We start from the raw sequence: 57,671 nt of genomic DNA on the forward strand, positions 1-57,671 counted from the left end.
CCAGTAGTGCTTCCAACCACACCAAAGCAGTAATATTGTTGCATGGCGTCGGCAGCAATGAGCAGGATCTGTTCCAACTAGCTCCTCACTTTCCGGACGATTTCTCGGTGGTTTCACCGCGCGGTCCGGTTGTGCTGGGAGGAGGACGTTTTGCCTGGTATGAGGTGGATTTCTCTACGTGCAAGCCGGAGATAAATGCAGAGCAGGAAGCGAAAAGCAGACAGAACATTCTGCAGTTCATCCGTCAGGTGAAAGAAAAATATAACCTGGACGAGGTATACCTGGGCGGCTTCAGTCAGGGCGCTATCATGAGTTTCAGCATCGGGCTGACCCACCCGGAACTGGTAGCAGGTATACTGGCATTCAGTGGAAGAATACTGCAGGAAATCAGGCCCCTGGTACAATCCAAAACGGCTTTGCAGCAACTGAAAGTCTTTCTCTCGCACGGAACGCAGGATAGCACACTGCCCATACACTTTGCCCGTGAAGCAAGGGAGTATCTGCAGGAGGCAGGCGTACAACTAACGTACCACGAACAGGATATGGGGCACCAGATCAGTAGTGAGTCGATTATAAAAATTGAAAAGCTGGCTACAGGTATAGCCAGCTTTTCAATTTTGTGATTACGCCTGATTCTTTTCAACGCATTTGCAAAAACCTATCCTGCCTTCGGTGCCTGCTTCAAGGCATCTTCCACTGCAACGGAAAGTGGTGTGGTAGGTCGTCCGATCAGTTTGGAGAGTTGGCGGCTATCATCAAACAAATCACCCTTCGATACGGAAACATCCCAACCGGCGATTGCCTTCGCCATTTCTTCAGGTATACCGAAGCTGGCAAGCGCGGCCGCATACTCCACCTCGGGCAGATTTTTGTAAGGAATTTCACGGCCTGTCTGGCGGGATAGCTCCGCAGCGAACTCGCTGAGGGTGAAAGCTTCGTCACCGGCCAGTTCGTATACCTTGCCATCATGTCCTTCGCTGGTCAGAACGGCAACTGCTGCCTCGGCATAATCTTCGCGCGTGGCTCCAGAAATCCGACCCTCTCCTGCGCTGCCAATAAAAGCCCCACCGGCCAGAGCACCCGGAATAGAACCGGTATAGTTTTCGGTATACCAGCCGTTGCGCAGGTTGGTATGAGGAATACCGGAAGCCTTCAGGGCCTGTTCTGTTGCACGGTGTTCTGTTGCCAGACTAACGGATGTGTTGTCGGCATGCAGCAAGCTCGTATACACGATACGCTGTACGCCATTTTGCTTGGCTGCATCGATGATGTGCTGGTGTTGCTTGGCACGCTTCCCCACTTCGCTTCCTGAAATCAACAGCAGGGTATCTATACCATCCAGGGCACGCTGGAGTGTCTCAGGCTTGTCATAATCAGCTTCACGGGCCTCTATACCCAAGTCTGCTGCCTTTTGAGGGGAGCGTACGAGCGCAACCAGGTCACCGGTGGCTGCTTTTTCTTTCATTTTAGCTACGATAAGGCGTCCGAGGTGCCCGGTAGCTCCGGTAATTCCTATTTTCATTCTACTTGTTGTTTAGGTTTGACTATTAGTTTGTACGCTGAATCCGTGTAATCAGGAAGAACTCCCGCTATAATTATTCAGTGTTTAAGGGTATAGCTTAGGATTATACATACCCTAAAATGGTTAAGGGAGTTCTGGTTGATGCGTACTGCGTATACGCTGATGGTATTGCGCCTGACATGGCGCTCAAATTGAGGAGAGAGCATTAACCAAAAGATCAGTTTATTCTACTGCGGTACCATCACAATCCTCACCAGGCTAGGTGCAGGTATACCTCGTTGCTATCTTCTTAATGGTATCCGGTTGGCTGCTCTGGCGTATATAGTGCTTTGCTCCTCAGCCGCAACCAAATGCGGTAGAGGGAAACGCTGTTTAGAAACGTCGCTGGTAGTGGCGTAATACCAATGCATTAAACATACATGGAGCTACTGCAAATTAACCTGTCCGAACTCTTCCGCATAGAAACCCCTATACTGGAGCTTGTACTGCGGACCACGGTTTTATACCTGGGCATATTGTTCCTGCTGCGCATCGTGCCACGCAGAACCGGCGGCGAACTGGCGACCATGGACCTGCTCTTTGTTGTGCTTATTGCAGAAGCTACAACGCACTCACTCGGGGGCTACAAGTCCATTACGGAAGGCTTTATTGTTATCCTGACACTGATGGTGCTGAACTATGCTATCAACTTCCTGAGCTATTATTCTCCATTTATAGAGAAACTCGTATCCTCCCCGGCACTGCTCGTGGTGAAGGACGGCAAACTGCTGCGCCGAAACATGCGACGCGAGTTTCTGACAGAAGAGGAATTGATGGAACATCTTCGCAGAGAAGGTATAGAAAATGTAAAGGATGTCAAGTCCGCTCATGTGGAGGCAGACGGGCACATCAGCTTTATCAGTAAAAATGGGGACCGCTGAAGTGCGTCACCTTTCTCTCTCCATCGCCTGCTCCTCCCAAAAAAAAACGGCACGCCACTCATTCAGGGTCAAACTTCTGGAGGCACTTAGCCAACTTGCTTCAGCCATCCTGAAACTTCCTTTCTGAGTTCAGGATTGAAATGAGGCAGGAACAAAGCCACCGTGACGGCCACATAATGTTCAATGCGCTCTTCCTGGCTGAGATGACTGTACTGCGGCAGCCGCGCATACCGTACCCAACTGTCTGACAGGATGAACACCTGCTCGAACAACAGCGGGAACAAGTGGTCATCCACTGTTTCCTCAAATACACCCTCTCGCCTGTATTGCTCAAAAAGCGCCAAAAACATGCGCCGACGGTTTTGCATGAGTTGCTCGTAGGCCGTGTATACTTTGGGGAATGTCTCGAGTATGGACGAAGATTCAGCAAAGAAGAAAACGTACCGGTACATGACCCTGTAAATGCCGGTGAGCGGCGCCACCAAAGTCTGTACGTTTACAGCGCTGTAACCCGTACCTGCGGCGAATGAACTTATCTCCTGTTCCATCTCTGAGAAAGTGGCTAGCACAAGCTCTTCCTTGGTCTTGAAGTAGTAGCGCAGGTGGCCGTCGCTGATCGCCAACTCCCGGGCAATAGCACGAAGCGTGGTCTTGCTGATGCCCTTGCGGTTAAAGACCTTCACCGCCTGATTGATAATCCTTTCTTTCATGTTAGCTCTTCGGAGCTAAATTAGTAAAAAATTATTACCTTTGCATTAGCTCACTTGAGCGAGTGCAATTTCAATAACACTTCGCATTTCAATATCAGTGGATGTGGAATGCTGCTTACCTGAAAACCTATGAGCGCGAGCAGAAAATGTCCCAACTGCGGTCAGTGGTCCCGCTGGACTCAAAACCCTGCTGACCGTTGCGAGCACTGTCACAGTGTGCTTGACCCTGTCGCTGTTTACCGTGAGCAGGCCCGGCAAGAGCGCCGTGAAAAGGAAGATAAGCGCCTTTCCATAGAATTCATCCAGATCAACCCGGATGATCCTGGCTATATCAAATTCTTTAAACGGATAGGCCTCGGATTTCAGATCGCCTTTGTGTCCATTATTTCGTTCTTTCTGTGGCTGATCGCCTTGCTGGCCGGCTGAGTTGGCATACCCTCCGTCCACTGTTCTGGGTGATACTTGCCGTATACCTGGGGCATCTGGTGTGGCGCTGGCTCGGGTTGCCGAGAACCTGGTGGGTGCAGCATTACCTGGATGATCTGCTTTGCCTGCCGCTGGTGCTCACCGCCACGTTGTTTATACTTCGTTTCTTTTATGGCCCACAGTTGCGCTTTTCCTGGTACCAGGTGGCTTTCACGGTAATCTACTTCTCGCTGGCTTTCGAGGTGTTCTTCCCCAAGTTCATGCCCCGCTATACCTCTGACTGGGTAGATGCTGTACTATACGCAGCAGGTGGCATTATTTTTTACCGGTTTCTGAATAAGTAAGAAAGGTGCTACGGCATTACTTTCTGAGTTGGAACAGGAAACCTATACCTGCACCGTCTCAGCAGCGCTTGCTTCCTTCACCCGCAGCTGTTCATACTTCCTGCCAAAATAGACCATCGAAAAAGCCGTCAGCAGAACACCGATGGCGGAGAGACCGATCACACTGTTGGAAAAGAAGGTGACCCAGTTCAGCTGTACCTGGAAGATCTCTTTGCTGAACAAGACCCCCACACTGCCCACGTAGCCAAACGAATCGGCCAGGTAGATCAGGAAGCCCACATTACCGGTATATTTGAAGGTAGAGATCAGCCGGTCGAAGAAGACGGCGTTGAAGGGAATGTACACCATGTATAAACCGAGGCCAACCAGCGTCATCCACCAAACCGGGTCCATGGACTGAGCGGCAAAAAGCGCAGTTGAAATGCCTGCGATCGTAAAGCCTAGCAGGATAAAGACGTGCGCCGTCTGCAGCGCCCTGTAATTGTTTTTGATGAGCACCATGCTGCCGATCAACACCAGGATGATGAGGGTGATCGGAGTTTCTGTTTTCGAGAAGATAGCAGGCTGGTCAAAGTAGCCTAGTTCCTTCCACATTTCGGCTCCAAAGTTATCGCGTATGTCCCGGAAGATGGTCGCAAAGCAGTAGATGAGCACGCAAACCACGATGCCAGCCAAGAACTCCTTTACAAAACCTTTCCGGTCTTCTTCGGTCATGGGCGCGCGTTCTGTCCGCAGCTGAATGTCCTCTTCGCTGGGTGGCGGAATTTTCTCCATCAGGAAAACAAAGAGCAAAAGCGGCAAGGCAAAGACCAGACCGGTGTAGAACGGCACCCAAAACTCGGTTATACCAAACTCCACCATCAGCCAGGCACCCACGGATTTAACGAACCCGGAGGCGAAGATGAAGCTCACCGCCAGCGTGGCCCCGATGAAATCGGTGCTTCGCCTTCCCTCTACATAGGAGAAAACGACTCCCCAGAGCATACCGAGCGGGAACCCGTTGACGAACAGAAAAGCGATGTTGTAAGGTGGTGGCACCAGGGCGAAAAACAGCCAGCTGAGCCAGGCTATACCTGTCAGGAGCAGGATGACGCCTCCCCTGCCCGTCCGTTTGAGCTCTGAGATGTACTTGATGCCGTAGAATTTGGCCAGCAGGTAACCCAGCACCTGGCTGATGACCAGGATCGTTTTGTAGCTATACCCGGCAATTTCAATTCCATCGAAAGTGGCCACCGTAAAAGACTTCCGGAAGCCAAAGATCATGGTATAGGCAAAGAACACCACCACCGCAGCGTATAGCCCCACTTTGAGCTGGCTGCTATTTTTGTTTATCATCGTTGCCATACCTTGTAGATCGTTTCCTGCATAGTGATTTTACTTTTCGCATTGGGAATGTAGTAATTAGCGATGGATTTACTAAATGGGCGGCCAGAAATGTTTTCATTTTCTTATGACGAAACACTCCACCAGCGTTAGTTCCGCTCGATTCCACACCCTGGTTCCACGTATAGCAGAACCACAGGTATACAACAGTATGTAGGGCTTAATCCCCTCCCTCTCCAAAAGAATTAAAATTTAATGTCCTTAAAACTCCGTAGATTGGGGTTGCAGCATATACTTGAGGAGTTTCTGAATTAATATCAGGAAACAAACGTACTAGGTATATACTACCAGAACCTGTTTTACATCTTCGTGTAAAAACCTGATCTCATTGCTCATCACTCGCTCCAGGTTCTCAGCATTTTCCCAGCAGAAACGCCGTACCATACTCCCGGATTTGAGTATGCACCTAACCACAGTAAATGAAGTTATACATTAAGTACATGGTCAGCAGCCGCTGCAAAGCGCTGGTGCAGGAAGAGCTGATAAATCTCGGGTTACGATCAGAATATGTGGTGGTTGACCTTGGCATCGTTGAAATCCACAAAGACATCACCGACATTCAGCTGAACCAACTGAAAGAGAACCTGAGCAAGGCCGGACTGGAGTTGCTCGACGACAGCAAAAGCAAACTGATCGAAAAGATCAAGACGCTGATCACCGATATGATCCACGCGTCGGAGGAGCAACCGAAAGTGAATTATTCGGTTTACATCAGCGAAAAACTGGGTTACAACTATAACTACCTGGCCAACATTTTCTCAGAGGTCAAGGGCATCACCATTCAGCAATTCATCATCATCCATAAAATAGAAAAAGCGAAAGAACTGCTGTTTTATGATGAGCTCTCCCTGACCGAGATCGCCCATCGCCTGCATTACAGCAGTGTGGCCCACCTGTCCGCCCAGTTTAAGAAGGTGACAGGCCTCTCACCTACGTTTTACAAGAAAATAAAAGACAAGCGGGAAGGTGTGCTCGAAAACCTGTAACATTTGATACATACTTGAACAAGTATGTAAAGTATTCCCTGCTATTACACTCACCTTTGTACATCCCTATACCTGCCGAATCAGACTGCAGGGTGACTGCACGCATGTTTGATTTTCCCTGGCCAGTATCCTAACATAAGGTGTTGTAATGCCGGGCAGGAGTAAACGCACAGGGGACAAGGATCGCATTTTATAAAGCATTTTTAAAACTACCTGTCATGGTAACACCTCGACCTGTGAGTTCAGCACCATACCTCCACTTCCCAAACCGCTTACGTTTGCCTATGAACCTTCAAAAACTAGAAACCGGAAACGCATCCTTCGATCATATATCCCACGGCGGATTGCCCATAGGCCGCACTACACTTGTGGCGGGGAGCTCTGGTAGCGCTAAAACATTGTTTGGGGCACAATTCCTGGCACTGGGCATTCAGTTGTTCGACCAGCCGGGTGTTTTTGTCACCTTTGAAGAGCAGGTAGACGACATCCGCAAACACCTGAGGAGCTTTCACTGGGATATTGACACCTGGGAAAAGGAAGGAAAGTGGATATTTGTGGATGCCGCCCCGAAAGAAGAGATCATTATTGCTGTCGGGGACTTTGACCTGAGCGCCTTCAGAATAAGGCTGGAAAGAGCCGTGATGAAGTGCAATGCACAACGCGTAGTCATTGACTCCATTGGCAGCATCTTCACGCAGTTCCACGAAGAAACACACACCATCCGACGGGAGCTGATACAGGTAGCGCTTACCTTGTCGCGCTTAAACGCCACGTCCATCATCACGGCGGAGCGCCTGGAGGAGTATGGGAATATCACGCGGTTTGGGGTAGAGGAATTCCTGACGGACAATGTGGTGATACTCCGCAATGTGCTGCACAACGAGAAGCGCAGGAGAACCATCGAAATACTGAAATTCAGGGGCAGCGATCATGAAAAAGGAGAAAACCCCTTTACCATAAACGCGGAGAAGGCGATCGTCATCATCCCCTTGTCGGCCATGATCCTGAAGCACACCTCTTCTATTGAACGGGTTACTTCCGGTATACCTGCACTGGACGAAATGATAGACGGCGGGTTTTACAAAGGCTCCATCAACCTCGTTTCCGGGGCCATAGGAGCCGGCAAAACCTTGCTGGTGGCAAACTTTATAAACGGTATCCGGGAGAAAAAAGAGCGCTGCCTGCTCATGGCTTTTGAAGAGAGCAGCGCACAGCTATACCGCAACGCCACTGGATGGGGAATTGATTTCAAGCAACTGGAAGACGAAGGACTGCTGAAAGTGATCTGTGTGTATCCTGAGATTTCCTCTCTGGAAGACCATTTCATCAACATCCAGGAAATTGTAAAAACCTTCAAGCCCGACAGAATCGCGATCGACAGCTTATCGGCATTATCGCGCGCATCATCCGACAAAGGTTTCCGGGAGTTTATCATCGCCTTCACGGCATACCTGAAGCACCAGGAAATTACAGGCCTGTTCACGTCTAACACGCCCTTGCTGGCTGGTGGCACATCCGACACAGAAGGAAATATCTCTCCTATCACGGACACCATCATCCTGCTGCGCTATGTCGAGATGTCGGGTGAGATGCAACGAAGCATCGCCGTGCTGAAGATGCGCGGATCCAAACACGATTCTGCTATCCGCAAGTTTACGATCTCGGACAAGGGCGCAAACATAGGCAAGCACTTCGAGGGCATCAGTGGTATCCTGACGGGTAACCCCATGCTGATCAAGCTAGAGTAATTTTGACGACAGTACACCCATAGTAGCCGGTTACTTCCGGAGCTTTTAGCCAAGAAAAACAAATGAGCATGCATGTATTTCAGCTCTTTATTAACGGACACAGCCTAAACTCCATCGAGGCTGTGGACACGCTTCTTAAAATTTGCAGGGAAAACTTAAATGGTAATTATCAGCTCGAAATAGTCGATATCCAGAAAGATCCTGATAAGGCGGAAGAGGCGGGCATCATTGCTATACCTACCCTCATCAGAATGGAGCCAGCACCGGTCAACCGCATCATAGGAGCTTTAAATGTCAGGAGTCGCGTGTTAGCCGGATTGGGTATTTCGAGCATGCACAAATAAAATAAGGACGGATGGACAGTGTTCAGATCCATCCGGAAAGTGCATTGCTTTTGCTCTTCAGGAAGACCTTTATTTTGCCTTCATTCATTTCACCTACTCTGTATCCCTCTACCATGACGCTGATTTATTTGCGAAGAAGTTCGATCAAGTCAAGGTTTTGTAATTTGTTTATCGTACATTGTAAGAAATAATGAACGTATATGCCTGCAGATATGTAGTAGGTATATAATAACAAACACAAGAATGAATAAAGGAACAGTAAAATTCTTTAATGACTCGAAAGGGTTCGGTTTTATTAAAGAAACAAATTCAGATCAGGAATACTTTGTACACGTTTCTGGCCTTACTGACGAGATCAGAGAGAGTGATGAAGTGACTTTTGACCTGCAAGAAGGACGAAAAGGATTAAACGCGGTTAACGTAAAGCGCGCTTAGTTCTAAGCCATATTCAAAGGAAAGCCTTGCCTCCGGCAAGGCTTTTTTATTGCTGCTGTAGTTACTTTTCAGCGCTCACAGCTTTTGTATACCTATAAACTTTAAATACGCGAAAGATGAACAGAAAGTACCTGGTTGATACCGAAACAAATGAATATCTGTGCGTTGCTCTGAAAAAGGGAATGGAGTGGATTCCTAACAATCAGGACTCTCTTCCTGACTTTATGAGCACGCGCACGCCTGAAACAGAAAGCGGTTCCGTGCTACTTTCAGGAGAATTCAATGACAATGCCTTTTTTGAAAAGTGGATTCGCAACGGCACCAACGTATTGTTCAAGTATTAACGGCGGCTCGGTAACAAAAGCAGCATCCTAACAACAACTAGGGCTCCCTCTATCAAAGCTTTAGTCACTTCCTATTGAAGATTAGTTCAGGACAAAAAGAGAGACAGAAAATAGCCACACTAAAAGCGAAGCCCGCTTGCATGGCCTCATCCCAATATCTCTCTCCCTTAAGGGAAAATCAACCTGGACTAAAGCCTTCCCCAACAACCTCACAATTGTGCTGAACGGGTGGATATAAATTTGTAATTTTGATAAGCAAATTTAAATCAAACACCAGAAAAAGCACTTCTTTGAATACTCCTGAAAGAAATCAGATCAAAGCCATTGCGCTTTACCAGATCCTTGGCGGCATCTTAGGTATAGCCCTTACCGTTTGGGTCATGTTTAGCGGCGAAATGGTCGTAGACCAGACGGCCCTGCGTATCGGCCTGTTCGCCGGCGGACTTTATATCTTCTCCATTCTTTGCGGTCGCATGCTTTTCCGTAACCCCAGACGCGGCCTGGTGCTCTCTATCATCAACCAGTTGCTGCAGGTCGTGTACTTCTCATTCGGCGCCTACGGCTTTCAGTATGTGGCAGGCCTGCGCATCGGGGTGGGCGTGGACATGGTGGAAGGCTGGATCTTCAAATTCAGGCTGGCCCTCTCCTCTTTTCACTTCAGCTTCGGCACCGACCTCGGCCAAAAATTCATCGGTATCAACCTTATTGCCCTATTTCTGATCTTCTGGATAGAGCGGCTGATGGAGAAGGTAAAGCAGTAGAACTTATACCTTCACCAGGTATAGGTATAGTTATAGTTATGCAGTATTAAAATTATAGAATGGTAAAAACAGGTATACCAGCTAATACTTATTCTCTAATTCTCAAAGTAGTAGTTCTATCTCTGCTGCTTGGGTATGTTATAGAAAACACTCTTTTGGCGATTGGCTTAGGAATCCTGTCAGGGCTTATGCTGCATGTTTGGGTTAGTTACTATGATTGCGTGGTACATCTGGAAAACGGAGTAGCTAAGTTCTACTTCCTGAGACCACTCTCCTTCAAAGAAGAGCATGACTTAAAGCATCTGGACAAGGTGGAAATAATCAGGGAAGATAAGGATAAAACCCAAAGAGAAATCTGGTGGCAGGCTTATATGCTCTTCCAGTTCAGCTATGATAAGATGATTCTCTATAGAGGTAAGACAGTTCACGAAGTCAGATTCAGGACCAATGAGAGCGACTTGCCTAAACTGGAAGCAGCAGTAAGAGAAATATCTGAAAGAAAAGAAGGTGTAACTAAGAATAACCCTGCATAATCAAGTTCAGCCTTAACCCTCGCTACGCTTCGGGCTTCGGCTGCACCAATCCGGTATAGCATATACCACACAGCCTAAAGTATAAACGCAAAGCCCCGGTTGTATGGCCGGGGCTTTGCGTTTATACCAGGATATTAAATCCTGTATTTAGTGCCTGTATAAACGATCAACTCACATAAGAAGATTCCTTTGCTAGTGCGGGCTTGCAGCTCGTACTGTTACTCTTGCTGAAGGTATAGCTGCTTGGAAAGGTGTAGGCATGAGCTGCAAGCTCGCGCCAGCTGTGTCCTCTGTACCAAGATCTTTTCGGGATGACAAATAACAGGATGGAGAGGGCCTAACGCTAAGCCGTTAGAGGCAAAGGTATAGGTATAGCTCAATCCTACTGTCTGAAGTACAGGCAAAAAGCCCCGGCCAAGCAGTCGGGGCTTTTTAATTATTCCTAAATCAAAGACTCAATTTCTTAGATCTTGTGCCTACACAAACTATCGATTCACATAAGCAGGATCACCACCATCTTCATCCGGAAAGTCTCCGCCTTTGGCGCGCAGTTCGGCCAGGCCTTTTTTACCGTAGGCTAATCGGGTGATCACCACGTACAGTACCGGCACCACGAAGATCGCCAGGAAGGTAGCAGCTAGCATACCGCCAATAACTACCCAACCAATGGTTTGACGCGAAACGGCACCTGCACCGGTAGACAAAGCCAGCGGAACCACACCCAGAATAAAGGCGAGCGAGGTCATGATGATCGGCCGCAGACGCAGCTTCACAGCTTCGATCGTCGCTTCGATCAGTTCCATACCCCGGTCAACCCGTTCCTTGGCAAATTCCACGATCAGAATGGCGTTTTTGGCTGCCAGACCAATCAGCGTGATCATACCCACCTGCGCATACACGTTGTTGTCCAGCTTAGGCAGTAGTGTTAGGGCAAGTATAGCCCCGAACATACCCAGCGGAATGGCAAACAGGATGGAAAATGGAACTGACCAACTCTCGTACAAGGCAGCCAGCAATAGCAACACCAGGATGATCGAAAGAGAGAAAATGTAGATCGTACTGCCGCCTGCTGCAATCTCCTCACGGCTCAGGCCGGAGAATTCGTAGCCATAGCCTGCAGGTAATACCTGCTCTGCCACTTCCTCCAGGGCCTGAATCGCCTGACCCGAGCTATAGCCCGGCGCTGCACTACCATTTATATCCACGGAGCGGAACAGGTTAAAGTGCGAAATCACAGGGGCATTCTCCACCACACGGGTAGTTACAAGAGCACTCAGCGGAACAGATTCCCCCTGTCGGTTCATCACATAGAACTGCTTCAGGCTTTCGATGTCCATACGGTAGGCGGTATCGGCCTGCGCCACCACCCTGAAGTTACGGCCGTAGCGCGTGAAGTCGTTTACGTAGCGGCTGCCCATGTACGTGGACATGGTGGCGTACACATCGGAAATGCTCACGCCCAGGCGCTTGGCCTTCTCGCGGTCCACATCGACGTGGTAACCCGGCGTTTTGGCTGTAAAGAAGCTATAGGCCATGGCAATTTCAGGACGCTGGTTGGCTGCCCCAAGGAACTGCCCCATTACCTGCTCCAACTCTTTCACATCGCCGGCCTTGCGTTGCTGCAACACAAACGTAAAACCACCCGAAGCGCCCAGACCAGGTATAGCCGGCGGCGCCACCACCAGAATATTGGCTTCTTTTATACCTGACAGCTTTTGCTGCAGCTCAGCCATGACGCCCTCCAGGTGCTCCGATTCATCCTGTCGTTCATCCCAGGGCTGCAATTGCACAAAGAAAGTACCACTGTTCGATTTGAACGAGAAGTTGATTGCGTTGAGGCCGGCAATCGAGGTAGAGTTGCGGATAGCCGGAATAGTGGCCATCTGTTCGGCTACCTGATTCAGAACAGCGGATGTACGGCTGGTGGAGGCTCCTTCAGGCAATTCCACCGACACGAACATGCGGCCCTCGTCTTCAGTAGGTATAAAGCCTGTCGGTTTGTTTACAAATAGTCCAAAAGTGCCTACATAGAGGCAAACCAGCAGAATGAGCACCAGCGGTGTCGCTTTAATGCTTCTGCGCACCCCTCCAGAGTAGGATTCTGTTGTGCGGGCAAACCAATTGTTGAAACGGTAGAAGAACTTGTTGATGCCGCGTGAATCCTTATCCACGTTCATTGGCTTCAGCATGAGTGCGCAAAGTGCCGGCGTCAGGGTGAGCGCCACAAACGCCGAGATCAGTACCGAAATAGCGATCGTGATGGCAAACTGCTGATACAGGCGACCCACTATACCTGGTATAAAGCCCACCGGTATAAACACGGCTGCCAGTATGAGCGCAATGGCGATTACGGGTGCCGTAATCTCTTTCATGGCCTTGCGGGTAGCCTCTTTCGCAGAAAGCCCCTCATGGTCGATGTTATGCTGCACCGCTTCCACCACCACAATAGCATCGTCCACCACAATACCAATCGAGAGCACGAAGCCGAAAAGCGTCAGTGTGTTGATCGTAAAGTCGAGCGGAATGAAGAAGATGAAAGTACCGATGATAGACACAGGTATAGCCAGGATCGGAATGAGCGTAGCCCGCCAACTCTGCAGGAACAGAAACACCACAATGATCACCAGTATGAGCGCTTCAATCAGCGTCAGCACCACTTCATTGATCGACACCTGCACCACTGATACGGTCTCAAACGAAACGATGTAGTCCACATCCGCCGGGAAAGTCTCTTTCAGGTCATCCAGTGCGGCGTAGATTCCCTCGGCAGTATCCAGGGCGTTACTGCCCGGCGCCTGGTAGATCAGCATCATCGTGGCCGGGTTGCCGTTGATCTTGGCTTCACGGCCATAATCAAAGCGGCCGAATTCAATCCGCGCTACATCGCGCATGTACACAATCGAACCATCGGCAGGGTTGGTGCGCACAATAATGTTACCGAACTCTTCCTGGGTCTGCAAACGGCCAGTTACCGTGATCGGGTACTGAAATGCCTGCGAACTGTACTGTGGTGAGTTACCTACCGAGCCAGCGGCCACCTGCAAGTTTTGTTCCTGGATAGCTGCCGTCACTTCGCTGGCCCCGATGTTGTACTGCGCCAGTTTATCCGGCTGCAGCCAGATACGCATACTAAAGTCCTGGCCAATCGAGAAGATATCGCCCACACCATTCACACGCATCAAGGCATCCTTGATGAAGATGTTGGTGTAGTTGTCGAGGAACTGGATGTCGTGGGTGCGCTTCGGCGAATAGATACCGATCACCATCATGATACTCGGGTTACGCTTACGCACGGTCACGCCCAGTCGGCGTACTTCTTCCGGCAGGGTCGGCTCTGCAATACTGGCGCGGTTCTGTACATCCAGCGTGGCAATATCAATGTCGGTTCCAATCTCGAACGTCACCGACATGTTCATCTGGCCGGTACCGGTACTCGTGGACGAGATATAGGCCATGCCCGGTGAACCGTTGATCTGTGTTTCGATCGGTGTGGCAACCGCCTGTTCTACCGTTAGCGCATCCGAACCCGTGTAGTTAGCCGAAACAGAAACCGAGGGCGGCGAAATATCCGGGTACTGCGTTACGGGCAAATTTAACATAGCCAGCACACCCACCAGTACGATCACAATCGAGATCACCATGGCGGTAACGGGCCTTCTTATAAATACGTCTGAAATCATAATGTCTGATTATTCCTCTGAAAGACCTGTTTCCAATTATTTTGCGGCTCCTGTCTGTGGCTTGCTCTGTTCAGGTCCACCCAACTGTACTTTGGCTCCCTGGCGCAGGCGCTGTATACCTTCGGTCACGATCTGCTGTCCTTCTTTCAAGCCCTCGCGCACTACTACGTCACCATCCACACGGGTACCCAACTGCACGTTCTGCTGCACCACCGAGTCGCCCTGCACCACATACACGTAGTACTCGCCCAACTGCTCCGACACCGACTTGAGTGGGATTACGACCTGCTCACCCAGGTCCTGGTTCAGGACGTTCAGGCTCACGGTCATACCTGGTACAAGCCTTTCGTCCGGGTTCGGAAACTGCACGCGCACCGTCGTGGTGCCTGAGCGGCGGCCAATGGCCCTGTCGATGGCGACTAGTTTGCCGCTGTGCTTGTACTGCTCGCCGTTGTTAAAGCGAATAGTGAAAAGTGAGTCAGGCTGTTTGCCCTGCTGCAAGTTAGTGAAGCGGCCGAGCTCGCTTTCGTTGATCACAATGTCAACCGCGATCGGGTCTGATGAAGAAATGGTGTTCAGCAAAGGCTGTCCGGGGGATACCTGTGCCCCTACCCTTACCTGCGAGATGCCAATGGTTCCGCTGAAGGGCGCATTGATCACCGAGTAGCTCAGGTCGGTGGACGCGCTGCTTACCTGTGCCTGCGCGGCCGCCACCTGGGCGCGGGCGGTCTGCACTTCGGTGCGGGCGTAGTCTACCTGCTGTTTGGCAATGGCGTCGCGCTCGGCCAGGCGCTCGTAGCGCTCCAGGTCCTTTTCGGCGCGGGCCAGGTTAGCCTTGGCGCTCTGCAGGCTAGCCCGTGCCTGCTGTATACCTGCCTGGTATTTGTTCTGGTCTATTTCGTAGAGCTTCTGCCCTTTTTTGACGCGTTGCCCGTCCTGTACAAAGATGTTGGTGATATAGCCCGATACCTGCGGACGTAACTCGACTTCCTGCAGCGGCACGACCGTAGCCGGGTAGGTATCGCGGCCTGTCACGCTTTGCTGTTTAACCTGAATCGTATTGACCGGAACGGCCATGGCCATTGGGTTCATCTGCTGCTGTCCGGCATCGTCACCGCCACAAGACACAAGCATAGTTGGGCTGATGATGGCTGCAAACAGCCAGGTGTACTTATTCTTCATTGTCCTGATTCTCTGATTTTTATCGGTTGATGTCTATGTTTCCCAGGGCTCGCTGCAGGTCTAGTTTGCTGGAGAGCACACTGTAAAGGGCATTGTAGTAGTTGAGTTGGGTAGTGCGCAGTTCCGTCTCGGCCACGATCAGGTCCACGTAGGCCTTCACGCCCTCGTCGTACTGCAGCTTGATGATCTCATACACTTCTTCGGCCATCACCAGGTTCTGCTGCACCGTGCGCCACTCTGTGTAATCACCTTTGTAGTTGGCCAGTGCCGTCTGGTACTCGGTGTTGATGGCTCTGCGCGTATCCTCGATCTGCACATCCAGGCGGTCTTCCTGCAGCTGCGCGATCTTCAGGTTCTGCAGCCTTCTGGTGCCCTGAAAGATCGGAAGAGACGCCTGTATACCTACTGACGAGTTCGGGAAGTGCTGGTTATACAGGTTGGCGAAGTCATTGTTGAAGTAGAGGAGGTTGTAATTGGCAAAAGCGGAAACAGTTGGCAGGAAGCTCCAGCGGTTGTAGGCCGTGTTCAGCTTCAGCAGGTCGCGCTGCGTCTGCAGTTGCTGCAGTTCTATTCTTCTGTCAAAGGCGATCAGCTCGGTAGTGTCTACCTGTACCTCCTGCTCCATTCGGCCGTAATTGTAGGTCAGGTTCAGTTCCTGCTCCACAGGGTAACCCATCAGCTGCTTCAGGTAGGCCAGGCTGGCTTTAATGCTCTCCTGAACCCGCTTGCGGTCTGACCGGATGTTGGCCAGGGTGATGGCGGCACGCTGGTAGTCTGTCTTGTCCACAATGCCTACCTCGTAGCGACTGCGGGCATCGTTGTACTGTTTTTCCTGGCGCGAGATGTTCTGATCCAGGATGCGCAACTGCTCCTTGGTGAGCAACACGTTGTAATAGGCCTTGCTCACCTCCACTACCGTGTTGATGCGGGTATCGATCACTTGCTGGTCCAGTAGTAATTTTTGGGAGCGGGAAGCTTTGGAAGCCAGAAACAGGTTGTTGTCAAAAATGCTTTGGGTGGCCTGCAGCGCTATGTTGGAGTTGTATTTCTGCCCGAAGGTGATGATTTCCCCCCCGATTGGCTGCTGCTGCCGCTTGATGTTGTAAGTGCCCCCGAAATTGGCACTGATCTGCGGAAACCATCCCGACAGGCTGGCCCTGATCTCCCTTTCGCCGATCTGTTCGTCGATCAGCGCCTGCTCCATGGCCGCTGTGTTCTCCAGCGCGTAGTTCACAACCTGCTCCAGCGTCAGGCTATCTGCTGTGGCCACATTCTTGCTGTCCTGTGCGAACAGAGTGCCCGGCACCAGCAGGGAGGCAATCAGCAAATGTTTAAAATATAGCTTTAATTTCATGTATGCGTTTGGTGTTCAGCTTTTTAGATGAGTATTAAACGTGTAGATGTGGCAACCGATGGTAATTCTGCAGCTTTAGTTATTGTTTTCATGCTTCATTTTGGCAATTGAGTTTATTGTTTAAACATTAATAGAGTTACACTTTTTTGCCTTGGGAGCCACCACTAACGAATGATAGCAATGCCATCCCAGAGCAACTGTTGTATCTGCTGCAGCTCTTTTCTGTCGAAATGGAGTCTACCGCTGGCCGTCATTTTGGCCATCGAAATGATACTGCTATGGGTGAGCGTGGCCAGAATCTTGGGGCTTACCTCTTTCAACTCGCTCTCCCGGATGCCGCGCTCAAAAAAGGCGAACAGCAAGGTATAGAACCTGTCTTCCTCTACTGGTGGCACACTGGCATGGTAAGGCGAGTTCACAAACTGCTCGAAGAACCTAAGCATATCCTGATTGTCGTGGTAAAAGGTATAGAGCCCGGTCCAGAGCTTAAAAAAGCACTCTTTGAAAGGTATGTCAGCCGAACTCTCCCGCTCCACCACGGCAACAGCCTGCTGCTGCGCGTAGTTAAACAACTCACGAAGCAAATGTTCCTTGCTTTCGAAGTAGTGGTAGATCGTGCCCGCCGCCACCCCGGCATGCTTGGCGACCATGCTCATAGGCGTGCCATGGAAGCCGTTTTCCCGGACCAGTTCCATCGTGCTTTTAAATATGGCCCTCTTCTTATCCGACATCTGCTCCATAGACACTACCTCCAATTGAATGTTCATTCGGTTTGCAAAGCTACAGTTGTATCTACAATTGTAAAAGCATTTCCGTCGAAAAGCTGAATTTTCTGGTCAAACAACTCCGGAAGCATGGTAAATAAACGGGATTGCATCTGGGAACGTAAATATAGCTATAGCGCATTTTTTAATTAAATCATACAGCCATGGCACTTACACATGAATTCCGCCACAGCCACCGTATCAACAGCGCCAACAATCCCGTTTGGATGGATGGACTCAGAATCATTCTCGGTCTGTTCCTGTTCGTAAAAGGCGTGTTTTTTCTGGAGCACATCACAGACGTCTTCCAACTCTTCAGCGCCGGGAACGACATAACCCAGACAGGCAAGGCACATATACTCACCAGCATGGTGCACATAGTAGGCGGCCTGATGATCGCTTTCGGGATGCTCACGCGCCTGGCACTGCTCTGCCAGATCCCGATCCTGATTGGCGCTTTGCTGATTGTGGGTCCGCAGCAAAGTGGCATTCAGCTGGATAATACCGAGCTGATGCTGACTATCTTCTTCACGGCTCTTATCCTGTTCTTCATGATCAAGGGGCCCGGCCGCTACTCCATCGACAACAAGGTGCTGCGACCCAAGCAACCGCAGGTATAAGCTGCGGCTTAAGTTCGAATCTATCTAGAGCGAATCGACAAAGAGGCGCAGCCCTTGGTATACCTCGGCAAGCTTCCGTGGCGGGAAATGGGCGTTCAGGCCGCTGGGGTTAGGCAGCACCCACAGCCTGGTGTTCCCGATGCTCTGTTCCTGCATTCCTATACCTGCAGATGCTTTCCCGAAAGCCACGCGGTAGGCGGATATACCCAGCAAAGCCAGCACCTGCGGCTGGTACCCGATCACTTTCTCCTCTAGCTTAAGTGCCCCTTCTTTCAACTCCACGGCTGACAACTCAGCGGCATTTGCCGTGGCCCGGTCCACAATGTTAGTAATTCCGAAACCCAGGTCTAAAAGGCTACTTTCTTCTTTGGGCAGGTATAGCCGGGGGGTGAAACCCGCCGCATGCAGGGTTGGCCAGAAGCGGTTACCCGGCCGGGCGAAGTGATGCCCGACTACCGCCGTGTAAAGCCCCGGGTTGATGCCACAGAAAAGGACTTTGAGGTTGGGCGCTACGATATCAGGCAAGGTTCTCCCGTTTGCCGCCGCCAGTTCTTCTTTGGTAGGTCTTCGTTTTTGAGGTTGCATACCTGTTCTTTACTGCGGCTTAGCGATTGTAGTTATATCCGGGGCTAGGTATAGCATGGTTTTCAAGCAGTAAAGTTGGGACGATCTAGGATGAATTAAAGGTTGCAGGCAGGTAATTAGCTATACTGAAGTGGGTGCGTTATTCCGTTTATCTGCTAGATTTGGAGTATAGCAGGAGTAGTATTCCTACTATACTATAGTTAGGCCCAATAAGAGTTACAAAATCAAAGGGAATAAGCCACAGAACTACTCTACTTATATGAAAACAAGACTACTCTACATGCTCTCTTTTGTGGCAGCACTGACCTTAACTGGTTGCCCCGATCCTCCATGCTTTAATCCTGATCCTTCCTACACCTTTGCAATTACTACCCATTTTACCCCAAAGCAGGACAGCATACAGGTAGGAGACACCCTGTATTTAGTATCTGAGTTCCCATCTACTATGGTGCCAGTTGGCGGACAGGAACCAGTAGACTATAGCAACTCTACAGGGATTCACAGCTTAGTAAATATCCGCGAATTAATATCAGGAACGAACAAAATAGTAGGTGTAGTCTCTAACTTTGACTACTTCAGTGTTGATGGCAGAATTTACAATTCCAAGGAGATTCCATCACCTGAAAGGGTGCAGCAGCTTTTATATGCAGAGAAAGCAGGTGAATATGTGTTGAAGGTTGGGCTCATTCCTAAAAAGAAAGGGATATACTCGCTGGTCATAGGATATGGCATCAGCAACGGAAAGACGGCAGGAGACAAATGTACAAGGGCAGCTTTCGATATAACTGTTACTAACACAGATCCACACATGTACTATTTGGAGCCATTTATAAATGATCCAAATGTAGATATACCCAACATTCACTACCTGTTTAAAGTGTATTGATTGCTTAAATGCAGTGCACCAGATTATTATAACATGTAGAAATATTAATCGGCCTAACAAAATCTATAAGTTAGCTACGCCACCTTATAGCAAAGCCGTTAGAAAAGATTTAAACTAAAATTTAATCTTAAAGTTACCGTGATGGTAACTTTTTTCTTTATATTTGGGTTCTAAATTAAAGGGGTGAGAGTAATAGCAAAACGGACACTGCGGGATTTTTGGGAGAAGCACGCCGATAGTGAGCAGCAGCTAAAAGCTTGGTATAACGAAGCAGAGCAGGCTGACTGGAAGTCCCCTAATGACATTAAGAAAGACTACCCATCAGCTAGTATACTGGAGGATAACAGAATGGTCTTTAACATAAAGGGGAACAACTATAGGTTAATCGTCCGAATCAACTACAAATATGGCGTAGTCTGGATACGGTTCATCGGAACACATGCTGAATACGACAAGGTTGACGCTACTAAAATTTAAAGAAAAAGAAATGAATATTAAGCTGATAAAAACAGAAGAAGATTACCAATTGGCCTTGCAAAGGCTGGAGGAGATATTTGACGCAGAACCAGACACCCAGGATGGCGATGAACTGGAAATACTCTCTTTCCTGATTGACTCCTACGAAAAGGAGTATTTCCCAATTGAAGCACCGGACCCGATTGAAGCAGTAAAGTTCAGAATGGAGCAGCTTGGAATAAAGCAGAAGGACTTAGCCGAAGTGCTGGGTTTCAAGAGTAGGGTAAGTGAAGTATTAAACAGAAAAAGGAAACTCACACTCGAAATGATAAGGAATCTGCATAAGACTTTGAATATTCCGACAAATGTGCTTATTCAGGAATACTAGAAGAAAAACACACTTCTAACACTGTATATACAAATCCCTCGCTACGCTGTGGGCTATGCATATACCAACCGTTGGGCATAATTGTAATCATGAATAAAAAGCTGATTTACCTATTAATTATCTCCTTCGCTTCACTTGCTTCATGTGTTGAACCAGAACCTCAGCAAGAAGAAAAGGCAGATGAAAACTTTGAGCTTGCTGGACCTGCCATGAATGAAAAGTCAAAGATTGTTGATACTAAATGGGTGAATACAATAACAAGCCCTCTCGGAAGTTGCAGCGATTCGCTTCACTTCTTAAGCAATAGAGAAGTGGTGCTATATGACTGTGAAATGGACTGGCATTTCGATGCGAACTACTCTATCTCAGGGGACACGATTAACATTGCAATTGTAGAAGCCCAATTTGAAGTAGACAACTATAAAAAATCTGAGCCTACTTCAGTTTGGAGATTAAGAAAGAAAGATGGGCAATTAGCAGTTTCCTCTATCGTGCTTCTAAGAAATAATAAATGGGAAGAAATATCAGCTGAAGATTACAAAAGGATCGGTGATTTCAAGAAGATAAAATAACTCTGCCCGACCCAGTGCGGCCTTAACCCTTGCTACGCTACGGGCTTCGGCTGCACGAGTAACGCTAAGGCGGTATATATAAAGAAATCATTCAAAGTATAAACATGAACAACAACGATATTTTACGCCGGCTCCGCTATACATTTGATTTTAATGACACTAAGCTGATGGAGCTTTTTAAGTCTGGGGGAGAGCAGGTAACCCGCTCAGAAACCATCGAGTGGATGAAAAAGGAAGATGAGCCCGGGTTTAAGGAAATGAGCGACCTGCACCTGGCTGCTTTTCTCAATGGTTTTATAAACGAGAAACGCGGCAAAAAGGAAAGCGAGCAACCTAAGCCCGAAAACAAACTGAATAACAACATCATACTTCGTAAGCTCAAAATTGCCCTGAACCTGATAGACGAAGACATCCTGGCTATTCTGGAGCTGGTAAAATTCCGTTTAAGCAAGCACGAACTCAGCGCCTTTTTTCGCAAACCCGACCACCAGCATTACCGCCCGCTCCAAGACCAGATTCTGCGCAACTTCCTACACGGCTTGCAACTAAAGCACCAACCTGAATCAGGTAAATAAGATAGTTTTAAAACCCGCAAAATGCACAAAACTTAGTAGAAGCCTAAACCTGTTCTCCCCTACCCATCTCAAAAAAATATCCTTAATTTGGCCGAAAATTGGCTTACAGGGAAATTTACATATAAATGAGCGGCATTCAGGAGGCTCCTTTCTCCATACTACTTCCTTGGTTAGTGCATACCCGCGATCAGCACCGGCCATACAATTACAATAGAAATGCCGCTAATCTTGGCCCTTTCCTGCCCAATTATCTAAATTTGAACCGTATCTTTGCGTATAGAAAAATAACTAAGCATGCTTCACTTCTTTTTTAGTCAGCCCGATACAGTTTACGCCGTACAAACCGAGCGGGAACTAAACGCTACAGACATCCAAAAACTGGAATGGTTATTTGGCAACGCCACTCTAAAGCAGGAAACTGTGCTGAGTGGCTTTTTTGTTGGTCCTCGTGCCGCTATGATCACCCCATGGAGTACCAACGCGGTGGAGATCACGCAGAACATGGGCATCGAGGGGATTATCCGGATCGAAGAGTTTAAAACGGTTACGGAAGATTTCAACGATTTCGACCCGATGCTTTCCCAAAGTTATAAGAGCCTGGACCAAGAGATCTACACGATCAACATTCAGCCGGAGCCTGTGCAGCCTGTGGAGGATATTGCGGCTTACAACAAGCAGGAAGGTCTGTCGCTGAGCGAAGAAGAAGTGGATTACTTGAACCAGCTGTCAGAAAGACTGGGCCGTCCGCTTACCGATTCTGAAGTGTTCGGCTTCTCGCAGGTAAACTCTGAGCACTGCCGTCACAAGATTTTCAACGGCAAATTTGTAATTGATGGCGAGGAGAAAGAAAGTTCGCTTTTCAAACTGATCCGAAAAACATCCGAAAAGAATCCGAACGATATCGTTTCAGCTTACAAAGATAACGTGGCCTTTGTCAAAGGTCCGGTGGTGCAGCAGTTCGCACCAAAACGTGCCGATATACCTGATTACTACCAGGTAACTGACTTCGAATCGGTTATCTCCATCAAAGCAGAAACACACAACTTCCCGACCACAGTTGAGCCTTTCAACGGTGCCGCTACCGGTTCGGGCGGTGAGATTCGTGACCGACTGGCTGGTGGACAGGGTGCCCTTCCGCTGGCAGGTACGGCGGTTTATATGACAGCTCTTTCCCGTCTCGAAAAAGATCGTCCGTGGGAACAGGCCACACAGGAAAGAAAGTGGTTGTACCAAACACCGATGGATATCCTGATCAAAGCTTCCAACGGTGCTACTGATTTCGGTAACAAATTCGGACAGCCGCTGATCACAGGTTCGGTGCTGACGTTTGAGCACGACGAAAAAGCAGATGCTATTGAAACCCCACGTAAGCTGGGCTATGACAAAGTGATCATGCTGGCGGGTGGCGTAGGTTACGGCAAAGCCAGCCAGGCCCAGAAAGGACATCCGAAAACAGGCGATAAAATCGTGATTCTGGGTGGTGAGAACTACCGCATCGGTATGGGTGGTGCTGCCGTTTCCTCTGCCGACACCGGAGAGCACGGCACAGGTATAGAACTTAACGCGATTCAGCGCTCTAACCCCGAAATGCAGAAACGCGCCGCCAATGCCATTCGTGGTATGGTGGAGAGCGAGCACAACCCGATAGTTTCGATCCACGACCATGGTGCTGGTGGCCACTTAAACTGCCTCTCGGAACTGGTGGAAGAAACAGGCGGTAAAATTGATCTAGACAAACTTCCGGTTGGCGACCCTACCCTTTCGGCCAAAGAGATCATCGGTAACGAATCGCAGGAGCGTATGGGCCTGGTGATAGGCGAAGAAGATATTGCTACCCTGCAGAAAATAGCGGAACGCGAACGTGCGCCGATGTATACCGTAGGCGACGTGACCGGCGACCATCGCTTTACCTTTAAGTCAGGCTCTACAGGCGAAAAACCAATGGACCTGGAGTTGAGCGACATATTCGGCAGCTCGCCTAAAGTGGTGATGAACGACAAGACGGTTGCCATAGAATACCAGCCGGTGACTTATGATCAGAACCAGCTGCATACCTACCTGAAGCAGGTACTGCAACTGGAAGCCGTAGCTTGCAAAGACTGGCTGACCAACAAAGTAGACCGCTGCGTGGGTGGCCGTGTTGCGAAGCAGCAGTGCGCTGGTCCGCTGCAATTGCCACTGAACAATTGCGGTGTGATGGCGCTTGATTTTCAGGGCAAAGAAGGTATAGCGACTTCCATCGGACACTCTCCTATTTCGGCTTTGATCGATCCGGCGGCGGGTAGCCGTAATGCCATTGGCGAATCTTTGTCTAACATTGTGTGGGCTCCGCTGAAAGACGGTTTGAAGAGCGTTTCGCTTTCTGCCAACTGGATGTGGGCTTCGAAAAACGAAGGAGAAGACGCCCGTCTGTACAAAGCCGTAGAAGCTTGTTCGGAATTTGCGATAGCTTTGGGCATCAACATCCCGACCGGCAAGGACTCGCTTTCGATGAAGCAGAAGTACAAGGACGAAGACGTAATTGCGCCGGGCACGGTGATCATTTCAGCAGCTGGTAATTGCAGCAACGTGCGCCAGGTGGTGGAGCCGGTGTTGCAGCACAATGGCGGCAACATTTACTACATCAACCTGTCCAACGACAGTTTTAAGTTGGGTGGCTCTTCTTTTGCGCAGGTCCTGAACAAGATCGGCAACGAAACGCCGGATATCACTGATGCAGCACTGTTCGGCAATGCTTTCAATACACTGCAGCAGCTAATCAAAGAAAATAAAATAGCGGCAGGCCATGATATTGGAAGCGGCGGTCTGATCACGACCTTGTTGGAAATGTGCTTTGCAGACAACAACCTGGGCGCTTCCATTGACTTGACCTCGCTGGGCGAAGCGGATAGCATCAAAGTACTGTTCGCTGAGAATATCGGTGTGGTGTTCCAGGCTTCTGCAGACGTTGAGGAAACCCTGCAAGCAAATAATGTTCCTTTCCACAAAATAGGTATAGCGACCTCTTCTGCCACAGTGGAACTGAAGAACGGAAATGATGCCTATACCTTTGACATCGCACAGCTGCGTGATACCTGGTTTAAGACTTCCTATCTGCTGGACATCAAGCAAAGCGGTCCGCACAGCGCCAGAGAGCGTTTTGAGAACTACAAAAAGCACGAACTGAATTATACCTTCCCGGCAGGATTTGACGGCAAGAAGCCAGCGATCGACAGCTCCAAGCCAAGAATCAAAGCGGCCATCATCCGGGAGAAAGGAAGTAACTCGGAGCGTGAAATGGCCAACGCCATGTACCTGGCCGGCTTCGATGTGAAGGATGTGCATATGACGGACCTGATCTCCGGAAGAGAAACCCTGGAAGACATCCGTTTCATCGGCGCTGTTGGAGGTTTCTCCAACTCCGACGTACTGGGTTCAGCCAAAGGATGGGCCGGTGCCTTTATGTACAACGAGAAAGCGAAGAATGCCATTGAGAACTTCTTCAAGCGCGAAGACACCCTTTCGGTAGGTATATGCAACGGCTGTCAGCTGTTCGTGGAGCTTGGTTTCATCACGATGGGGCACGACCAGAAAGCACGCATGCTGCACAACGTGAGCCAGAAGCACGAGAGCATCTTCACATCCCTGACCATACAGGAAAATAAATCGGTGATGCTTTCGAGCCTGGCCGGTTCTACGCTGGGAGTTTGGGTATCGCACGGGGAAGGCCGCTTTAGCCTGCCGCATACCGAGGACAAGTACCAGATCGTTTCGAAGTACGCGTACGAAACCTATCCGGCTTGCCCGAACGGCTCTGACTACAACACCGCCATGATCTGCGATGAAACAGGCCGCCACCTGGTGATGATGCCGCACATCGAGCGTTCGCTCCTGCAGTGGCAGTGGGCACACTATCCGAAAGGCCGTCACGACGAGGTATCGCCCTGGATGGAAGCTTTCGTGAATGCCAGAAAATGGCTGGAAGCGAACCAGTAGGTATAGAGCTTTAAATAAATGAAAAGGCGCTCCGGTTAATTCCGGAGCGCCTTTTTTTGTCCTCTGCCCTATTAACTCAGGTATAGAAATCAAATACCTTGCAGCTGCTGCATGTAGGAAGCTCCAACAGGCACTTCATTTCCTTTGATGCATACCTGGTGGCGCTCTATTTTATCGATATGCTTTTTGGCTACGATATACGAGCGGTGTACCCGTACAAAGCTGTCGGCAGGCAGTTGCTCGCTCAGCTCCTGTATGGTCATGCGCGAAAGTAGCTTCTTGCCTTCCAGCACGAAGGTCACATAATTGCCCGCCGCCTCCAGGTATAGGATCTCATCGTAGTGTACCTTCACTTGCTCGTAACCAGTCTTGAGGAAGAGGTAATCTTTGACCGGAGCTGTAGAGCCGCGCAGTTGCAACAGTTCCTGTGCTTTGTTGCAGGCCTTCACAAACCTTGGCAGCGAAAAAGGCTTCAGCAAGTAGTCCACCGCATCCAGCTCAAAGCTCGTGACAGCGTGTTCAGAATATGCGGTCGTGAAGATCACCATCGGCTTTTTCGGCAGACTGGTTACAAACTCCAATCCGGAGATATCGGGCATCTTGATATCCAGGAACAGCAAGTCAACAGGTTCGTTTTGAAGAAACTCCAGCGCTTTGAAGGCATCCGTAAAGCAACCCACCAGCTCTAGGTAAGGCACTTTGGCGGCATGTGCGCGCACCACTTCCAGGGCCATCGGTTCGTCGTCTATTGCTATTGCTCTCATACCTGTTGCTATACCTTGTCTGCTATACCTGCTTTAAATATACTTACAATTGAAGAGTTAGGTGCACAAAAAACTCTTCCGGCGTCTCCCGGATGATCAGTTCATGCCGCTCCGGGTACAGCAGGTCGAGTCGCTGTCGCACGTTGATCAGGCCTATACCTGATGCGTCCTTCTCGGGGTCCTGCTCTGACCTGCGCTGCTTGCTGTTATACACATCAAAATACAGCTTATCCTGGTCGCTATGCAAACTTATTCTGATCCAGGATTTGTGCTGCAGGCTGATGCCGTGCTTAAAGGCATTCTCAATAAAAGGTATCAGCAGCATCGGGGCGATGTACTTGTCTCCTACCACGTCTTCTATTTTAGTCTCGATTGAGATGTTTGGCGAATCCGAAGTACGCAGCAGTTGCAGATCAATGTAATTGCGCATGTACTCGATCTCACGGGAAAGCAGTATTTTCTGCTGGTGGTTTTCGTGCAGCATAAAGCGCATCATGTCGCCCAGCATCTGTATACCTTGCGCGGTGCGCTCGCTGTTCTCCTGCAGGGCCGTGCCGTAGAGGGTGTTCAGGGCATTGAAAAGAAAGTGCGGGTTGATCTGTGAGCGTAAATAATCCAGGTTGGCACTTGTGGTTCCCAGTTCTTTTTTGAGCACATACACCTCTTCTTTGCCTGCCAACTGGCGTTTGTAGATCTGCCAGATAACAGGGCCGGCTACCAGGAATTGGAACAGGGAGTTCACAAAGCTGATTTCGAACGCGGAGTCTTCACTTTGCACGAAAACCATCAGCAGCAGGGAAGCAGGTACATACGCCAATACCTGTATCAGCAGCACCCGGGCCTGGTAAGCCAGAAATTTCCGTTTTGCCTTGCGGGCTGCTGGTATCAGGTAATGAAACGAAACAAAATACAGGACTATCGCATTTAGAGAAACTATCGCCCACAAGGCGGTCTCATTATCGCCCGTGTTGAACACCATCATCAAAAACACGCTCACCATCCAGATGATGAAGACTGTCAGCGTTTCCCGGTTAATGAACCGGTACTTGGCCGAGATAACCGTAGCATTGGACAGCAGGTATAGACCGCTGTATTTGATAAAGGTATAGATCCCCACTAGTAGCAACAGAAACAAGGTATGGCGGAAACTGTCCTGGAAAATCAGGTCATAGTCCTGCTCTCCCGGATAATACCAGTTTATCAGATAGCTTTTGGTATAGGTGTCGAGCACACCCGACACGAAGCTGTAGGTCAGGTATAGGCCCAGCAGCATCAAGGCATAAAGGGGCACACGTTCCTTCTGTATCAGCTTGGGGATGATTCGGAAATTGAGCAGCAGGAAACCCAGGTACAGTAAGGTATAGCGTATCAGCTGTGGCCAGAAATGATGCTTATAGAAACGATAGTCTATCCCGGCATCTTCGAAATCCCATCTGTAGGGATCGTGAGAAGTGGAAAGCGAGAAGATCGAAAAAACAAAAATGGCAGTAGCCACCCAGAACTCTATTTTAGCGGCCTGGAGCGGTTTTGCGATGTGGTTGTCTAGTGTCATATCATGCATAGAACAATGATAAATGAAAGGGTTGAGTATAAACAAAAAATGTGATGAATGCGGCTGATTTTGTGATGGATGGCGCTAAAACATGGTATCGAGTATAAATTGCAGCAGCTGAGCCAGTTGCTTTACTACATCGATGTCTTCGAACAGGACATGCCCCTCGTCCGGTTGCTGCTGTGTGGCCAGCAGGCACGTCAGTGTATACTGTATCTTCTCGTTCGTCCACACCAGGCTGCACAAACCGAGCAGTATTATCCAGTTGATACCCTTCAGGGTCTGTGCCCCATTCAGATAGCTTTTGGAGATGTTCCGGATCGTTAATTCCATCTTTTCGTGTCTTCTTTTGTCCTGCTCACACCTGGCCAACTACTTACCCCGGCCTTAACAGGTATAAGATTAGGAAACTGAATACAGGACTTCAACTAAAAGTGATGAACCGCCAAAAAGATGTGATAAACCAGGCAGAACTGCTAATTTCTATTAAAACTGCAGCTATACCGAACTCCCAAAATAGAAGAATCTACGAACTGGTTTATACAAAAATACCGCTCAGGTACATGAGCGGTATTTTTGGCAGCAGTTAATCAGATGTATACCTTAAGATTTCCCCGGATCAGGGAAGATAGGGAAGGTGGCAGCTATAACTCCTCAAATACCACCTGGAAATTAAGCCTCACCAGAATTTCATCAGATTGTCACCTGAGTATTGCCAGGTAGGTATAGAACATATCGAAGTATTCATCCCTGCTCAGTAAGTTATCGCGGTTTCGGTCCCACCTGTCAAAAATGCCCGTTGCGAATTCAATTTCGCTGACCAATTGGCTATTGTCCAGGTTCCACTTCTTAAATAACTCGAGCTTGCTTATACCTTTATGAAATTCATCATAATCTAACTCACCATTGGTGTCTGCATCCCAGGTGGCCCAGCTCTGTTTTTCAAACCGGAAGTCTTTCACAAACTTCTCCCACTCCTCCTTTTTAATATTGTCATCTAAACTCATCATTATATAGAGGCCACTGCTAAGCTCTACCTCATTAAACTCAACGCCATTCGTAAAATCAACCGGGTACCAGCCCCAATCCAGATGGTGATAGAAACTACCCTTCTCAAAGGCCTTGGCAAATTCTGTTTTGCTAATGTCTGGTGCCTCTACTGCGATCGTGATGGAATCCCTTGCTACATTATTTTGCCTGTCCTTTGTTTCTGAAACCAACTTGTAAGTTCCGGACGCTATGTCGCGCGGATAAAAAGAGGCATTGAATTCTGTAGCTTTCAAGACATCCGTAAACGGGAACAGTTCCATCACTTCGTGTCTTTGTCCATCGGTACTTACTAACCAGGTACTTACGTTTTTCAACGCATCGTTGTCTGAAAGTCTGACACGAATTGAAACCAGGTCAATGACCAGGTGATTGGAATTTGCTTCTGGAGAAAGAAGTTTGATTTTGGGTTTTTCTGTATCAGGTAAATTATTATTTGTGCTGGGGCTTGGATCATCGTCGCTACCGCAGGACACGCATAGGAGCAGCAGTAATATGAAAGTGAGTTTATAAGTTTTCCCCATGGTATAGACATCTAACAGGATCAGGTAATGGAATAGGACAGCGCAAGACCAGCCCACGAAACAGACTGTAGTGGTGTGTGGAGGAAAGCGGGGATGTCATCTTGACGAAAGTCAGAAGGGAGTTGTTCAGGTCAGGTATCCGATGCGGATATGAATTTTGAGAGACTCAAAATTAGGTTACGTTGCCACTCTGCTTAGACCTGTGTTTTCTTAAATGGTACTGCCCGTGGTACTTTAGCCTGAGGTATACCTCGGCTTTTGATAGGCAGGTCTGCTGTATACCTGAATATATACGCAGTGGGCTTGTTTCCAGCAAATACCGAAAGGATGTGCGGGGTATTATTTCGTAGATGCGCTCATTATACCTTCAGAAAGAATTCAAACAGGGGTAAATACAGCGGTCGAGTCTCAGACAGTGCGAATCTGCCCTATACCTGATCTACCCTCACCCACCGCATACCCGCTGCCTTTGCAGCTTGCACCCCGGGCACTCCATCTTCAAACACCAGGCAATGCTCGGGTGCTATACCTAGCTTTTCTGCTGCCAGCAAAAAGGGATCGGGAAATGGTTTGCCACGAGCTGTGTCGCCCGCGCATACCAGCACTTCTACCAGGTGATCGATCTGAAGCACCTCCAGCGTTTTCCGGATCGTATGCTTTGCTCCTCCTGATACAACACCAATCTTTACCTTCCCGGCATGGGCCACCAGATGGTCGACCACAAACTGCACCGGCTTTGTTTTAGAGATGAACTCTTGGTAAAACAACTCTGATTTGGCGCTTTCGAAAGCGATCGGATCGAAACTGCTCCCATACCGCTTGTTGATCTCCACGACGACAGCAGGTATAGGCAGTCCGGCAAACTCATCTATTATCGCAGGGTCAATCACGACACCCGCTGCTGCAGCCACCTGAACATAGGTATCTTTGTGCGCCTGCATGTTGTCAGCCAGCGTGCCGTCGCAATCATACAGAAAGGCCTGGTAGTCTCCTGCTGTTAGCTTAAGTAGTTCCTCATAGTGGCGCTTGTTCTGTATCGCCAAGTGATCTTCTGTCATGTTGTGGAGATTAAGTTTTGCCTGGGTACAGGCACTGTTAACGTATGGCGGCTACGAACTGCCCGATGGCTCTGCTCACCATTACTTGCCTGGCCACCAGCCAGTTGAACAAGAGTATGCCGCAAGCAGCACAGATTATACCTGCCAGCACATCGAGCACATAGTGATGCGAGGTATAGACCGCCGCAAACCAGATACCGACCGTGATGATGGTGAAAAGCACTTTCGCCACTAGCCCCAACCTGTTCTTCAGGGCATAGTAAAGCACAATAAGCGGGTAGGCGGAGTGCAGCGAAGGCATGGCCGCAAACACATTGGAGCCCTTGGCATAGAGGGAATGAAAGACCGTAATGCCGAAAAACTCATCGAAGCGCACCAAGCCTGCCGTGTTGCCGGGAGTTGTCGCAATGAACTCGAAGCCATGCAGCTGCACGTACCAGGGCGGCGCAGCCGGGTATATGTAGTAGACCACAAAGCCGAGCAGGTTGACGAGCAGAAACGTGAGCGAGAAGTACACGAACTGCTGCCGGTTCCAGAAGAACAGAAAGCCGGCAAAGGCCAGCGGTACCGGTACCCAACTGAGGTAAAAGATTCCGCTCAGCACATCCAGGAAGGTATAGCTGTGCAGCTTCCAGTATTCATTGGGAGTAAGTATAGCGCCACCATCGCGTATTCCGAACACGGCTTTCTCGGCATTGTAGAGGTCCTCGATGTGCACGGCGTTGAACCAGTAGTTCGGGAAGGCTTTCATGTAATCGTACAGTACCCAGAACACAACGAAGACCGAGAATCCGGTGATAAACTTGCGGGTGATGGGCGTGGCAAAATAGAGGGCATTCGCCAGTCCGATCAAAAACAGCTGATCGGTTTTAAAGCCCACCAACAGGTAGGACAGCAACAGGTAGCCAACCGATAAGGCGGCCAGCACCAGTGCTTCCCGTCGCGATACGCCTTTCTTCTCCCCTACCGCCGCAGTTGTTGTACGCATGTTATTCTTTGTCAAAATCAGATCCGAAATCTTTGTCCCGCAGCGCCGGGCCTACACGATAGCCTGTGGTAACGTCGAAAAAGAGGTGCGACTCCCGGAGAAACTCCCGCCGGTCTGACACAAAATTAATCTTCATCTGTAAACTAAGGCTTAAAGCGACCTGTCACCGCCTTGCCAGTGGCAGCGTCATAGCCGCTCAATTCTACATACAGCACATTAGGCACCCAAAACGTACCGCCTTCAATGCGTACAAACACCCGGTTCAGAATTGCCTCTTGCTTATTGATCGTGGTATAAACGTGGTATTTGCCATCCTTGGCCTTGCGCAGGTATAGCGGCAACTTCCCGTAACTCACGAACTTGAGCTCGTAATTGTCCTTGCCCAGCTTTTTGGTGTTCAGGCCATAGGCGAATTTGCGCTGAATGTAGTTCAGTTCCTTGCGCTCTCCCCCATCCGCATACCGGATCCAGTAGATGCGTATGGGCTCTGCCTCATTCAGCAAGCCCTTTGCATTCCGGTTCAGTTCGTACACCACCGTGTTGGCATTGGGGTCGCGCTGCACGTAGAATTTCAGGTCCTTAATGCCTTTCGGCACCGGTAGGGAATCAGCTTTTGCTTCGGCTATACCTGCCGGACTGTTGGCACTGGTGCTGCTTATACCTGTGTATAACAGCAGGAGTGCCAGGTAAAATATTTTTCTCACGTTATAAATCTTCTGCTTAGCGTGCTGCCATCTCTTTCTGCTCCATGGCTCTTTTCGAATCCATCAGTCGGTTGTAGGCCGTGATGTTCGTCATGACAGCCATCACAGTGATTGGCAAAGTAAATACTGACATGGTCTCAAAAATATGGAATGGCACGCCCGGCACGTATACCTTGTAGTCGGCTCCCACAAAATAGTAGGTTACCCCACAGGCAATGGCCGACACGCCGATCAGCACGATCCGCTCCGGACGCTGCATCAGGCCTCCCTTGCATTCCACGCCCAGCCCTTCGGCGCGCGCGCGGGTATAGCTCACCATCATCGAGCCGATCAGGGCCACAAACGCGAAAAGCGAGCTGAGCAGGTAGTGGTGCGAGATCAGGTAGTAGCAAATGCCCATGAACATGATCATCTCGCTGTAGCGGTCGAGCACCGAGTCGTACATGGCCCCGAACGTGGACTTCATGTTGCCCAGCCGCGCCACCTGGCCGTCGAGCATGTCGAACACGCCGGCGAACAGCACCAGTGCCCCGGCCCAGCCCACGTACTCTAACTCGCCCCGGTTGCTGGTTTCCCCGCCCCAGATGAAGATGCCAGCTACGCCAATGTTGAGAATCAGGCCGGTGGTGGTGACGGCGTTGGGCGTAAAGCCGAGTTTGATCAGTAGCCTCACAAAGGGGTTGATCACCGTGTAGATCCCCTGTTGCAGCGCGTCGCGTAATTTTTCCATGCTCATGCGTTATCTGACAATTGCTTAAAAATCAAACTTAAACCTGCCCCTTATACCTAATTCCGACACATTAGGATGATCCAGGTAGGTCAGGCGCTTCACCAGGTCCACCCGGAAGAAGTTGAAGATGTTGCCTATACCTACGCTCGCCTCCATATACGGCTTGTTTTCCAGGGTATACGTAATTGGTAATCCGTTTGCATCAGTCGGAAAGTGCAACAGGCCCGGATTTTCGTACGGCCTATTTTCATCCCGCACTTTGCCATACAGCGCCTTGAAGGTCACGAATTCCCGCAACTTTGTTTTCTTGATCAGCGGCAGCTTGTTGAAGATGAAACCGTTGAAGCTGTGGTCGATGTGCACGCTCGCATACTGGTCGCTCACAAACTCGAGGAAATTCATCAGGTTGTAGGACTGCAGCTGGTACGAGTAGCTCTGGTTGGCACGGTGGATCGTGAGCAACGGGAACGGCACCTGCCCGAAGGTATAGCCACCTTCCGTCACCACGTCCGAGTAGCCCAGTTGGGAGAGGTAGAAGCGCTTGTTCACGTTCAGGGCCACCTTCTGGTATTCGAACTGCCCGCCAAACGTGCCCTTTATACCGGCCGCTGCGCGCAGCGTGAACACCGGATGCCGGCTGGCAACAGGCGTGCGGTAGATCTTGCCCTGCAAAAACTGCTCGTTCGGTGCCCAGCGCAGCTCCAGCAAGGCCTCCGTGGTGGTCAGCTGCTGAAGTGGCACTGTCTCGTTTTCGCCGGTTGCATCGCCAACCTGCAGGTATTGAAGCGAGCCGGCCGGTGCCTGCTTCCAGTTCCGGAAGCCGATGCGGTAGGACATGTGATTTTCAAATTCCCGCAGGTAATCGATGTTGTAGGTTTCGTTGTAGAGCCACTTATCGTTATCGCCACGCTTAAACGAAAGTAGGAAATTGTCCTCCTGCACAAACTGCAGTTCCTGCCCCGGTATGCTGGTGTCCTTCTGGTAACTCACCCGGATCGCCCGCACCGGAAACTCCCAGATGGAGCGGTCGGTGAGCGAGTAGGTGCCGCCCAGGTAATACTTCCATTTCTCGTCCTTGAAACCATAGGCCGTGTAGGTCTCCAGCATCACTTTCTTGCTGAAGTTGTTGGTCGTACGCCCGCCAAAGCGCAGCCGGAAGCCTTCAACTGGGTTAAAGCTGTAGAAGGTGTTGATCGGGCCGATCTCAATGTTGGCGCCCGCCCGCTTATACCCGGCGATCAGGGCAGTACCCCAGTCCATGGTGCGTCGGAAGGATTTCATGTTCACCAGGCTATCGATGTTGGTGTAGGTGTTCAGCTCCACGGCCGAGAGCGAGTCGTGCCGGCTGGCCTGCCAGAAGTCCTCGCCCTGCCCGGCCGTTTCCTGCGCCCGAACCACGGCATCGCCCTCGTAGCGTGATGCAGGCTGCGCTTCATTTATCTTGTAGTCTTTGAAGGAAACCACCCGCTCTCCATAAAAGCCCATGTCGCTGTTCTGTGTGAGGCCGAAGTCTGCTTTGAGCCCGCTACGGCTCAGGTGGTAGCGACCATCCGGGTTCTGCTCGAAGTCCAGTTTGATCTTCAGGTCACGCACCCAGTTGATGCTCACGCCCTTGCTCACTTCCATGTCCACATTTTGCACGGCATAGGTGCCGTCGAGCGTCACATACAGACTGCCGGTAAACATAAAGGCCGATGGGTTACGCGGCTCAAACTGGAGCCTGGCCAGCTGTTGTCCTCCATCGACCGTCACTGTGTCCTTGAGGTAGAACTTGTAGAAGGTAGGCGCCATGTCGGCGATCGGGCTCAGGAACTGGTTGGTGAGGATGGTGATGTTGTTCTCGTAGATATCCACGTCCTGATACATGTGCTGCATGTAGGCCATAATGCCCTGGTTGTCGACAAACTCGCCAAAGTCCACTTTCTTCTCGGCCTTTACCACGGTCTTGCGCGCCTGCGGCGACTTGCGGAAATACTGTTCCTTCAGCTCCTCCTGTATAAAGAAAGGCAGCACCGCCCTGCCCGAGAGCACGGTGGTGTCGATGTTGCTGGTGATGAAGTCGTACTTGCGCAGCAGGAGGTTTCGCTTCAGTTTATCCGGCGTGTTCACCAGCGACATTTGCGTTTTTTCGTACTGCTCATACTGCACGTAGTCGTAGTTTTCCGGTCTGTTCTTCGGCTTGTTGGCCACTATCTCGCGGATAAGGTCTACGGCAGGGTTGTTCTTGTTGCTGTAATGCACCTTACGCTTTTTGCCCACCACCACTACTTCATTCAGCACTTTGGCATCGGTTTGCAGCTTCACGTTCAGCGTCTGCTCCTGCCCCGGCGTCACGGCCAGGGTAGTTGTCTGGTAACCCAGGTATGAGAACTGTATCTTGTTTACGATCTGGTTTGTCCGGATCTGGAAATTGCCCTCGTAGTCGGTGCTGGTACCTGTGCTGGTGCCCGGTATGAAAACAGAAACGCCGATAAGCGCCTCGTTTGTGGCAGCGTCTCTTACAGTGCCTTTAATCGTTGTGAGGCCCTGGGCCATCACAGGTTGGGTGTATACGCCTGCTACAGCGAGCAACAGGAAGCATAACAGCCGGTATAGGTATACGGTATACCTATTCCTATTTGAAAACATATCGTTTTTGAAAAATGTAATTGTAAAAAAAGCCGACAAGCAGCGAGGTAATAATTTTGGAATAGAGGTAGGGCAAACCGCCATATTGTGTGATCGCATACACACCGGAGGCGTTCAGCACCAGGCTCCCCTTCCAGATGACCAGATATTTAACTGCCTGCAAGGGTACGGTTCTATGCACCGCCTCAAACACCCAGTTCCGACCAAGGGCAAAGTGAGTGACGCCCCCTGAAATGGTACCTGTTACGGTGCCTGTCACATACCAGACACCAAGCAGCTCCACCACCAGCACCGTGACCAGAAAGTCAACAGCAGAAGCCACCATGGAAGCAGCCTGTGCCTTCAGAAAGGTAAACATTTAGAATAGCTTCAGGTATAGCAATATTTGTAAAACAATATTTGCGTAAACGCCCGCCACTACGTCGTCCAGCATTACGCCTAACCCTCCCCTCACTCTCTCTAACCTTCTGATGTACAGCGGCTTCACTATATCAAAGAAGCGGAATAGCACCAGCCCGGCCAACAACGTGCTGAACGACACCGGTATAAACAGCATCGTGATCAGCATACCGGCCACTTCGTCAATCACCACTTTCTTATCGTCCTTGCCCCAGTGCGGTTCCACTTCGTTGGCCGACCAGACACCCAGCACGGTGAGCACCAGGGTGATGATGGGAAGCCAGAAAACAAGCTGGCTCCCACCCGCCTGGGGGATGGCGTACAGACACAGACAGACGGCCACGGCAGCGACCGTTCCGCCTCCCTTGCCTATGTAACCGATGCCCAGGCTGGTGGAAACCAGTTTGTGCAGTTTCAGCATGCTGTTTCGTTTACTTCGATTCTACCAGGTCTTCGTAGTAGTCCAGGCCCAGGTGCGTGATCAGGTCTTCGCCCATGATGTGGCGCAGTGTGTTCTGCAGCTTGATCAGTTGCTTGAAGATATCGTGCTCCGGACGCAGGCCTTCCGCCGTCTGCGGCGACTTGTAGTAGAACGACAGCCACTCCTGTATGCCGCTCATGCCCGAACGTTGTGCCAGGTCGGTGAACAAGGCCAGATCCAGTACGATCGGTGCTGCCAGGATGGAGTCGCGGCACAGGAAGTTGATCTTGATCTGCATCTTGTAGCCCAGCCAGCCAAAGATGTCAATGTTGTCCCAGCTCTCTTTGTTGTCGCCGTGAGGTGGGTAATAGTTGATGCGTACTTTGTGGTAAAGATCGCCATACAGTTCCGGGTTGTCTTCCGGGTGCAGAATGTCTTCGAGCACGCCCAGTTTCGATACTTCTTTTGTCTTGAAGTTGTCCGGATCGTCGAGCACCAGGCCATCACGGTTACCCAGGATGTTGGAAGAGAACCAGCCGTTGATGCCCAGCGCCCTAGCCTGCAGACCTGGCGCTACGATCGTCTTCATCAGTGTCTGACCTGTTTTAAAATCCTTGCCGGAAATGGCCACGCCATTCTCTTTTGCCAGCTCCACCAGCGCAGGTATCTCCACGGTCAGGTTCGGGGCGCCGTTAGCGTAAGGCACACCCAGTTTGAGGGCAGCGTAGGCGTAGATCATGCTGGGAGCGATGCGCGGGTCGTTATTGCGCAGGCCTTCCTCAAAAGCCGCTATGGTCCGGTGCACGTCGCTCACTTCGGTGTATACCTCCGTAGAGCCGCACCACACGATCACCAGGCGGTCGCAGCCCTTCTCTGCTTTGAAGGTGCGCATGTCGTCCATCAGTGCTTCGGCCAGTTCATACTTCGTTGCGGCTTCCTTCACATTGGTGCCGTCCAGGTTTTTGGCGTAGGACTTGTCAAACACGGCCTTCATTGGCTTAATGGCCTCCAGTTCCGGTTTGATAGAGTGCAGCAGCATCGGCTCCAGCACTTTCGCGTTCGCAGCGGCTTCAAAAACGTTGTCTTCGTAAACGTCCCAGCCACCAAAAACGATATCGTTCAGGTTAGCCAGCGGCACGAAATCTTTGATCAGCGGGTTACGATTATCCGTGCGCTTGCCCAGGCGGATATTGCCCATCTGAGACAGTGAACCCACGGGTTGGGAGAAACCTTTTCGGATTGCCTCTACCCCTGCAATAAAAGTGGTGGCCACCGCTCCCAGTCCCGGAAGCAGGATACCTAAACGCCCTTCGGCTGGTTTAACTTGATATTCCATCTTATTCACTTAAGTCTAAAACTGTTTAAAATTACTACTTATAGCCAATTATTTTCTTTATACCATTTCAATGTGCGCGCCAGCCCTTTTTCCAGGTCGTACGCGGGCACAAAACCCAGGTCCTGCCGGATCCGGTCGATGCTGCAATTCCAGTTCTCGGCGGCCAGCTCGTTGAGCTTTTCGCGGTTCAGGGCCGGTGTTTTGCTGCTGCCCGTATAGGCTGCCTCCATGACACAGGCCATCGCACTTACTACTCCCATCGGCAGGTGAATGCGGACGGACTTCCTGCCCAGGATGCGCTTGGTAATGGTGGCCAGGGCATAGCGGTCGTAGCTGTTGCCGTCCGACACATTATAGCAGGCATGGTATATGTCTGCACCCAGCGCCTGCATCACCGCCCGGGCCAGGTCCTTCACGTACACAAAACTCAGCCACTGCGGCTTGTTGCCGATATAGGGCTCCAGTCCCATGTTCAGTGTTTTGAGCACGATGAAAATGTCCTTCTCCCGCGGACCGTATACTGCTGTCGGGCGCAGTACAATCAGGGGCAGGTCCTTGATCTCAGCCAGGTACTGCTCGGCCAGTAGTTTGCTCTTGCCGTAGGCCGTAACCGGCTGTGCTTTGCTTTGTTCATGTATGGGGGTAGTGTCGCTGTACACCACCGGGCCCAGTGCTGCCAGGCTGCTGATAAAGACAAACTTCTTCAGCGGGATATCAGCTGCCAGAGCAGCCTGCGCCAGCTTTTGGGTATAGCCGGCGTTCACTTGCTTGTACTCCTGCTCGGTCCTTGCCTTGGTGATACCGGCCGCATGAATGATATAATGGTACTGCTTCTCCTCCAACTCCTTTACCAAAGCCTGAGTATCGTTAAAGTCGAGGGAGGTATAACGGATGCCGAAAGGCTGCAGGTGCGCGATGTCGCTCGAAGGACGCACGGCGGCGTATACCTCCAGCCCTGCCTGCACAGCCGCTTCGACCAGGTGGTGCCCCACAAAGCCGCTCGCTCCCGTTATCAGTACCCGCTCTTTCATAGCACCTTCTCGTATATCCTGTATTTTTTATAAGGTATAGCACCCATTTTCAACAGCCCCTGGTTCATCAGTAGGTTATTTTCCAGTATCCAGGAGGCCTCCGCTGAGTGCATATTTTTTTCCCGGTGCTTCTGCATGGCGGCGCCATAAAAGCAGGCTTCTATCCCCATCTTCCGATAGCCCTCGATCACTCCGAGCGCGATGATGCGCACGGCCGTTATCTTTTTGCGCAGCAGCAGCAACTTGAAAATTCCCGTCGGTAACAGGCGCCCTTTTCTGATCTTTTTCAGGATCTGGTTGATGTCAGGTATAGCCAGTGAAAAGCCCACCACTTTCCCGTTGTGCTCGGCAATCAGACAGAAATCCGGGTCCACGATCATTTTCAGGTCTTTGGCCATGTAGTCGAATTCCTTCGGCGTCATCGGCACAAAGCCCATATTCTTGTCCCAGGCCGAGTTGTAGATCTCGCGCAGGCTTTCTGCTTCCTGCTGATAGCTTTTCAGGTTGATCGGACGAATGATGATGCCTTTCTGCTCCAAGCGCTCACGGAGAGCGGCTGCCATGCGGGCAGCTTTGTCATTGTACCCCTCGGCCAGGAACTGATAAGCCAGCAAGTCCACCTTCTTCTGAAAGCCGAGCCCCTCCAGCAGTTCCCTGTAGTAGCTGTAGTTGTAGGGCATCATGGCCACAGGCGAGCTGTCGAATCCCTCTACCAGCATACCGCAGGTTTCGTTCGTCGATAAGTTCACCGGCCCGATCATCGATCCGACTTGTTTCGAGAGCAGCCACTGTTGCGCTTGCTGCACAAGACTACCGGCTACTTCTCCATCGTTCACGCAGTCAAAAAAGCCGAAGAAACCGTCCCGGCTGTTGTTGAAGGCGTTGTGGTTGTTGTTGAGGATGGCCGCAATCCGCCCGACGAGCCTGTCCTCATCATACGCCAGGTATAACTGCACTTCGGAGTGCTCGTGAAACGGATGCTTGCCAGGCGTCAACATATCCTTTTGCGCGATAAAAAGCTCCGGCACGTAATACGGATCGTATTTATACAGCGCATGCGGAAAGTCGATGAAGGCTTTCAACTGCTGCTTTGTTTTAACAGGCAGTACTCTCTTCATAAGGCATGTTTCGGGAGTTGATGCCCAGCAGTTTAAATGCATCGGCAATTTTGGTAACCGCCTCTTCTATCTGGCCAAAGGTATGCGTGGCCATGATGGAGAGACGCAGCAGGGTAGAATCAGCCGGAACAGCGGGTGCTACTACCGGATTCACGAAAATGCCGTTGTCCTGTAGTATTTTGGTCACCTGAAAGGTAAGATCGTTGTCGCGCACATATACCGGAATTATCGGGGTCTCGGTCGGCCCCAGTTCCAGGCCGGCGGCTGCCAGGAGTTCTATCGCGTAATTGGTGTTATGCCAAAGCTGCGCACGGCGCTCCGGCTCCGACTGAATGATTTCCAGGGCGGCGAGTGTGCTGGCCACGGAGGCAGGCGACATGCTGGCACTGAAAATGAGCGAGCGCGCATGATGCTTCAGGTACTCAATGGTGTCAAAGTCGCTCGCAATGAAACCACCCAATGAAGCGAGTGATTTGCTGAACGTTCCCATGATCAGGTCCACCTGGTCTGTCAGTCCGAAGTGAGAGGCCGTGCCTGCCCCCTGCTCGCCGATCACACCCAACGCGTGCGCATCGTCTACCATAATGCTGGCGCCATAGCGTTCGGACAGAGCCACTAGCTCAGGAAGTTTTACGATATCGCCTTCCATGCTGAACACCCCGTCCACCACGATCAGCTTAATCGCCTCGGCAGGCAGGCGGCTCAGCTTGCTCTCCAGATCCTGCATGTCGTTGTGCCTGTATTTGATCACTCTGGAAAAAGAGAGCCTGCTGCCGTCGATGATGGAGGCGTGGTTGTACTCATCCAGTATAATGTAATCGTTGCGGCCGGTGAGGCTGGAGATCACGCCCAGGTTTACCTGAAACCCGGTGCTGAACACCAAGGCGGCCTCTTTGCCGACATAGGCAGCCAGCCTATCTTCCAGTTCCATGTGAATGTCGAGGGTGCCATTCAGAAAGCGGGAACCCGCACAGCCGCTGCCATACTTCGCAATGGCATCGATGGCCGCCTCCTTCACTTTCGGATGGTTCGTCAGCCCTAAATAGGCATTTGAACCGAACATCAGCACCTTCTGGCCGTTTATAATTACTTCTGTATCCTGAGCAGACTCTATTGATCTGAAATAAGGATAGGCCCCCTGCGCCATCGCCCTTTCAGCTGCATGGTATGCAGCGCTCTTCTCTCGGGCGAGGATTTTCTCACGAAGTATTTTGCCCATCTGCAATACTTTAAAAATGATTCGCAATTTATTTATCTGGCACAAACCCACCGCATCACCAGTCGGTTTGAAACAGAGCACTGTGTTCCTAAAAGTTCTCCTAGTTCATAAATTATAGAACTAAGAACGCATACTAATATTAGCTTTTATTATTGATATTACCTTGATTTTTGTGGATTTTTTTAATTTTATTTAACGAGGTGAGGAATTTTATGTTTTCAATCCCCGCATTAATATATTGTGGATAATATCCATCCGGCCTTCCAGCGCAGCGAATTTATTTTCAACCAGCAGGCCAACTTCCAGGCCCCGAAAAGCGCATACCATGGCAAATGCGATGGCATCTATATCTTCTGCCGCATACTGGGCAAACTCTTTCCGCTCCAGGCCAAAACGGAGGATGTTGCGGACCAGGCTTATTTCTCTCAGTTCGTACCGTTTGTGCAGGTCCCGCAGGCGTGGAATATTCGCCTCTATATCCCCTTTGATCACACTATACAGGTTTGCCCTCTTTTTGAGGATATCGAACCGGGTAAGACACAGGGTCCTAAGCTTGTCTTCGGCAGTCTGCATTTTGCCGACCTCCTCCTGCAGCGTCCGGAAAACTTCATCCATTTCGCGCGACACAACCGCATCAAAGATTTCGTCCTTGCTCTTGTAATAGTAGTAGAGGGTGCTCTTCCCCTTTCCGGCGGCTTTGGCGATGTCCTCAATGGTAGTTTTAGACCAACCAAAATGCCTGAACAGTTTCTGAGCCTCGTCCAGAATCTCCTTTTTTACAAGTTCATCCCTGTCCATCATACCTGTTAGACCAAAATCGTTTTTCGGTCCAAAGGTAAAAGAAAGCCTATCATTTATCTACTTTTTACGAAGCAATATTTTAGAAAGTCTCCCTTGGCAGCAGCCTATACCTGTATTTCAAAAAGCAACAACATTACAAGCAAGCGGGCTGATTGAACTGAAAGGTATTTTCCAACCGGGAAAGTTTAAGAAAAGGGTGTTTGCAAAAAGAACAGGCGTTGACCTGGCAGACGGAGTGACTGTTTAAGCTGCACGACAGGAAGCAGGTTGGCGTATGGCGAGAAGAAGCACCCGAACAAGCCAGAAAGGCAATTAGCAGGTGCTATACCTGCTATACCTTAAGATAGCGCCTGAGGGGCCGGTCCACCGCCTGCGGGTTTGGAGCGGTCAGCAGGAAGTGGCACATATTCCAGGTTGTCGTTAGGCGGTAACAGGATGCGTCCTTCCTTCCAGTCGGCTTTCGCCTGCTCAATGCGTTCCTTGCGCGACGACACAAAGTTCCACCAGATAAAGCGCTCGCCAAGCGGTTCACCGCCCAGCAGCATCAGTGTGGCAGGTTCTTTTGCCAATATGATTGGGTCTGCTCCTTTGGTGAACACCAGCATCTGCCCCACGGTATAGGTTCTGTGATCGACTTCGATGCTCCCTTTGGCCACATAGATTCCCCGCTCTGCATGCTCTTTTGGTAAACCAAAGCGGGCGCCTTTTTCCAGCACGACATGCAGATAAAACAGGGGTGAAAGGGTTTTCACGTCGTTGCGTAGCCCGTAGGCATCCCCGGCTATCAGGCGCATCCACACACCGGTTTCTGTAAAGATGGGTAGTTGCTCAGGTTTGTAGTTTTCAAAGGAAGGTGCAGCTTCTTCGTCCTTCTCGGGCAGCGCGACCCAGGTCTGGATCATTTCCAGTTCGCCGCCAGCCAGGGCGGCGGGGTCTTCGAAGCGCTCGGAATGTGCGATGCCGCTGCCGGCCGTCATCCAGTTTACTTCTCCCGGCCGGATGATCTGCTCTACGCCCAGGCTGTCGCGGTGGGTCACCTGCCCGCCAAACAGGTAGCTGACCGTAGACAGGCCGATGTGCGGGTGCGGCAGTACGTCCATGTCGTGAGTGAGTGGTGGCTGCAAATCCACAGGACCGGCATGGTCCATGAAGATGAAAGGGCCTACCATGCGACGCAGCCGAAAAGGCAGTATGCGCCGCACATCCATTCCGGGAGCGAGCGAAGCTTTACGGGCTTCAATAACAATATCCAGCATAAATACGCATTTACATGAATCCTATACCTGACGCGAAGGCAACCACTTTCTGCAATGACAGGGCTTGATACGGTGATAAACTTACTTACTGAAGTATATGCGGAAAGTTGTGCCTTTGTCCGGCTCGCTTTCCACTTCTATTCTGCCACCAGCATTCTCCACAATCCTTTTCACCATATACAAACCTACGCCGGAGCCTTCCACATGATCGTGGAAGCGTTTGAACATAGTAAAGAGCTTGTCCTGCTGCGCAGGACGCAAGCCCAGGCCGTTGTCCTTCACCTGCAGCATCTGAAATCCGTCTACCTGTTCGCAACTCACCTTTACCTGCGGCTTTCTGTCCGGATGGCTGTACTTAATACCATTCGACATCAGGTTGTACAGAATGCTGCGCAGGTTTTTCTCTGAAAACGACATAGTGGAACAATCGGCAACATCCGTCTCTATATGGGCGCCGTATTCGGTGATCATTTTCTCCAGATCCAGTTCCACTTCCCGCACGACCTCTGCCACCACCACATGCTCCTGCTTGTTCAGCTCCTCCTTCGGCAGCCTGGAGATTTCCGTCAGACTGGCGATCGTCTTCTTGAACCTGGACACGGAACCCTGGATCATGTTGAGTATTCTCCTGACCTCCAGTTTGCCGAGGCTATCCTCTGAAAGTTCGAGCAACAGCTCGCTTATCAGCATTTCGATATTCGAGATCGGCGCCTTTAAGTCGTGGGAGGCGGTATAGATGAAATTATCGAGGTCTCTGTTGATATAAACGAGTTGCTGGTTCGCGGTGTCAAACTCTTTGTTGGCTTTTTGCAGCTGTTGTTCGCTTGCTTCCACTGCTTTGCGTGCCTGTACCTGCTCCGTCACTTCCAGTGCGAATACCACCACGCCGTCGATCTGGTTCTGTTCGTTGTAGCGAGCCTGCTGAATGTAGCGGAAGTACCTGTCTTCCATTTCGCCGTCAGGCCGTGCAAAAGGAATGTACATTTCCTTCTCTTGGTGGGTACGGCCCGTCGCATACACATCCCGAAACGTTTTGTAAACCGGGTTACCTTCTATTTCGGGCAGGGCCTTCAGTATGGGTTTGCTAAGCAGTTGCCGCCCCGGGAAAAATGCAGCATAGGCCGGGTTAACCAGTTCGTATACCAGGTCAGGTCCGTTTAAAATACAGATGGCGGCCGGGGCTCCCATAAAGAGGTCCTGGAGCCGTTTACTTTGTCGTTCCGCCTCCGCCTGCGCCTGGGCCACTTCAAAGGTGCGGCGTTTTATCACTCCCTCCAGGCCCAGGTTCATGGCCTGCAGCGATGCGGCACTCGACTCCACCTGCTGGCGCGCTGTCACGAAGTCAGTCACATCCAACGCGAAAATCAGGATACCATTTACATTCCCTTGGGCATCCAGCAGGGCCTGGTAGATGAAATTCCAGTAGATGTCCTCGGCGGGTTGCCCTTCGTAGCGCGCCACAGGTATGAGCACTTCCTTCCCTTCGTAGGTGACGCCTGTTCGGTATACCTCGTGGATGATGTCATAAACCGGCTGGTGCCTGAGTTCGGGCAAAGCCTCGAAAAGGGGCAGGTTCAGCATTTCGCGACCCGGGAAAAGCTGGTAATAGGAGCTGTTGATCACCCTGTAAATGAACGTTGGCCCCTCGAGCATGGCACAGGCCGCCGGTGCCTGGTCAAAGAATCGCTCCATGCGGAGGCGTTGTTGCTCTGCCTGGGCAAGTGCGGCCAGCTCTTTTGCACGGCTTTCCTGCAGCTGTGCCTTTGTTTTTAGCTCGTCCGAAATGTTTTTTGTTTCATGCAGAATACAAACAAGTTCATTCTGACTGTTGTAAATGGGGGTGTTTGTCGAGGCCCAATACCGCTCTATAAATTCCCCACTCTCTTCAGGAGCTTGTATGTCGTACCGCGTAACATCCATTTTGTCAGGTTTACGGGTAGCGATCGCCCGCTCTATGGAGGCCCGCAGGGTAACTGAGGGAGTGTGTCCGGGCGTATTCGGGTTGTCAGGAAAAACAGCGAAGAGATGCTTGCCCATGATGTGCTCACGGATTAAGAACGCTTCACGCAAATAAGCTTCTGAGGCACCCATAATGGTTAGGTCAGGCGAAATAAGCAGGACTAAGCCACTCTGCGCTTCCAGCAACCGCTTATACGGGATAGTTTGGTCAGACTGATTCTCCTGATTGGGAGCATTGCTATGTAGCATGCGGGATTTTTATTATGAAAAACAGATTAGGGTTTGTGTAAGGACCATGTTACTGGAAAGCGGCCTGATCATTATAAAGCGCCATCCAATCATGCCATACCTGAATTTTCGGGGCTCCTATACCTGATGCACGAGAAGCCCCTGTTCCGCAACAATCAATTTTATTGTTGGCGGAAGCTGACAATAAACCTGGAACCCACACCCACTTCACTCTCCACAGCGATGCTATCGCCGGCGTTGTCGAGTATGCGTTTCACCAGGTAGAGCCCTATACCTGTACCCTCCACATGGTCGTGCGCGCGCTTGAACAACGAGAAGATCTTGCCGATCTGACTCGGGGCAAGGCCAAGGCCGTTGTCCTTCACAGAGAGTTCGTATACCCCTTCCCTGGTGATGGCCGTGCTGATGCTGACCACCGGGTTGCGATCGGGGTCTGCATACTTGATAGCGTTTGAAACCAGGTTGAACAAAATGCTCCGAAGGTTTTTGCGGGCATAGCGTAGCGTGTTAAATTCCATATCGGTGCACTCTACCACGGCGCCGGTGTGCTCGATGTAAGGCTGCAAACTAATCTTGATGTCCTCAAGCATGTCCCCGATCTGCACATCTTCAGGGGGTTCCTGTTCATGGTTTAGTCTGGTGACATCCGACAAATCGGCGATCACGTTCTTGAGCGTGCCAAGTGCGCTGCCCATGTAACTTAGCAGCACTTCATGTTGCTCGATGCTATCACCCAGGTCTTCCCTGAGCGCCTGCAGCAGGCCTTCGAGGTTGGTGATCGGGGCTTTCAGGTCGTGGGAGGCGGCGTACACAAAATTATCAAGCTCGTTGTTGATCTTGATCAGCTCACTGTTTTTGTGCATCAGCTCCTCGTTGCGCCGCCGCTCTGTCAGGTCCCGGGTTACTTTAGAGAAGCCCAGCAGGCGTTTTTTGCTGTTATAGATCGGCGTAATCACAACGTTGGCCCAAAAAGCGGTGCCGTCTTTGCGAATGCGCCAGCCTTCGTCTTCAAAGCGGCCCATCTCCTGCGCCTTCTTGAGTTCGTACTGCGGAAACCCGCTCGCGATAGACTCCCGGGTGTAAAACGTAGAGAAATGGCGGCCTATGATATCTTTCGGTTTATAACCTTTGATGCGCTCAGCGCCTTCGTTCCAGCTCATGACGATTCCCTCCGGATTCAGCATCAGGATGGCGTAGTCTTTCACGCTGTCAATCATGAGGCGGCTTTTTTCCTCGCTTTCGCGCAGCTCTTCGTTTGTAAGGAACAGCTGCTGCTCCATTTTCAGTTTATCCGTGAGGTCGCGTGTGATCTTCGAAAAGCCGATCAGCTCTTTTTTGGAATTGTAGATGGAGGTGATCACCGTATTGGCCCAGAACACAGTACCGTCTTTCCGGTAACGCCAGCCATTGTCTTCAAACCTGCCAAGGGCCTTCGCCTGCTGGAGTTCGTAATCCGGGAAACCCTGCGCGATCAACTCCTGGCTATAGAACCTGGAAAAATACTTCCCGATGATCTCGTGCGCTTCGTAGCCGTTCATGCGGCGGGCACCGTTGTTCCAGGTCGCTACATTGCCTGCCGGGTCCAGCATAAAGATGGCATAATCGGATACGCCTTCTATGAGCAGGCGAAAACGTTCCTCGCTCTCCTTCAGCTCCTCAAAGGCCCGGTACAGGTCATCTTCGGCTTTTTTGCGCACCGACAGGTCGCGGGTTATTTTAGAGAAGGCAACCAGCTGCCGGTCTTTGTCATACACGGGCGTGATGACCACATTAGCCCAGAATACAGAGCCGTCTTTTTTCACGCGCCACCCTTCCTCTTCGTACTTGCCCTCCGCAATCGCTTTGCCCAGTTCCTGCTCCGGGTGGTTTGTATCAATGTCCTTTTGGGTATAGAAGATCGAAAAATGCTTGCCTAAGATCTCCTTCTCCTCATAGCCTTTGATTTGCCTGGCACCGGTGTTCCAGGTGATGATGTGGCCTTCGGCATCGAGCAGAAAAATTGCATAGTCTGTGATACTGTCAACAAGAATCCGGTACTGCTCTTCGCTGCTGGTGTCTATACCTGCTGCGGTAGCAGTAACTGGTTTTAAGTTTACTTCCATTCAAAAAAGCTGCTTAGGTAAGGTGAGTAAGGTATAAGAGAGCGTTCAGCCTTTGATGTTTAAAACTGATTGTATTGGGCTAATTTATGGAAAAAAATTAATTCCGTGCGATCGATTCGGTTAAACAGCCCGGGCTATACCTCCTGTGGTTGTAGGATAGCGCTTGGTTCACTTGCCACTGTCGGCTGGTCGAGCCGCTTAATGACGCGGGCCGGGTTGCCCACTGCCACGCAGTTATCGGGTATGTCTTTTACCACGACAGAGCCTGCACCAATGCGCACGTTGTTCCCGACGCGCACCTCCCCGATGATGCACACATTGGAGCCCAGCTCCACGTTGTTGCCGATAATGGGGGAGCCGGTATAGCTGCCGTCTTCGCGACGGATATTACCCAGGGTGGTGGAATGGCGGAAAAAGCAGTTCTCACCGATCACAGAGCAGCCGTTTACGACCAGCGCCTGCCCGTGGCCCAGGAAGAAGTTCTTACCTACTTTGGTCCAGTGCGGCAACTCGATACCCATAAACCACTCTACCAGTATTTTATAGAACATCAGGTAGGGCAACCAGATAATGCGGAAAAAGGTGTTGATGCGGGCAGGATAGGCGATGCGGAACATAAGCATCACAAGGCGACCTTTCAGGTTTCCCCTGTTTGCGTTCCAATCCTGAAAAATGTATGAGAGAAACATAGACTTACTTACATGTATGTTTGCGCATACGCTGTGTTGCGGTCCGGCGTTGCAGGTTTATTTTTATACCTGCTACTTAGTCCTTTTTGCCTCGCAAAGCGCCGTAGAAAATTGGACTAAAGAACCGCAGGTTTTCCAGCACGCAGGCCATGCTGTAAAACTTCTCCGGATCAATCTCGGGCTCCTCCGCCATGTTGGCCAGCAGCACATCCAAGGTATAGGTGAATGTGGCGTCGAACTCTTCTTCGGTCATTTTAAGGTTTTTTTTGCCATAAGCTATACCTGTAACAAATTAACAGGCAATTCATTTCACAAAGCAGCCATTTTTGTGGAGGGTGGCCTCTTCCCAAACATGCGTCGCCTAGGGCCGTACCTTATGAAGGTAGCATCTTATCACTGATTAAACAAATACAACTATGACGATCAAACTTAAACCACTAAAAGACCAGGTAATGGTGATTACCGGGGCATCGAGCGGTATCGGACTGGCCACGGCCTTTGCAGCCGCAAAAAAAGGGGCACGGCTGGTGCTGGCAGCCCGCAACGAGCAGGCCTTGCAGGAAATAGCCCAGGAGATTAACAACAAGGGCGGACAGGCCATTGCCGTGGGCGCCGATGTAGGCCGGCAGCAGGATATTCAGCGCATCGCCGACGCGGCCCTCTCCCATTTCGGAGGCTTTGACACCTGGGTGAATGACGCTGGTGTTTCGATCTTCGGTCGCCTGCTGGAGGTGAGCGACGAAGACAACCGCCGCCTCTTCGACACCAACTTCTGGGGACTGGTATACGGCTCGCAGATGGCGGCCATGCACCTGCGTAACCGGGGTGGTGCCATCATCAACCTGGGCAGTGTGCTTTCTGATACAGCCATCCCGATGCAGGGGATGTACAGCGCCACCAAACATGCTGTGAAGGGCTTTACGGATGCACTGCGCATAGAACTGGAAGAAGAAGGGGCGCCCGTTTCGGTTACGCTGATCAAACCGGCCTCAATCAATACACCCTACCCCGATCATGCTAAAAACTACACCAACCATAAACTGACACTTCCGCCACCAGTATACGAGCCGGAAGAAGTTGCCAATGCCATCCTGTATGCCGCTACGCACCAGAAACGCGACATTATGGTGGGCGGCGGAGGCAAGTTCATGAGCCTGACCAACAAGCTGGCACCGGGACTGATGGACCTTTCCGGCGAAAAACTGATGACCGACCAGCAGCTGCTCGACGAGCCGGCGCAGCACCGGGAGGGTACCCTGCACCAGCCAGGCGAAGGCGGCCGCATACACGGTCGCATCAAGGACACGATGCCGACCAGCCTCTATACCCGCGCCGTGACCAACCCGGTAGTAGCGGGCGCCGTGGTGGCCGCCGCAGGTGCCGCCGCCCTGGCCTTGATGGGCAAGAAACGCAAGGACAACGGTGCCAGGAAGTTTAAGCAGCCGAATACTAAACCGGAGATGGTAGAAGTGGTGGAGATCGTGGAAGAAGTATACGTAACACCGCCGCTGCCTCCACAACGTCCTCTATAAACTGCTTTGCAAGCTCACGATAAGTGGTTGAGACGCAGTAGAATCAACTTTTAGAACAGGTGCAGTGGCCAGGAGCTTCTGCACCTGTTTTTGTTTAATGCTGGGCGATTCATTCTATTCAATGTGATTAAAATTGATATAATGCAAATTAAACAAATAAAGAGACTTATAAAGGCTGCCTCTCAAACTTACTAAACTCCAACTAAAACATTGACATAAACCCTCTATAGGTCATTTTACACCCATTAGGCCCATTATAAAGTTGATATCATATTTTTAATAAACAAATCACCATATCAAAAAACTACCAATTCACGTTGAATCATAATGAATATCATGTTGTTAGAGGTACTACAGTCAGCTGTTGGACTTGCTTGCTCTTGAGGTGAGGAAATTCAATTCAGGTATAGCATCCTGTACGACAGTAGCACCACTGAATTTGCCGTTTTAGTGGCAGGCTTTTGAATTGTAGCTTCGCTTTTTAATGAAAGAATATGCTTGAGACGCTCCTTTATGCTTTCCTTTTGAGTATCTCCCCTTTCGGTGAGGCGCGGGCAGGTATACCCTATGCTATCCTGAATAATGTGCACTTTATACTGGCATTCGTCATTGGTACGATGGGCAATGCACTGATCTACCCGCTCTTTATGTGGCTGATCGATACGTTTAGTCAGAAGTTCTGGCCATTCAGAGTATACAAAAGAGGTGTGATCTTCTTATCGAAGCGTGCCAAGAAACTGGCAGGCAAGGATTTGCAGAAGCATGGCTTCTGGGGGCTGATGATTTTCGTGATGATCCCGCTACCCGGTACAGGCGCTTACATGGGCACGATTGCGGCCAGTATTTTCAAGATTGAGCGCAGGCGGGCTTTCCTGGCCATCAGCATTGGCGTTGTTGTCTCCTCGCTTTTTGTCGCTCTGGCCACACACTTCGGTCAGTTGGGCGTGATGCAGCTTTCCTTAAAATAATAGACAACACGCTTTAACAGAAGCCCTGTTTGCGAAGCCGGTCCGGCCGAAAGAAAACAGGGCTTTTTGCTGGTTCAGCCTACACCACTGAGCAAAAGAATGTGTATTTTTGGCCCATGACGCTCAAAAGAATCACGTCCTATCTTTTACTTTCCCTGCTTTTGATTACCGGTGTAGCCGGATGCAGCTTTATGCACCTCTCACCCCAATTTGGTGGGAAGGCCAAAGGAGAACGGCTCCAACTCATGCAGGCTTCGCCCAATTACGAAGATGGCATTTTTTACAACCCGGTCCCCACCAATATGGACATGGGCTTTGGGGGCATTGTCAAAATGATCAACTCGCGCCTTTTCGATAAAACAGAAAACCAGTCGCCTGACTGGGAGCTGCCCGTTGAGAAGATAGATCCGAACAAACTCGCCTCGGCGCAGGACACCGCCACAGTGCTCACCTGGTTCGGACACTCCACCTTTCTGATTGAGCTGGACGGCAAGCGCCTGCTCGTTGACCCCATGCTGGGTGACAGGGCTTCGCCGCTCAGCTTCCTGGGCCCGAAACGCTTTACCGACGAGCTGCCCATCACCGTCGAAGACCTCCCCTTCATTGATGCGGTGCTCATCTCGCACGACCACTACGACCACCTCGACTATGGCTCCATCAAACAGCTGGCAGAAAAGACCGGTCACTTCTATGTGGCCCTGGGCGTGGGCGCGCATTTGGAGCGGTGGGGCATTCCGGCCGAAAAGATTACGGAACTGGACTGGTGGGATGAGGCGGAACTGGCGGGTATAACATTTGTGGCCACCCCTGCCCGGCACTTCTCCGGCCGCGGCATCTCCGACCGTATGAAAACCCTCTGGACCTCCTGGGTGATACAAGGCAAAAACGAGAAAATCTTCTTCAGCGGCGACACGGGTTATTTCGAAGGCTTCAAGGAAATTGGCGAGCGATACGGCCCCTTCGACATCACCTTGCTGGAGTGCGGACAATACAACGAACTCTGGTCCAGCATCCACATGATGCCGGAGGAAACCGTGCAGGCTCACCTTGACCTGAAAGGAAAACTGATGATGCCGATCCACTGGGGTGCCTTTGCGCTGGCCATGCACTCCTGGACCGACCCGATCGTGCGGGTGTCGAAAAAGGCAAAGGAACTGAACGTGCCCATGACCACGCCCCGCATCGGAGAGCCCATCATTCTGAAGCGAAGCATTCCAACATCGCAGTGGTGGGAGTAGCGGCAGGTATAGCCTTTCGGAAACACAGAAGGCACCGACAGAGTAATGGTGTATAGGTATAAATTTGAAGGCAGGAATTCGTGAACATGAACGAAGAAACAGCACAGGCGGCAAAGCCCAAACGCCTGTTTGATTGCATCGACTGGCAGCTGAAAAACTTTCCGCTGGAAGACATGCTGGCCGCCAAGGAAGACGGCGAATGGATCAGGTATAGCACCCGCGATGTACAGGACAAGGTGAACCGAATCAGTGCCGCCCTGCTTGGCCTCGGCATCACGAAAGGCGACGGCACTGCCGAGGGCCACGACAAGATCGCGATCATCAGTCCCAACTGCCCGGAGTGGATGTTGGTAGATATGGCCATCCAGCAGATCGGTGCCATTTCGGTACCCATCTACCCCACCATCAGCAACAGCGAAATGGAGTTTGTGCTGCAGGATGCCGCCGTGAAACTGGTCTTTGTCGGAAACGAAGTACTCTTCCGCAAAATATTAGGCATGCAGGATGCGCTACCTGCTTTGGAAGCCGTCTATACCTTTAAACTGGTGGAGGACGCCCCTCACTGGAAAGAGTTGTTAGCCGAACCCTCTCCCTATACCTTGCAGCAGGTGGAACTGCTGCGCGATGCCGTGGACGAGCACGAACTGGCCACGATCCTCTATACCTCCGGCACCACCGGCACACCCAAAGGTGTGATGCTCTCGCATTACAACATCCTGAGCAATATGTTCGACAGTGCACTCATCATCCAGGAAGTAGGCGTATTTCGCAAAAAAGCCATCAGTTTCCTGCCTCTCAATCACGCCTTCGAGCGCATGGCCACCTACTGTTACTTCTATTGCGGGGTGTCGATCTACTATGCCGAAGGGATGGAAACCATTGCCGCCAACCTGCGCGAAGTGAAGCCGACTATGTTTACCACCGTGCCGCGCCTGCTCGAGAAGGTATACGAAGGCATTGTGGCCAAGGGCTCCGAACTCACGGGCAGCAAAAAGAAAATCTTCTTCTGGGCACTGGGGCTAGCCGAGCGCTTTGAGATCAACAAGCCGATGCCGGTGGCCTACCGACTGCAGTTGGCCCTGGCCGACCGCCTGGTGTTCAGCAAGTGGCGGCAGGCACTGGGCGGCGAAGTGAAATCGATCATCACAGGGGCCGCCGCCTGCCAGGTGCGCCTACTACGCATTTTCACCGCTGCCGGCATCGTCATACAGGAAGGCTACGGCCTGACCGAAGCTTCGCCGATCATCAGCGGTAACCGCTACTCCGAACAGAACCGCATGTTCGGCACAGTGGGCCCGCTGCTTAAGAGCGTGGAAGTGAAGATTGCCGAAGACGGGGAGATCCTGTGCAAAGGGCCGAACGTGATGATGGGCTACTACCGTCGTCCGGACCTAACAGCGGAAGTCATTGATCGGGACGGCTGGCTGCATACCGGCGACATCGGCACCATGATCGACGGAAAATTCCTTAAAATTACTGACCGCAAGAAAGAGCTTTTCAAGACCAGCGGAGGCAAGTATGTAGCCCCGCAGCCAATCGAGAACAAGATGGTGGAGAGCAACTGGATCGAGCAGATCATGGTAGTGGGTGAAACGCAGAAGTTCGTGGGTGCGCTGATTGTGCCGGCCTTCAACAAGCTGCGGGAGTGGTACGACACCCAAGGCAAATCCTACCCGGGAAACCGGGAGGTGCTGGAAGACCAGGAGGTATGGAAGCTGATCAAACAGTCGGTAAACCAATACAACGTGGAATTCAACCCGGTGGAACAAGTAAAAAAATTCGCGCTCATACCTGCCGAGTGGTCCATCGAAAACGGGGAACTCACCCCCACCCTCAAACTGAAGCGCCGTGTCATCCTGGAGAGGTATAAGGATCTGGTGAGCTCACTATATGTATAGTATGCCTATGCGCTAAGCGATTCGGCAAAGGACCTGATTTCGTAGCGTTTAAGCTTGTTTAGCTTCTATGCTTCGCATAAGTAGAGGGCCAAAATTTACTGACGATCCGAACTGCCGGGTACTGAGCAAAACGCATGTAGCACGCCTATACCCGATCTCGAACATCTTTCTGACCAGGAGATGGCTGAGGTTCTTAACTGCGAACGATGCATCAGTTCCGGCAAAGCCAAACCCGCACCGGGTGCACAGGTATAGCGGAGCGCCCAAGCCGCAGGTAACATGCCTTGAGGCATCACCGGGAAACCATCTGCCTTTCCGGGTAGTAAGTATAGGTATGGAGAACGCTGAAGACAAGCTGGAAGAAACCGGCACCGTATTGCCCCACCCCCAAACGCTCGTACCGACCACGCTGAACAAAGTAAATGTTCTGTTTATCGGGCCTGTGGAGAATGGCTATTTCAAACCTGCGCCGGATCTGAAGCAGACTCCTCCCCGCTGGGAACCGGGCTCGTACAGCCTGGCAGCCGGCAAGTGGCCCTCTCCTAACCTCACCGCCGACCTGATGGACCTTGCGCCCTACGACGGGCAGGCCATTATGGTCATTGCATCTGACTGGAATGAGGAAGTGATCAGTGAAGCGCGTATTTTCGGTGTGCTCGACAAAGTGGCCTGCGATGTACTACAGAAGTTTGCCTACGGGCACATGCAGGACAAGGAGGAAGAAATAGCCTCCTACATCTCAGGTATAAATAATTAAATTAAGCTTCTTTCGCAGGAACTGCTATTTACAGAACCAGCAGGGAGTTGGTGCCGCCATACTCGTTGGGGTCTCTCTGTCCGCGTCCGGACCGTTACGCCATTCTGTGCCGTCTACCAGGTATTTGAATTCGTGCTGTGTGTGGCGCGGAAGGGGACATGTTTTGTTAATGTATTGAGTTTCAGCCAAGCTACCCCAAGCACCTGTGCAGGTATAGCTCCTCCTTCCCAAGCCCCATCATTTTAGCATTGAGATTGACAAGGCTAATCAGACCCTCAGCTTTGCAGACTAACCTGTTCTGCATGAAAAAAGACTGGGTTTGCAAATGGCATCCGTTGAAAAGAAAGAATAAACGTATCTAAAGGCTTTACTTTTTAGCAACTTGCGTCTTTATTTTACCGCAATGCATTCTATCACCACAAACCGGCTTTCGCTTAGTCTTTTTTTCCTTCTTTCCGGCTTCAACTTTTCAAGCTGGGCATCCCGCATCCCCACCATCGTTTCCAAGCTTCACCTGAACGAGGCCGAACTGGGCAGTATCCTGCTGACCATGCCGGTGAGCTCGCTGATCGGCTTGCCTATATCGAGCTGGCTTGTCACCCGGTTCGACAGTCGTTTTCCCCTGATTGTGGCCATGATCCTGAATGCCGCTTCGCTCTCGTTGATCGGGATAGCCGCCACACCATTTGCCCTGGTAGTGGCCTTATTCCTGTTCTCGCTGAGCATGCGTGTGTTCAATATCGCGATCAATACTCAGGCCATTACGCTGCAGAAACTCTACGACCGCAAAATAAACGGCGCCTTCCACGGTCTCTGGAGCACAGGCGGTATTGTGGGCGTCGGCGTTACTACACTGCTGGTTTCGCTTGGCATATCCATCGTGCCACACCTGGTAGCTGTCTCTGTCATCACAACGCTGCTTGTGCTGGGCGCCTTTCCATACCTGCTGCGCAACGACCGCTCTACGACAGGCAACAAGCTCACGTTTGGCAAGCCCGATCCGTACATCCTATACCTGGGGCTGCTGGTGTTCTTTGCAGCCGTTTGCGAAGGCGGTATGTTTGATTGGAGTGGCATTTACTTCCAGCAGGTGGTGGGCGAAGAGGTCTTTACCGCAGGCTATCTCATTTTCATGTCGTTTATGGCGCTTTCGCGGTTCGTTTCAGATTGGATCATCGAGAAGATCGGGATGGAAAGAACCTACGTGCTCAGTGCCAGCCTTATTTTCTCAGGTATAGCACTAGCCATTCTGTTCCCAAGTTTCTGGCCCGCCATGATCGGCTTCTCACTGGTAGGCTTCGGCACCGCTTCGGTTATACCGATGACGTACACGCTGGCGGGCGCCTCCAAAAAGTACTCGCCTGGTATCGCCATTTCCATGATCGTGACCTTCGGAATTGTGGGTATGCTCATGGGCCCGCCGCTTATCGGCTACCTGGCCCACGCCTTCAACCTAAAGGTATCATTCATGCTCTTCGCTTTCGCAGGTATCATGCTGATCCCTATCTCCAGGAAGTTTTTTAGGCTGGAGCGGTAGGTGAGTGTTTTAGGGGTGTCTGTTATCTATACCCGCTGTATAGTCTGTTAATCCGTATTTTTTTTGATTTCCAGATGGGAATCTCGGCTTAGGCTGAGGTTCCCTTTTTTAATGGCTATACAACTCATCATGAGCAATTTATTACACACTTATACGCAGCAATTTCTTTTCAAACCCGTCTGCGCCCCGAACAATAACGCTAAGTAAGTCCTTACTTTTAAGATTTTCTGTTTAATTTAAACATCCATTAACCTTGTTAACCCCTGAAATTAGCCCATGGAAAACCTAATCAGTTTGGTGAACGACATCGTCTGGAGCAATGCACTTATCGTACTTTGCCTAGGGGCAGGTGTATACTTCTCCTTCGCTACCAAATTTCTGCAGATCCGCTATATCGGCGAAATGCTGCGCCTGCTTTTTCAGGGGGAATCCTCGAACAAAGGCATCAGTTCTTTTCAGGCTTTTACAGTAGCCATTGCCGGTCGTGTAGGCACGGGTAACATTGCCGGTGTTGCCACGGCCATTGCGATGGGCGGACCAGGTGCCGTTTTCTGGATGTGGGTGATCGCCTTCCTGGGCAGTTCTTCTGCCTTTATAGAGGCCACGCTGGGCCAGATCTATAAGCAGGTAAAAGACGGCCAGTACAGAGGTGGCCCGGCCTATTACATCGAAAAAGGACTTGGCGTAAAATGGTATGCCGTGCTGTTTGCCGTGGCTACCATTATCAGTATGGCCCTGTTCCTGCCGGGCGTGCAGAGCAACAGCATCGCATCAGGTATAAGCAATGCCTTTCAGGTACCGGTGGCATATACGGGTGGTGCCGTTACCCTGCTGCTTGCTCTTATCATTATTGGTGGTGTGAAGCGCATCGGCAACGTGGCACAGATCGTCGTACCGTTTATGGCGGGTGCTTACATCCTGATGGCGGTGGTCATCATTCTGATGAACATTTCGGAGGTTCCGGCCATATTTGGTCTCATCTTCAGTTCCGCATTTGACCTGGAGCCCGCTTTTGCCGGTGTGTTTGGCATGGCCATCGCGTGGGGTGTGAAACGAGGCATCTACTCTAACGAAGCAGGCCAGGGTACTGCACCACATGCTGCTGCAGCCGCCGAAGTGAGCCATCCTGCCAAGCAGGGCTTAGTGCAAGCCTTTTCTGTTTACGTCGATACGCTTTTCGTTTGTTCAGCTACGGCCTTCATGATCCTGTTTACAGGGCAGTATAATGTGGCAAACCCGGAAGGGGGCTTTCTAGTGGAGAACCTGCCGGGCGTGCCGTACGGGCCAGAGTATACGCAGCTGGCAGTAAGCACACACTTCCCTGCCCTGGGTAGCGGTTTTGTTGCTATTTCGCTGTTCTTCTTCGCTTTTACCACCATCATGGCCTATTACTACATTGCTGAAACCAACCTGAGCTACCTGAACACCAAAAACAGAAAATGGATGCTTTGGGCGCTTCGCCTGCTGATACTCGCCGCCACCTTCTACGGCTCGGTAAAGACGGCAGAATCGGCCTGGACGCTGGGCGATATCGGGGTGGGTATTATGGCGTGGCTGAACATAATTGCCATTTTCCTGCTACGCAAGCCTGCCTTACGCACCCTGCAGGATTACCTGGCGCAGCGCAAAGCCGGCCTCGACCCGACTTTTGACCCGGAGAAACTAGGTATAAA

At 50.8% G+C, this 57,671-nt stretch carries 55 protein-coding genes (2 of these 55 cut by a window edge); 25 read left to right on the forward strand and 30 right to left on the reverse strand.

All coding sequences use genetic code 11. The features are described from left to right. Nucleotides 1-623, forward strand: partial view of an alpha/beta hydrolase gene (locus L1278_RS16520; protein ID WP_253406124.1) — the 3' portion only. It extends 70 nt beyond the left edge of the window; the window shows 623 of its 693 coding nt (coding positions 71-693); the start codon falls outside the window, past its left edge; it ends in the stop codon at nucleotides 621-623. 35 nt (nucleotides 624-658) lie between these two features. Here the strand turns inward: L1278_RS16520 and L1278_RS16525 are convergent, their stop codons facing one another. Further along, the gene (locus L1278_RS16525; protein ID WP_253406125.1) at nucleotides 659-1,522 is read right to left on the reverse strand and encodes an SDR family oxidoreductase; all 864 of its coding nucleotides are present in this window, start codon (nucleotides 1,520-1,522) and stop codon (nucleotides 659-661) included. Nucleotides 1,523-1,941: 419 nt separating this feature from the next. Between L1278_RS16525 and L1278_RS16530 the strand changes: the two genes are divergently transcribed. Further along, nucleotides 1,942-2,442, forward strand: coding sequence for a DUF421 domain-containing protein (locus tag L1278_RS16530; RefSeq protein ID WP_253406126.1), 501 nt, complete (start codon nucleotides 1,942-1,944; stop codon nucleotides 2,440-2,442). Between the two features lie 86 nt (nucleotides 2,443-2,528). Here the strand turns inward: L1278_RS16530 and L1278_RS16535 are convergent, their stop codons facing one another. After that, nucleotides 2,529-3,152, reverse strand: coding sequence for a TetR/AcrR family transcriptional regulator (locus tag L1278_RS16535; protein ID WP_253406127.1), 624 nt, complete (start codon nucleotides 3,150-3,152; stop codon nucleotides 2,529-2,531). A 129-nt stretch (nucleotides 3,153-3,281) separates the two neighbouring features. Between L1278_RS16535 and L1278_RS16540 the strand changes: the two genes are divergently transcribed. Next, complete coding sequence (locus L1278_RS16540) at nucleotides 3,282-3,578, forward strand: hypothetical protein (RefSeq protein ID WP_253406128.1); 297 nt, start codon at nucleotides 3,282-3,284, stop codon at nucleotides 3,576-3,578. Then, on the forward strand, nucleotides 3,551-3,922 hold the full coding sequence (locus L1278_RS16545) for a hypothetical protein (protein WP_253406129.1): 372 nt from the start codon (nucleotides 3,551-3,553) through the stop codon (nucleotides 3,920-3,922). The genes L1278_RS16540 and L1278_RS16545 overlap by 28 nt, the downstream gene beginning before the upstream one ends. Before the next feature lie 42 nt (nucleotides 3,923-3,964). Here the strand turns inward: L1278_RS16545 and L1278_RS16550 are convergent, their stop codons facing one another. Then, entirely contained in the window at nucleotides 3,965-5,266 is a 1,302-nt protein-coding gene (locus L1278_RS16550) for a DUF5690 family protein (RefSeq protein ID WP_253406130.1), read from the reverse strand. A gap of 458 nt (nucleotides 5,267-5,724) precedes the next feature. Here L1278_RS16550 and L1278_RS16555 point away from each other — a divergent pair, with 458 nt between their 5' ends. The 7 genes from L1278_RS16555 to L1278_RS16585 all read left to right on the forward strand — a co-directional run bounded on the left by L1278_RS16555 (nucleotide 5,725) and on the right by L1278_RS16585 (nucleotide 10,456). After that, a complete protein-coding gene (locus tag L1278_RS16555) occupies nucleotides 5,725-6,291 on the forward strand; it encodes an AraC family transcriptional regulator (RefSeq protein WP_253406131.1) in 567 nt (188 codons plus the stop codon). Nucleotides 6,292-6,575: 284 nt separating this feature from the next. Then, the gene (gene kaiC, locus L1278_RS16560) at nucleotides 6,576-8,039 is read left to right on the forward strand and encodes a circadian clock protein KaiC (RefSeq protein WP_253406132.1); all 1,464 of its coding nucleotides are present in this window, start codon (nucleotides 6,576-6,578) and stop codon (nucleotides 8,037-8,039) included. Nucleotides 8,040-8,101: 62 nt separating this feature from the next. Next, on the forward strand, nucleotides 8,102-8,383 hold the full coding sequence (locus L1278_RS16565) for a circadian clock KaiB family protein (protein ID WP_253406133.1): 282 nt from the start codon (nucleotides 8,102-8,104) through the stop codon (nucleotides 8,381-8,383). Between the two features lie 243 nt (nucleotides 8,384-8,626). Continuing rightward, a complete protein-coding gene (locus L1278_RS16570) occupies nucleotides 8,627-8,818 on the forward strand; it encodes a cold-shock protein (RefSeq protein WP_253406134.1) in 192 nt (63 codons plus the stop codon). 116 nt (nucleotides 8,819-8,934) lie between these two features. After that, nucleotides 8,935-9,162 carry a hypothetical protein gene (locus L1278_RS16575; RefSeq protein ID WP_253406135.1) on the forward strand — a complete coding sequence of 76 codons (228 nt, stop codon included), beginning with the start codon at nucleotides 8,935-8,937 and terminating at the stop codon, nucleotides 9,160-9,162. 290 nt (nucleotides 9,163-9,452) lie between these two features. Then, nucleotides 9,453-9,923 carry a hypothetical protein gene (locus L1278_RS16580; protein ID WP_253406136.1) on the forward strand — a complete coding sequence of 157 codons (471 nt, stop codon included), beginning with the start codon at nucleotides 9,453-9,455 and terminating at the stop codon, nucleotides 9,921-9,923. A 59-nt stretch (nucleotides 9,924-9,982) separates the two neighbouring features. Next, nucleotides 9,983-10,456 carry a hypothetical protein gene (locus L1278_RS16585; protein ID WP_253406137.1) on the forward strand — a complete coding sequence of 158 codons (474 nt, stop codon included), beginning with the start codon at nucleotides 9,983-9,985 and terminating at the stop codon, nucleotides 10,454-10,456. Between the two features lie 485 nt (nucleotides 10,457-10,941). On the opposite strand, the gene L1278_RS16590 is transcribed toward L1278_RS16585, so the two are convergent. The 4 genes from L1278_RS16590 to L1278_RS16605 all read right to left on the reverse strand — a co-directional run bounded on the left by L1278_RS16590 (nucleotide 10,942) and on the right by L1278_RS16605 (nucleotide 17,439). Then, entirely contained in the window at nucleotides 10,942-14,136 is a 3,195-nt protein-coding gene (locus L1278_RS16590) for an efflux RND transporter permease subunit (protein ID WP_253406138.1), read from the reverse strand. Between the two features lie 36 nt (nucleotides 14,137-14,172). Beyond that, nucleotides 14,173-15,318: an efflux RND transporter periplasmic adaptor subunit gene (locus L1278_RS16595; protein WP_253406139.1), complete on the reverse strand. Its 1,146-nt coding sequence runs from the start codon at nucleotides 15,316-15,318 to the stop codon at nucleotides 14,173-14,175. Between the two features lie 19 nt (nucleotides 15,319-15,337). Next, nucleotides 15,338-16,672 carry a TolC family protein gene (locus L1278_RS16600; RefSeq protein ID WP_253406140.1) on the reverse strand — a complete coding sequence of 445 codons (1,335 nt, stop codon included), beginning with the start codon at nucleotides 16,670-16,672 and terminating at the stop codon, nucleotides 15,338-15,340. 164 nt (nucleotides 16,673-16,836) lie between these two features. Continuing rightward, the gene (locus tag L1278_RS16605) at nucleotides 16,837-17,439 is read right to left on the reverse strand and encodes a TetR/AcrR family transcriptional regulator (protein WP_253406141.1); all 603 of its coding nucleotides are present in this window, start codon (nucleotides 17,437-17,439) and stop codon (nucleotides 16,837-16,839) included. A 161-nt stretch (nucleotides 17,440-17,600) separates the two neighbouring features. Between L1278_RS16605 and L1278_RS16610 the strand changes: the two genes are divergently transcribed. After that, on the forward strand, nucleotides 17,601-18,056 hold the full coding sequence (locus tag L1278_RS16610; RefSeq protein WP_253406142.1) for a DoxX family protein: 456 nt from the start codon (nucleotides 17,601-17,603) through the stop codon (nucleotides 18,054-18,056). 24 nt (nucleotides 18,057-18,080) lie between these two features. On the opposite strand, the gene mug is transcribed toward L1278_RS16610, so the two are convergent. Then, on the reverse strand, nucleotides 18,081-18,641 hold the full coding sequence (gene mug / locus L1278_RS16615) for a G/U mismatch-specific DNA glycosylase (RefSeq protein WP_253406143.1): 561 nt from the start codon (nucleotides 18,639-18,641) through the stop codon (nucleotides 18,081-18,083). 259 nt (nucleotides 18,642-18,900) lie between these two features. Between mug and L1278_RS16620 the strand changes: the two genes are divergently transcribed. The 6 genes from L1278_RS16620 (at nucleotide 18,901) to purL (ending at nucleotide 25,493) form a co-directional block, all read left to right on the forward strand. Next, on the forward strand, nucleotides 18,901-19,527 hold the full coding sequence (locus L1278_RS16620) for a hypothetical protein (protein ID WP_253406144.1): 627 nt from the start codon (nucleotides 18,901-18,903) through the stop codon (nucleotides 19,525-19,527). A 183-nt stretch (nucleotides 19,528-19,710) separates the two neighbouring features. Continuing rightward, nucleotides 19,711-20,004 (forward strand): type II toxin-antitoxin system HigB family toxin, encoded by a 294-nt coding sequence (locus tag L1278_RS16625; protein ID WP_253406145.1) that lies wholly within the window; start codon nucleotides 19,711-19,713, stop codon nucleotides 20,002-20,004. Nucleotides 20,005-20,014: 10 nt separating this feature from the next. Then, a complete protein-coding gene (locus L1278_RS16630) occupies nucleotides 20,015-20,371 on the forward strand; it encodes a type II toxin-antitoxin system HigA family antitoxin (protein ID WP_253406146.1) in 357 nt (118 codons plus the stop codon). An 89-nt stretch (nucleotides 20,372-20,460) separates the two neighbouring features. Next, nucleotides 20,461-20,943, forward strand: a complete 483-nt coding sequence (locus L1278_RS16635) for a hypothetical protein (protein WP_253406147.1) — start codon at nucleotides 20,461-20,463, stop codon at nucleotides 20,941-20,943. Between the two features lie 104 nt (nucleotides 20,944-21,047). After that, the gene (locus L1278_RS16640; protein ID WP_253406148.1) at nucleotides 21,048-21,518 is read left to right on the forward strand and encodes a DUF1456 family protein; all 471 of its coding nucleotides are present in this window, start codon (nucleotides 21,048-21,050) and stop codon (nucleotides 21,516-21,518) included. 294 nt (nucleotides 21,519-21,812) lie between these two features. Beyond that, on the forward strand, nucleotides 21,813-25,493 hold the full coding sequence (gene purL / locus L1278_RS16645; RefSeq protein ID WP_253406149.1) for a phosphoribosylformylglycinamidine synthase: 3,681 nt from the start codon (nucleotides 21,813-21,815) through the stop codon (nucleotides 25,491-25,493). 89 nt (nucleotides 25,494-25,582) lie between these two features. Here purL and L1278_RS16650 read toward each other — a convergent pair whose 3' ends face one another. The 22 genes from L1278_RS16650 to L1278_RS16750 all read right to left on the reverse strand — a co-directional run bounded on the left by L1278_RS16650 (nucleotide 25,583) and on the right by L1278_RS16750 (nucleotide 48,321). Continuing rightward, the gene (locus L1278_RS16650) at nucleotides 25,583-26,257 is read right to left on the reverse strand and encodes a LytTR family DNA-binding domain-containing protein (protein WP_253406150.1); all 675 of its coding nucleotides are present in this window, start codon (nucleotides 26,255-26,257) and stop codon (nucleotides 25,583-25,585) included. Between the two features lie 43 nt (nucleotides 26,258-26,300). Further along, the gene (locus L1278_RS16655; protein WP_253406151.1) at nucleotides 26,301-27,809 is read right to left on the reverse strand and encodes a sensor histidine kinase; all 1,509 of its coding nucleotides are present in this window, start codon (nucleotides 27,807-27,809) and stop codon (nucleotides 26,301-26,303) included. Between the two features lie 84 nt (nucleotides 27,810-27,893). After that, a complete protein-coding gene (locus L1278_RS16660) occupies nucleotides 27,894-28,142 on the reverse strand; it encodes a hypothetical protein (RefSeq protein ID WP_253406152.1) in 249 nt (82 codons plus the stop codon). Nucleotides 28,143-28,510: 368 nt separating this feature from the next. Then, entirely contained in the window at nucleotides 28,511-29,380 is an 870-nt protein-coding gene (locus tag L1278_RS16665) for a hypothetical protein (RefSeq protein ID WP_253406153.1), read from the reverse strand. A 428-nt stretch (nucleotides 29,381-29,808) separates the two neighbouring features. Next, nucleotides 29,809-30,438 (reverse strand): HAD family phosphatase, encoded by a 630-nt coding sequence (locus L1278_RS16670; RefSeq protein WP_253406154.1) that lies wholly within the window; start codon nucleotides 30,436-30,438, stop codon nucleotides 29,809-29,811. A gap of 37 nt (nucleotides 30,439-30,475) precedes the next feature. Next, entirely contained in the window at nucleotides 30,476-31,426 is a 951-nt protein-coding gene (locus tag L1278_RS16675; RefSeq protein WP_253406155.1) for a phosphatase PAP2 family protein, read from the reverse strand. 1 nt (nucleotide 31,427) lies between these two features. Next, entirely contained in the window at nucleotides 31,428-31,562 is a 135-nt protein-coding gene (locus L1278_RS19575) for a hypothetical protein (RefSeq protein WP_256488677.1), read from the reverse strand. Nucleotides 31,563-31,569: 7 nt separating this feature from the next. Continuing rightward, nucleotides 31,570-32,130, reverse strand: coding sequence for a DUF4833 domain-containing protein (locus tag L1278_RS16680; RefSeq protein WP_253406156.1), 561 nt, complete (start codon nucleotides 32,128-32,130; stop codon nucleotides 31,570-31,572). A 16-nt stretch (nucleotides 32,131-32,146) separates the two neighbouring features. Further along, complete coding sequence (locus tag L1278_RS16685; RefSeq protein WP_253406157.1) at nucleotides 32,147-32,860, reverse strand: CDP-alcohol phosphatidyltransferase family protein; 714 nt, start codon at nucleotides 32,858-32,860, stop codon at nucleotides 32,147-32,149. A gap of 24 nt (nucleotides 32,861-32,884) precedes the next feature. Continuing rightward, complete coding sequence (locus tag L1278_RS16690; protein WP_253406158.1) at nucleotides 32,885-35,488, reverse strand: DUF5686 and carboxypeptidase-like regulatory domain-containing protein; 2,604 nt, start codon at nucleotides 35,486-35,488, stop codon at nucleotides 32,885-32,887. Continuing rightward, the gene (locus tag L1278_RS16695) at nucleotides 35,475-35,846 is read right to left on the reverse strand and encodes a GtrA family protein (protein WP_253406159.1); all 372 of its coding nucleotides are present in this window, start codon (nucleotides 35,844-35,846) and stop codon (nucleotides 35,475-35,477) included. The genes L1278_RS16690 and L1278_RS16695 overlap by 14 nt, the downstream gene beginning before the upstream one ends. After that, nucleotides 35,847-36,308, reverse strand: a complete 462-nt coding sequence (locus tag L1278_RS16700) for a phosphatidylglycerophosphatase A (protein ID WP_253406160.1) — start codon at nucleotides 36,306-36,308, stop codon at nucleotides 35,847-35,849. It abuts the gene before it with no gap. A gap of 10 nt (nucleotides 36,309-36,318) precedes the next feature. After that, nucleotides 36,319-37,644 carry an inositol-3-phosphate synthase gene (locus L1278_RS16705; RefSeq protein WP_253406161.1) on the reverse strand — a complete coding sequence of 442 codons (1,326 nt, stop codon included), beginning with the start codon at nucleotides 37,642-37,644 and terminating at the stop codon, nucleotides 36,319-36,321. Between the two features lie 38 nt (nucleotides 37,645-37,682). After that, nucleotides 37,683-38,675, reverse strand: coding sequence for an NAD(P)-dependent oxidoreductase (locus L1278_RS16710; RefSeq protein WP_253406162.1), 993 nt, complete (start codon nucleotides 38,673-38,675; stop codon nucleotides 37,683-37,685). Then, nucleotides 38,672-39,793: a hypothetical protein gene (locus L1278_RS16715; RefSeq protein ID WP_253406163.1), complete on the reverse strand. Its 1,122-nt coding sequence runs from the start codon at nucleotides 39,791-39,793 to the stop codon at nucleotides 38,672-38,674. The genes L1278_RS16710 and L1278_RS16715 overlap by 4 nt, the downstream gene beginning before the upstream one ends. Continuing rightward, nucleotides 39,771-41,012, reverse strand: a complete 1,242-nt coding sequence (locus L1278_RS16720; protein WP_253406164.1) for a pyridoxal phosphate-dependent aminotransferase family protein — start codon at nucleotides 41,010-41,012, stop codon at nucleotides 39,771-39,773. The genes L1278_RS16715 and L1278_RS16720 overlap by 23 nt, the downstream gene beginning before the upstream one ends. A gap of 210 nt (nucleotides 41,013-41,222) precedes the next feature. Beyond that, the gene (locus tag L1278_RS16725) at nucleotides 41,223-41,813 is read right to left on the reverse strand and encodes a TetR/AcrR family transcriptional regulator (protein ID WP_253406165.1); all 591 of its coding nucleotides are present in this window, start codon (nucleotides 41,811-41,813) and stop codon (nucleotides 41,223-41,225) included. 338 nt (nucleotides 41,814-42,151) lie between these two features. Then, complete coding sequence (locus tag L1278_RS16730) at nucleotides 42,152-43,069, reverse strand: pirin family protein (protein ID WP_253406166.1); 918 nt, start codon at nucleotides 43,067-43,069, stop codon at nucleotides 42,152-42,154. 81 nt (nucleotides 43,070-43,150) lie between these two features. Continuing rightward, nucleotides 43,151-45,277 carry a PAS domain-containing sensor histidine kinase gene (locus L1278_RS16735; RefSeq protein ID WP_253406167.1) on the reverse strand — a complete coding sequence of 709 codons (2,127 nt, stop codon included), beginning with the start codon at nucleotides 45,275-45,277 and terminating at the stop codon, nucleotides 43,151-43,153. A 161-nt stretch (nucleotides 45,278-45,438) separates the two neighbouring features. Then, nucleotides 45,439-47,379, reverse strand: a complete 1,941-nt coding sequence (locus L1278_RS16740; protein WP_253406168.1) for a PAS domain-containing sensor histidine kinase — start codon at nucleotides 47,377-47,379, stop codon at nucleotides 45,439-45,441. A gap of 134 nt (nucleotides 47,380-47,513) precedes the next feature. After that, entirely contained in the window at nucleotides 47,514-48,068 is a 555-nt protein-coding gene (locus L1278_RS16745; protein ID WP_253406169.1) for a serine acetyltransferase, read from the reverse strand. A 76-nt stretch (nucleotides 48,069-48,144) separates the two neighbouring features. After that, nucleotides 48,145-48,321: a hypothetical protein gene (locus L1278_RS16750; protein ID WP_253406170.1), complete on the reverse strand. Its 177-nt coding sequence runs from the start codon at nucleotides 48,319-48,321 to the stop codon at nucleotides 48,145-48,147. Between the two features lie 163 nt (nucleotides 48,322-48,484). Here L1278_RS16750 and L1278_RS16755 point away from each other — a divergent pair, with 163 nt between their 5' ends. From L1278_RS16755 to L1278_RS16785, 7 genes are all read left to right on the forward strand, one after another. After that, on the forward strand, nucleotides 48,485-49,600 hold the full coding sequence (locus L1278_RS16755; RefSeq protein WP_253406171.1) for an SDR family oxidoreductase: 1,116 nt from the start codon (nucleotides 48,485-48,487) through the stop codon (nucleotides 49,598-49,600). A 494-nt stretch (nucleotides 49,601-50,094) separates the two neighbouring features. Beyond that, nucleotides 50,095-50,568, forward strand: a complete 474-nt coding sequence (locus tag L1278_RS16760; RefSeq protein ID WP_253406172.1) for a small multi-drug export protein — start codon at nucleotides 50,095-50,097, stop codon at nucleotides 50,566-50,568. Nucleotides 50,569-50,684: 116 nt separating this feature from the next. Continuing rightward, on the forward strand, nucleotides 50,685-51,806 hold the full coding sequence (locus tag L1278_RS16765) for an MBL fold metallo-hydrolase (protein ID WP_253406173.1): 1,122 nt from the start codon (nucleotides 50,685-50,687) through the stop codon (nucleotides 51,804-51,806). An 86-nt stretch (nucleotides 51,807-51,892) separates the two neighbouring features. Continuing rightward, entirely contained in the window at nucleotides 51,893-53,704 is a 1,812-nt protein-coding gene (locus L1278_RS16770; RefSeq protein WP_253406174.1) for a long-chain fatty acid--CoA ligase, read from the forward strand. Between the two features lie 67 nt (nucleotides 53,705-53,771). Then, the gene (locus L1278_RS16775; protein ID WP_253406175.1) at nucleotides 53,772-54,461 is read left to right on the forward strand and encodes a hypothetical protein; all 690 of its coding nucleotides are present in this window, start codon (nucleotides 53,772-53,774) and stop codon (nucleotides 54,459-54,461) included. Nucleotides 54,462-54,864: 403 nt separating this feature from the next. Further along, nucleotides 54,865-55,998, forward strand: coding sequence for an MFS transporter (locus L1278_RS16780; protein ID WP_253406176.1), 1,134 nt, complete (start codon nucleotides 54,865-54,867; stop codon nucleotides 55,996-55,998). Between the two features lie 276 nt (nucleotides 55,999-56,274). Next, on the forward strand, nucleotides 56,275-57,671 hold the 5' portion of the coding sequence (locus tag L1278_RS16785) for a sodium:alanine symporter family protein (RefSeq protein ID WP_253406177.1). It continues 79 nt past the right edge of the window; only the first 1,397 of its 1,476 coding nucleotides appear in the window; the start codon lies at nucleotides 56,275-56,277; the stop codon falls past the right edge of the window.

The organism is Pontibacter sp. HSC-36F09 (assembly GCF_024171605.1).
In the GTDB taxonomy this organism is placed as follows: Bacteria; Bacteroidota; Bacteroidia; order Cytophagales; family Hymenobacteraceae; genus Pontibacter.

Excerpts from the sequence above, each read along its gene's own strand:
- L1278_RS16525 (WP_253406125.1), bottom strand. The coding sequence starts at position 1,522 with ATGAAAATAGGAATTACCGGAGCTACCGGGCACCTCGGACGCCTTATC.
- L1278_RS16530 (WP_253406126.1), top strand. The coding sequence starts at position 1,942 with ATGGAGCTACTGCAAATTAACCTGTCCGAACTCTTCCGCATAGAAACC.
- L1278_RS16535 (WP_253406127.1), bottom strand. The coding sequence starts at position 3,152 with ATGAAAGAAAGGATTATCAATCAGGCGGTGAAGGTCTTTAACCGCAAG.
- L1278_RS16540 (WP_253406128.1), top strand. The coding sequence starts at position 3,282 with ATGAGCGCGAGCAGAAAATGTCCCAACTGCGGTCAGTGGTCCCGCTGG.
- L1278_RS16550 (WP_253406130.1), bottom strand. The coding sequence starts at position 5,266 with ATGGCAACGATGATAAACAAAAATAGCAGCCAGCTCAAAGTGGGGCTA.
- L1278_RS16555 (WP_253406131.1), top strand. The coding sequence starts at position 5,725 with ATGAAGTTATACATTAAGTACATGGTCAGCAGCCGCTGCAAAGCGCTG.
- kaiC (WP_253406132.1), top strand. The coding sequence starts at position 6,576 with ATGAACCTTCAAAAACTAGAAACCGGAAACGCATCCTTCGATCATATA.
- L1278_RS16565 (WP_253406133.1), top strand. The coding sequence starts at position 8,102 with ATGAGCATGCATGTATTTCAGCTCTTTATTAACGGACACAGCCTAAAC.
- L1278_RS16570 (WP_253406134.1), top strand. The coding sequence starts at position 8,627 with ATGAATAAAGGAACAGTAAAATTCTTTAATGACTCGAAAGGGTTCGGT.
- L1278_RS16575 (WP_253406135.1), top strand. The coding sequence starts at position 8,935 with ATGAACAGAAAGTACCTGGTTGATACCGAAACAAATGAATATCTGTGC.
- L1278_RS16585 (WP_253406137.1), top strand. The coding sequence starts at position 9,983 with ATGGTAAAAACAGGTATACCAGCTAATACTTATTCTCTAATTCTCAAA.
- L1278_RS16590 (WP_253406138.1), bottom strand. The coding sequence starts at position 14,136 with ATGATTTCAGACGTATTTATAAGAAGGCCCGTTACCGCCATGGTGATC.
- L1278_RS16595 (WP_253406139.1), bottom strand. The coding sequence starts at position 15,318 with ATGAAGAATAAGTACACCTGGCTGTTTGCAGCCATCATCAGCCCAACT.
- L1278_RS16600 (WP_253406140.1), bottom strand. The coding sequence starts at position 16,672 with ATGAAATTAAAGCTATATTTTAAACATTTGCTGATTGCCTCCCTGCTG.
- L1278_RS16605 (WP_253406141.1), bottom strand. The coding sequence starts at position 17,439 with ATGAACATTCAATTGGAGGTAGTGTCTATGGAGCAGATGTCGGATAAG.
- L1278_RS16610 (WP_253406142.1), top strand. The coding sequence starts at position 17,601 with ATGGCACTTACACATGAATTCCGCCACAGCCACCGTATCAACAGCGCC.
- mug (WP_253406143.1), bottom strand. The coding sequence starts at position 18,641 with ATGCAACCTCAAAAACGAAGACCTACCAAAGAAGAACTGGCGGCGGCA.
- L1278_RS16620 (WP_253406144.1), top strand. The coding sequence starts at position 18,901 with ATGAAAACAAGACTACTCTACATGCTCTCTTTTGTGGCAGCACTGACC.
- L1278_RS16630 (WP_253406146.1), top strand. The coding sequence starts at position 20,015 with ATGAATATTAAGCTGATAAAAACAGAAGAAGATTACCAATTGGCCTTG.
- L1278_RS16635 (WP_253406147.1), top strand. The coding sequence starts at position 20,461 with ATGAATAAAAAGCTGATTTACCTATTAATTATCTCCTTCGCTTCACTT.
- L1278_RS16640 (WP_253406148.1), top strand. The coding sequence starts at position 21,048 with ATGAACAACAACGATATTTTACGCCGGCTCCGCTATACATTTGATTTT.
- purL (WP_253406149.1), top strand. The coding sequence starts at position 21,813 with ATGCTTCACTTCTTTTTTAGTCAGCCCGATACAGTTTACGCCGTACAA.
- L1278_RS16650 (WP_253406150.1), bottom strand. The coding sequence starts at position 26,257 with ATGAGAGCAATAGCAATAGACGACGAACCGATGGCCCTGGAAGTGGTG.
- L1278_RS16655 (WP_253406151.1), bottom strand. The coding sequence starts at position 27,809 with ATGACACTAGACAACCACATCGCAAAACCGCTCCAGGCCGCTAAAATA.
- L1278_RS16660 (WP_253406152.1), bottom strand. The coding sequence starts at position 28,142 with ATGGAATTAACGATCCGGAACATCTCCAAAAGCTATCTGAATGGGGCA.
- L1278_RS16665 (WP_253406153.1), bottom strand. The coding sequence starts at position 29,380 with ATGGGGAAAACTTATAAACTCACTTTCATATTACTGCTGCTCCTATGC.
- L1278_RS16670 (WP_253406154.1), bottom strand. The coding sequence starts at position 30,438 with ATGACAGAAGATCACTTGGCGATACAGAACAAGCGCCACTATGAGGAA.
- L1278_RS16675 (WP_253406155.1), bottom strand. The coding sequence starts at position 31,426 with ATGCGTACAACAACTGCGGCGGTAGGGGAGAAGAAAGGCGTATCGCGA.
- L1278_RS19575 (WP_256488677.1), bottom strand. The coding sequence starts at position 31,562 with ATGAAGATTAATTTTGTGTCAGACCGGCGGGAGTTTCTCCGGGAGTCG.
- L1278_RS16685 (WP_253406157.1), bottom strand. The coding sequence starts at position 32,860 with ATGGAAAAATTACGCGACGCGCTGCAACAGGGGATCTACACGGTGATC.
- L1278_RS16690 (WP_253406158.1), bottom strand. The coding sequence starts at position 35,488 with ATGTTTTCAAATAGGAATAGGTATACCGTATACCTATACCGGCTGTTA.
- L1278_RS16695 (WP_253406159.1), bottom strand. The coding sequence starts at position 35,846 with ATGTTTACCTTTCTGAAGGCACAGGCTGCTTCCATGGTGGCTTCTGCT.
- L1278_RS16700 (WP_253406160.1), bottom strand. The coding sequence starts at position 36,308 with ATGCTGAAACTGCACAAACTGGTTTCCACCAGCCTGGGCATCGGTTAC.
- L1278_RS16705 (WP_253406161.1), bottom strand. The coding sequence starts at position 37,644 with ATGGAATATCAAGTTAAACCAGCCGAAGGGCGTTTAGGTATCCTGCTT.
- L1278_RS16710 (WP_253406162.1), bottom strand. The coding sequence starts at position 38,675 with ATGAAAGAGCGGGTACTGATAACGGGAGCGAGCGGCTTTGTGGGGCAC.
- L1278_RS16715 (WP_253406163.1), bottom strand. The coding sequence starts at position 39,793 with ATGAAGAGAGTACTGCCTGTTAAAACAAAGCAGCAGTTGAAAGCCTTC.
- L1278_RS16720 (WP_253406164.1), bottom strand. The coding sequence starts at position 41,012 with ATGGGCAAAATACTTCGTGAGAAAATCCTCGCCCGAGAGAAGAGCGCT.
- L1278_RS16725 (WP_253406165.1), bottom strand. The coding sequence starts at position 41,813 with ATGATGGACAGGGATGAACTTGTAAAAAAGGAGATTCTGGACGAGGCT.
- L1278_RS16730 (WP_253406166.1), bottom strand. The coding sequence starts at position 43,069 with ATGCTGGATATTGTTATTGAAGCCCGTAAAGCTTCGCTCGCTCCCGGA.
- L1278_RS16735 (WP_253406167.1), bottom strand. The coding sequence starts at position 45,277 with ATGCTACATAGCAATGCTCCCAATCAGGAGAATCAGTCTGACCAAACT.
- L1278_RS16740 (WP_253406168.1), bottom strand. The coding sequence starts at position 47,379 with ATGGAAGTAAACTTAAAACCAGTTACTGCTACCGCAGCAGGTATAGAC.
- L1278_RS16745 (WP_253406169.1), bottom strand. The coding sequence starts at position 48,068 with ATGTTTCTCTCATACATTTTTCAGGATTGGAACGCAAACAGGGGAAAC.
- L1278_RS16750 (WP_253406170.1), bottom strand. The coding sequence starts at position 48,321 with ATGACCGAAGAAGAGTTCGACGCCACATTCACCTATACCTTGGATGTG.
- L1278_RS16755 (WP_253406171.1), top strand. The coding sequence starts at position 48,485 with ATGACGATCAAACTTAAACCACTAAAAGACCAGGTAATGGTGATTACC.
- L1278_RS16760 (WP_253406172.1), top strand. The coding sequence starts at position 50,095 with ATGCTTGAGACGCTCCTTTATGCTTTCCTTTTGAGTATCTCCCCTTTC.
- L1278_RS16765 (WP_253406173.1), top strand. The coding sequence starts at position 50,685 with ATGACGCTCAAAAGAATCACGTCCTATCTTTTACTTTCCCTGCTTTTG.
- L1278_RS16770 (WP_253406174.1), top strand. The coding sequence starts at position 51,893 with ATGAACGAAGAAACAGCACAGGCGGCAAAGCCCAAACGCCTGTTTGAT.
- L1278_RS16775 (WP_253406175.1), top strand. The coding sequence starts at position 53,772 with ATGCTTCGCATAAGTAGAGGGCCAAAATTTACTGACGATCCGAACTGC.
- L1278_RS16780 (WP_253406176.1), top strand. The coding sequence starts at position 54,865 with ATGCATTCTATCACCACAAACCGGCTTTCGCTTAGTCTTTTTTTCCTT.